62 protein-coding genes (1 of these 62 running past the window's edge) are annotated in these 55592 nt (G+C 67.6%); 43 read left to right on the plus strand and 19 right to left on the minus strand.

Annotation, left to right across the window (positions count from 1 at the left end):
• The 3 genes from A5784_RS38870 to A5784_RS27680 all read left to right on the plus strand — a co-directional run.
• A partial coding sequence (locus A5784_RS38870) for a hypothetical protein (RefSeq protein WP_197514896.1) occupies positions 1-153 on the plus strand: 153 nt, incomplete at its 5' end.
• A 34-nt stretch (positions 154-187) separates the two neighbouring features.
• On the plus strand, positions 188-1441 hold the full coding sequence (serB, locus tag A5784_RS27675; protein ID WP_064948072.1) for a phosphoserine phosphatase SerB: 1254 nt from the start codon (positions 188-190) through the stop codon (positions 1439-1441).
• Positions 1442-1500: 59 nt separating this feature from the next.
• Positions 1501-1797, plus strand: coding sequence for a hypothetical protein (locus tag A5784_RS27680; protein ID WP_064948073.1), 297 nt, complete (start codon positions 1501-1503; stop codon positions 1795-1797).
• Between the two features lie 7 nt (positions 1798-1804).
• On the opposite strand, the gene yczR is transcribed toward A5784_RS27680, so the two are convergent.
• Positions 1805-3244 carry a MocR-like transcription factor YczR gene (yczR, locus tag A5784_RS27685; protein ID WP_064948074.1) on the minus strand — a complete coding sequence of 480 codons (1440 nt, stop codon included), beginning with the start codon at positions 3242-3244 and terminating at the stop codon, positions 1805-1807.
• Between the two features lie 64 nt (positions 3245-3308).
• Between yczR and A5784_RS38875 the strand changes: the two genes are divergently transcribed.
• The 8 genes from A5784_RS38875 to A5784_RS27720 all read left to right on the plus strand — a co-directional run bounded on the left by A5784_RS38875 (position 3309) and on the right by A5784_RS27720 (position 9383).
• Complete coding sequence (locus tag A5784_RS38875; protein WP_197514897.1) at positions 3309-3455, plus strand: hypothetical protein; 147 nt, start codon at positions 3309-3311, stop codon at positions 3453-3455.
• Positions 3455-4153 (plus strand): membrane protein YczE, encoded by a 699-nt coding sequence (yczE, locus tag A5784_RS27690; RefSeq protein WP_064948075.1) that lies wholly within the window; start codon positions 3455-3457, stop codon positions 4151-4153. Before A5784_RS38875 ends, yczE begins: the two co-directional genes overlap by 1 nt.
• Positions 4099-4953, plus strand: a complete 855-nt coding sequence (locus A5784_RS27695; protein WP_064948076.1) for an ABC transporter ATP-binding protein — start codon at positions 4099-4101, stop codon at positions 4951-4953. Before yczE ends, A5784_RS27695 begins: the two co-directional genes overlap by 55 nt.
• Positions 4950-5771 (plus strand): NUDIX hydrolase, encoded by an 822-nt coding sequence (locus tag A5784_RS27700; RefSeq protein WP_064948077.1) that lies wholly within the window; start codon positions 4950-4952, stop codon positions 5769-5771. The genes A5784_RS27695 and A5784_RS27700 overlap by 4 nt, the downstream gene beginning before the upstream one ends.
• Positions 5768-6433 (plus strand): enoyl-CoA hydratase, encoded by a 666-nt coding sequence (locus A5784_RS27705; RefSeq protein WP_064948078.1) that lies wholly within the window; start codon positions 5768-5770, stop codon positions 6431-6433. The genes A5784_RS27700 and A5784_RS27705 overlap by 4 nt, the downstream gene beginning before the upstream one ends.
• Positions 6434-6465: 32 nt before the next feature.
• Entirely contained in the window at positions 6466-7458 is a 993-nt protein-coding gene (locus A5784_RS27710) for a class I SAM-dependent methyltransferase (RefSeq protein ID WP_064948079.1), read from the plus strand.
• Positions 7416-8618 carry a THUMP-like domain-containing protein gene (locus A5784_RS27715; protein WP_064948148.1) on the plus strand — a complete coding sequence of 401 codons (1203 nt, stop codon included), beginning with the start codon at positions 7416-7418 and terminating at the stop codon, positions 8616-8618. Before A5784_RS27710 ends, A5784_RS27715 begins: the two co-directional genes overlap by 43 nt.
• A gap of 75 nt (positions 8619-8693) precedes the next feature.
• Positions 8694-9383: an esterase gene (locus tag A5784_RS27720; RefSeq protein ID WP_064948080.1), complete on the plus strand. Its 690-nt coding sequence runs from the start codon at positions 8694-8696 to the stop codon at positions 9381-9383.
• Positions 9384-9394: 11 nt separating this feature from the next.
• On the opposite strand, the gene A5784_RS27725 is transcribed toward A5784_RS27720, so the two are convergent.
• Entirely contained in the window at positions 9395-10678 is a 1284-nt protein-coding gene (locus tag A5784_RS27725) for an outer membrane protein assembly factor BamB family protein (protein WP_064948081.1), read from the minus strand.
• A gap of 171 nt (positions 10679-10849) precedes the next feature.
• Between A5784_RS27725 and A5784_RS27730 the strand changes: the two genes are divergently transcribed.
• Genes A5784_RS27730 through A5784_RS27740 form a run of 3 tightly spaced genes read left to right on the plus strand, consistent with a single transcriptional unit; the run spans position 10850 to position 12281 of the window.
• Entirely contained in the window at positions 10850-11590 is a 741-nt protein-coding gene (locus tag A5784_RS27730; RefSeq protein WP_029366104.1) for an acyltransferase, read from the plus strand.
• Positions 11587-11970: a YidH family protein gene (locus tag A5784_RS27735; protein WP_064948149.1), complete on the plus strand. Its 384-nt coding sequence runs from the start codon at positions 11587-11589 to the stop codon at positions 11968-11970. Before A5784_RS27730 ends, A5784_RS27735 begins: the two co-directional genes overlap by 4 nt.
• The gene (locus tag A5784_RS27740) at positions 11967-12281 is read left to right on the plus strand and encodes a DUF202 domain-containing protein (protein ID WP_064948082.1); all 315 of its coding nucleotides are present in this window, start codon (positions 11967-11969) and stop codon (positions 12279-12281) included. Before A5784_RS27735 ends, A5784_RS27740 begins: the two co-directional genes overlap by 4 nt.
• On the opposite strand, the gene A5784_RS27745 is transcribed toward A5784_RS27740, so the two are convergent.
• Genes A5784_RS27745 through A5784_RS27785 form a run of 9 tightly spaced genes read right to left on the minus strand, consistent with a single transcriptional unit; the run spans position 12278 to position 22593 of the window.
• Positions 12278-13033 (minus strand): glucosamine-6-phosphate deaminase, encoded by a 756-nt coding sequence (locus tag A5784_RS27745; RefSeq protein ID WP_064948083.1) that lies wholly within the window; start codon positions 13031-13033, stop codon positions 12278-12280. The genes A5784_RS27740 and A5784_RS27745 overlap by 4 nt on opposite strands.
• 2 nt (positions 13034-13035) lie before the next feature.
• Entirely contained in the window at positions 13036-14475 is a 1440-nt protein-coding gene (locus tag A5784_RS27750; protein ID WP_064948084.1) for a xylulokinase, read from the minus strand.
• On the minus strand, positions 14472-15836 hold the full coding sequence (locus A5784_RS27755) for an aspartate aminotransferase family protein (protein ID WP_064948085.1): 1365 nt from the start codon (positions 15834-15836) through the stop codon (positions 14472-14474). Before A5784_RS27755 ends, A5784_RS27750 begins: the two co-directional genes overlap by 4 nt.
• 31 nt (positions 15837-15867) lie before the next feature.
• Positions 15868-17058 carry a M20 family metallopeptidase gene (locus tag A5784_RS27760; protein ID WP_064948086.1) on the minus strand — a complete coding sequence of 397 codons (1191 nt, stop codon included), beginning with the start codon at positions 17056-17058 and terminating at the stop codon, positions 15868-15870.
• Positions 17055-18080, minus strand: coding sequence for an oligopeptide/dipeptide ABC transporter ATP-binding protein (locus tag A5784_RS27765; protein ID WP_064948087.1), 1026 nt, complete (start codon positions 18078-18080; stop codon positions 17055-17057). The genes A5784_RS27760 and A5784_RS27765 overlap by 4 nt, the downstream gene beginning before the upstream one ends.
• Positions 18077-19087 carry an ABC transporter ATP-binding protein gene (locus tag A5784_RS27770; RefSeq protein WP_064948088.1) on the minus strand — a complete coding sequence of 337 codons (1011 nt, stop codon included), beginning with the start codon at positions 19085-19087 and terminating at the stop codon, positions 18077-18079. The genes A5784_RS27765 and A5784_RS27770 overlap by 4 nt, the downstream gene beginning before the upstream one ends.
• On the minus strand, positions 19084-19974 hold the full coding sequence (locus tag A5784_RS27775) for an ABC transporter permease (RefSeq protein ID WP_064948089.1): 891 nt from the start codon (positions 19972-19974) through the stop codon (positions 19084-19086). Before A5784_RS27775 ends, A5784_RS27770 begins: the two co-directional genes overlap by 4 nt.
• Positions 19971-20939 (minus strand): ABC transporter permease, encoded by a 969-nt coding sequence (locus A5784_RS27780; RefSeq protein WP_064948090.1) that lies wholly within the window; start codon positions 20937-20939, stop codon positions 19971-19973. Before A5784_RS27780 ends, A5784_RS27775 begins: the two co-directional genes overlap by 4 nt.
• A 16-nt stretch (positions 20940-20955) precedes the next feature.
• Positions 20956-22593, minus strand: a complete 1638-nt coding sequence (locus tag A5784_RS27785) for an ABC transporter substrate-binding protein (protein ID WP_064948091.1) — start codon at positions 22591-22593, stop codon at positions 20956-20958.
• A gap of 229 nt (positions 22594-22822) precedes the next feature.
• Here A5784_RS27785 and A5784_RS27790 point away from each other — a divergent pair, with 229 nt between their 5' ends.
• On the plus strand, positions 22823-23662 hold the full coding sequence (locus tag A5784_RS27790; RefSeq protein ID WP_064948092.1) for a GntR family transcriptional regulator: 840 nt from the start codon (positions 22823-22825) through the stop codon (positions 23660-23662).
• Positions 23663-23665: 3 nt separating this feature from the next.
• On the opposite strand, the gene A5784_RS27795 is transcribed toward A5784_RS27790, so the two are convergent.
• The 5 genes from A5784_RS27795 to A5784_RS27815 are packed head-to-tail and all read right to left on the minus strand — an operon-like array spanning position 23666 to position 29428.
• Positions 23666-24424 carry an ArsR/SmtB family transcription factor gene (locus tag A5784_RS27795; RefSeq protein WP_064948093.1) on the minus strand — a complete coding sequence of 253 codons (759 nt, stop codon included), beginning with the start codon at positions 24422-24424 and terminating at the stop codon, positions 23666-23668.
• Entirely contained in the window at positions 24417-25793 is a 1377-nt protein-coding gene (locus A5784_RS27800; RefSeq protein WP_064948094.1) for an MFS transporter, read from the minus strand. The genes A5784_RS27795 and A5784_RS27800 overlap by 8 nt, the downstream gene beginning before the upstream one ends.
• A 52-nt stretch (positions 25794-25845) precedes the next feature.
• Complete coding sequence (locus A5784_RS27805) at positions 25846-27087, minus strand: glycosyltransferase family 4 protein (protein WP_064948150.1); 1242 nt, start codon at positions 27085-27087, stop codon at positions 25846-25848.
• Between the two features lie 26 nt (positions 27088-27113).
• Positions 27114-28658 (minus strand): 1,4-alpha-glucan branching protein domain-containing protein, encoded by a 1545-nt coding sequence (locus tag A5784_RS27810; protein ID WP_064948095.1) that lies wholly within the window; start codon positions 28656-28658, stop codon positions 27114-27116.
• Positions 28655-29428, minus strand: a complete 774-nt coding sequence (locus tag A5784_RS27815; protein ID WP_064948096.1) for a class I SAM-dependent methyltransferase — start codon at positions 29426-29428, stop codon at positions 28655-28657. Before A5784_RS27815 ends, A5784_RS27810 begins: the two co-directional genes overlap by 4 nt.
• Before the next feature lie 211 nt (positions 29429-29639).
• On the opposite strand from A5784_RS27815, the gene A5784_RS27820 reads away from it, so the two are divergent.
• The 12 genes from A5784_RS27820 to A5784_RS27875 all read left to right on the plus strand — a co-directional run bounded on the left by A5784_RS27820 (position 29640) and on the right by A5784_RS27875 (position 39482).
• Positions 29640-30431, plus strand: a complete 792-nt coding sequence (locus A5784_RS27820) for an electron transfer flavoprotein subunit beta/FixA family protein (RefSeq protein WP_064948097.1) — start codon at positions 29640-29642, stop codon at positions 30429-30431.
• A 52-nt stretch (positions 30432-30483) separates the two neighbouring features.
• Entirely contained in the window at positions 30484-31440 is a 957-nt protein-coding gene (locus A5784_RS27825; RefSeq protein WP_064948098.1) for an electron transfer flavoprotein subunit alpha/FixB family protein, read from the plus strand.
• Positions 31441-31662: 222 nt separating this feature from the next.
• Positions 31663-32397, plus strand: a complete 735-nt coding sequence (locus A5784_RS27830) for an SDR family oxidoreductase (RefSeq protein WP_064948099.1) — start codon at positions 31663-31665, stop codon at positions 32395-32397.
• Position 32398: 1 nt separating this feature from the next.
• The gene (locus A5784_RS27835) at positions 32399-32809 is read left to right on the plus strand and encodes a cupin domain-containing protein (protein ID WP_062831232.1); all 411 of its coding nucleotides are present in this window, start codon (positions 32399-32401) and stop codon (positions 32807-32809) included.
• Positions 32809-33468, plus strand: coding sequence for a nitroreductase (locus A5784_RS27840; protein ID WP_064948100.1), 660 nt, complete (start codon positions 32809-32811; stop codon positions 33466-33468). Before A5784_RS27835 ends, A5784_RS27840 begins: the two co-directional genes overlap by 1 nt.
• Before the next feature lie 88 nt (positions 33469-33556).
• Complete coding sequence (locus tag A5784_RS27845; RefSeq protein WP_064948101.1) at positions 33557-34393, plus strand: GNAT family N-acetyltransferase; 837 nt, start codon at positions 33557-33559, stop codon at positions 34391-34393.
• Positions 34390-35250: a lysophospholipid acyltransferase family protein gene (locus tag A5784_RS27850; RefSeq protein ID WP_064948102.1), complete on the plus strand. Its 861-nt coding sequence runs from the start codon at positions 34390-34392 to the stop codon at positions 35248-35250. The genes A5784_RS27845 and A5784_RS27850 overlap by 4 nt, the downstream gene beginning before the upstream one ends.
• 47 nt (positions 35251-35297) lie before the next feature.
• On the plus strand, positions 35298-36503 hold the full coding sequence (locus A5784_RS27855; protein WP_064948103.1) for a cysteine desulfurase family protein: 1206 nt from the start codon (positions 35298-35300) through the stop codon (positions 36501-36503).
• Positions 36500-37570, plus strand: coding sequence for a tRNA 2-thiouridine(34) synthase MnmA (mnmA, locus tag A5784_RS27860; protein ID WP_064948104.1), 1071 nt, complete (start codon positions 36500-36502; stop codon positions 37568-37570). The genes A5784_RS27855 and mnmA overlap by 4 nt, the downstream gene beginning before the upstream one ends.
• Entirely contained in the window at positions 37567-38577 is a 1011-nt protein-coding gene (locus A5784_RS27865; protein WP_064948105.1) for a uroporphyrinogen decarboxylase/cobalamine-independent methonine synthase family protein, read from the plus strand. The genes mnmA and A5784_RS27865 overlap by 4 nt, the downstream gene beginning before the upstream one ends.
• 75 nt (positions 38578-38652) lie before the next feature.
• Complete coding sequence (locus tag A5784_RS27870; protein ID WP_064948106.1) at positions 38653-39147, plus strand: SRPBCC family protein; 495 nt, start codon at positions 38653-38655, stop codon at positions 39145-39147.
• A gap of 14 nt (positions 39148-39161) precedes the next feature.
• Positions 39162-39482, plus strand: a complete 321-nt coding sequence (locus tag A5784_RS27875) for an ArsR/SmtB family transcription factor (protein WP_064948151.1) — start codon at positions 39162-39164, stop codon at positions 39480-39482.
• A gap of 3 nt (positions 39483-39485) precedes the next feature.
• Here A5784_RS27875 and A5784_RS27880 read toward each other — a convergent pair whose 3' ends face one another.
• Positions 39486-41063: a 4-coumarate--CoA ligase family protein gene (locus A5784_RS27880; protein WP_064948107.1), complete on the minus strand. Its 1578-nt coding sequence runs from the start codon at positions 41061-41063 to the stop codon at positions 39486-39488.
• An 11-nt stretch (positions 41064-41074) separates the two neighbouring features.
• Entirely contained in the window at positions 41075-41470 is a 396-nt protein-coding gene (locus tag A5784_RS27885; RefSeq protein ID WP_064948108.1) for an MmcQ/YjbR family DNA-binding protein, read from the minus strand.
• An 86-nt stretch (positions 41471-41556) separates the two neighbouring features.
• Here A5784_RS27885 and ligA point away from each other — a divergent pair, with 86 nt between their 5' ends.
• The 14 genes from ligA to A5784_RS27955 all read left to right on the plus strand — a co-directional run bounded on the left by ligA (position 41557) and on the right by A5784_RS27955 (position 54447).
• The gene (ligA, locus tag A5784_RS27890) at positions 41557-43617 is read left to right on the plus strand and encodes an NAD-dependent DNA ligase LigA (RefSeq protein ID WP_064948109.1); all 2061 of its coding nucleotides are present in this window, start codon (positions 41557-41559) and stop codon (positions 43615-43617) included.
• Between the two features lie 156 nt (positions 43618-43773).
• The gene (locus A5784_RS27895; protein ID WP_064948110.1) at positions 43774-45000 is read left to right on the plus strand and encodes a DUF4878 domain-containing protein; all 1227 of its coding nucleotides are present in this window, start codon (positions 43774-43776) and stop codon (positions 44998-45000) included.
• A gap of 56 nt (positions 45001-45056) precedes the next feature.
• Positions 45057-46061 (plus strand): AAA family ATPase, encoded by a 1005-nt coding sequence (locus tag A5784_RS27900; RefSeq protein ID WP_064948111.1) that lies wholly within the window; start codon positions 45057-45059, stop codon positions 46059-46061.
• A gap of 30 nt (positions 46062-46091) precedes the next feature.
• Entirely contained in the window at positions 46092-46961 is an 870-nt protein-coding gene (locus tag A5784_RS27905) for a DUF58 domain-containing protein (RefSeq protein ID WP_064948112.1), read from the plus strand.
• The gene (locus A5784_RS27910; RefSeq protein WP_064948113.1) at positions 46954-47427 is read left to right on the plus strand and encodes a hypothetical protein; all 474 of its coding nucleotides are present in this window, start codon (positions 46954-46956) and stop codon (positions 47425-47427) included. Before A5784_RS27905 ends, A5784_RS27910 begins: the two co-directional genes overlap by 8 nt.
• Positions 47418-48503: a vWA domain-containing protein gene (locus A5784_RS27915; protein ID WP_064948114.1), complete on the plus strand. Its 1086-nt coding sequence runs from the start codon at positions 47418-47420 to the stop codon at positions 48501-48503. The genes A5784_RS27910 and A5784_RS27915 overlap by 10 nt, the downstream gene beginning before the upstream one ends.
• Entirely contained in the window at positions 48500-49564 is a 1065-nt protein-coding gene (locus A5784_RS27920) for a VWA domain-containing protein (RefSeq protein ID WP_064948115.1), read from the plus strand. The genes A5784_RS27915 and A5784_RS27920 overlap by 4 nt, the downstream gene beginning before the upstream one ends.
• Positions 49561-50301: a hypothetical protein gene (locus A5784_RS27925; protein WP_082945119.1), complete on the plus strand. Its 741-nt coding sequence runs from the start codon at positions 49561-49563 to the stop codon at positions 50299-50301. The genes A5784_RS27920 and A5784_RS27925 overlap by 4 nt, the downstream gene beginning before the upstream one ends.
• 87 nt (positions 50302-50388) lie before the next feature.
• Positions 50389-50610 carry a hypothetical protein gene (locus tag A5784_RS27930; protein WP_156750819.1) on the plus strand — a complete coding sequence of 74 codons (222 nt, stop codon included), beginning with the start codon at positions 50389-50391 and terminating at the stop codon, positions 50608-50610.
• Between the two features lie 28 nt (positions 50611-50638).
• Positions 50639-51397, plus strand: coding sequence for a DUF4190 domain-containing protein (locus A5784_RS27935; RefSeq protein ID WP_064948117.1), 759 nt, complete (start codon positions 50639-50641; stop codon positions 51395-51397).
• Between the two features lie 34 nt (positions 51398-51431).
• Positions 51432-52235, plus strand: coding sequence for a hypothetical protein (locus A5784_RS27940; protein ID WP_064948118.1), 804 nt, complete (start codon positions 51432-51434; stop codon positions 52233-52235).
• Between the two features lie 12 nt (positions 52236-52247).
• Positions 52248-52952 (plus strand): hypothetical protein, encoded by a 705-nt coding sequence (locus A5784_RS27945; protein ID WP_156750820.1) that lies wholly within the window; start codon positions 52248-52250, stop codon positions 52950-52952.
• A gap of 20 nt (positions 52953-52972) precedes the next feature.
• Positions 52973-53791 carry a DUF4190 domain-containing protein gene (locus A5784_RS27950; protein WP_064948120.1) on the plus strand — a complete coding sequence of 273 codons (819 nt, stop codon included), beginning with the start codon at positions 52973-52975 and terminating at the stop codon, positions 53789-53791.
• A complete protein-coding gene (locus A5784_RS27955; protein ID WP_064948121.1) occupies positions 53791-54447 on the plus strand; it encodes a hypothetical protein in 657 nt (218 codons plus the stop codon). The genes A5784_RS27950 and A5784_RS27955 overlap by 1 nt, the downstream gene beginning before the upstream one ends.
• Before the next feature lie 6 nt (positions 54448-54453).
• Here the strand turns inward: A5784_RS27955 and A5784_RS27960 are convergent, their stop codons facing one another.
• Positions 54454-55113: an ACT domain-containing protein gene (locus tag A5784_RS27960; RefSeq protein WP_082945121.1), complete on the minus strand. Its 660-nt coding sequence runs from the start codon at positions 55111-55113 to the stop codon at positions 54454-54456.
• A 113-nt stretch (positions 55114-55226) separates the two neighbouring features.
• Between A5784_RS27960 and gatC the strand changes: the two genes are divergently transcribed.
• Positions 55227-55526 carry an Asp-tRNA(Asn)/Glu-tRNA(Gln) amidotransferase subunit GatC gene (gene gatC, locus A5784_RS27965; RefSeq protein ID WP_064948123.1) on the plus strand — a complete coding sequence of 100 codons (300 nt, stop codon included), beginning with the start codon at positions 55227-55229 and terminating at the stop codon, positions 55524-55526.
• Positions 55523-55592, plus strand: partial view of an Asp-tRNA(Asn)/Glu-tRNA(Gln) amidotransferase subunit GatA gene (gatA, locus tag A5784_RS27970; RefSeq protein WP_064948124.1) — the 5' portion only. 1412 nt of this gene lie beyond the right edge of the window; 70 of the gene's 1482 nt are visible here — the first part of the coding sequence; the start codon lies at positions 55523-55525; its stop codon lies off the right edge, out of view. The genes gatC and gatA overlap by 4 nt, the downstream gene beginning before the upstream one ends.

A 55592-nucleotide genomic window follows, 5' to 3' on the forward strand; every position in this document is an offset into this window, starting at 1 on the left:
CCGCGGCACAACTTCACCGAGCTGCCCCGCATCCGGTCGGAGCGTCCCGCGTTCGAGCTGCACTACCCGCACATGATCGAGCGGATGCGCGCCGAATCCCACGTGGGTCGGTCGCATCACCCCGAGCTCGAAACCGCGGACCGGTCCAGCTGACGACAGGCGGCTACTGGGGGAGATGAGTCGAAAGATGGCTTCTCCTATCGGCTCTTCGCGCGAGCGCGCATCGGTCCTCATCACCGTCACCGGAGTCGATCAGCCCGGCGTCACATCAGCGTTGTTCGAGGTGCTGTCCAACCATCAGGTGGACCTGCGCAACGTCGAACAGGTCGTCATCCGCGGCCGGCTCACCCTGGGTGTGCTGGTCGCGGCGCCGGCCGAGGTGGTTGACGGCGGTGGCTTGCGCAGCGACGTCGAGGCCGCGATCCACGGCGTCGGACTGGACGTGACGATCGAGCGCAGCGATGACCTGCCGGTGCTGCGGGATCCGTCGACCCACACCATCGTGGTGCTGGGCCGACCGATCACCGCGCAGTCGTTCGGTGTGGTGGCGCGCGAGGCGGCAGCGCTGGGCGTCAACATCGACACGATCCGCGGGGTCTCCGACTATCCGGTGACGGGTCTGGAGCTGCGCGTCTCGGTGCCATCCGCGGCGGTCTACGCCCAGCTGCAGGCGGCGATGGCACAGGTGGCCGTGGACGAGGGCGTCGACATCGCGCTCGAGGACTACAGCCTGTCGCGGCGCGCCAAACGGCTCATCGTGTTCGACGTCGACTCCACCCTCATCCAGGGTGAGGTCATCGAGATGCTGGCCCAGCGGGTCGGCAAGGAGGCTGAGGTGGCCGCTGTCACCGAGGCCGCCATGCGGGGTGAACTGGACTTCGCGGAATCCTTGCACCGCCGGGTGGCGACCTTGGCCGGGCTGCCCGCCGAGGTGCTCGACGACGTCGCCGAGCAGCTCGAGCTGACGCCCGGCGCGCGGACCACCATCCGTACCCTGCGCAGGCTCGGGTTCCACTGCGGCGTGGTCTCCGGCGGCTTCCGCCAGGTCATCGAACCGCTGGCCGAAGAGTTGATGCTCGACTACGTCGCGGCCAACCATCTGGAGGTCGTCGACGGCAAGCTCACCGGACGGGTGATCGGACCGATCGTGGACCGACCCGGCAAAGCGAAAGCCCTGCGCGACTTCGCCAGCCAGGCCGGGGTTCCGATGGAACAGACCGTCGCGGTCGGAGACGGCGCCAACGACATCGACATGCTGGCCGCGGCGGGGCTGGGGGTGGCGTTCAATGCCAAGCCGGCGCTGCGCGAGGTCGCCGACGCGTCGCTGAGCCATCCCTACCTGGACACCGTGCTGTTCATCCTGGGCATCACCCGCGGCGAGATCGAAGCTGCCGACGCGATCGACGGCATGGTGCGCCGCGTCGCGATCCCCGAAGACTGAGGCACTCCCACGGCCGGGTTCCAGCCGCGTCCTGTAACGCCGTCACGTAGGGTGTCGATATGGCGAAGGTGAAGAACGCAGTTCTGGTCGGAGGTTTCGCCGTCGCGGCGGCCCTGGGGCAACTGGCATTCGCCTCCCAGGCTGACGCCAAACCGTGCCCGTCGGGCACGGTGCCGTCGAAGTTCGAGGGAGTCTGCGTCAGCGGCCCGTCGGGCGGCGGCGTGGTGCCGGTGCTCACGCCGGCCAGCGAAGGATCGGGTGTGACGAATGCGCCCGGCCAGCTGCCTTCGGTCAACGGTATCCCGTGCACCATCGAGCATTACGGCACCTGCCTGGCGCTGTCCCAGCAGCAGTAGGGCGCTCTCAGACCACCAGCGTCGGTTGCTGCGGGCTGCTGACCCCGGTGATGCTGCGCCAGGCCCGCACCATCAGCTCAACCGCTTCCTCCAACTGAGGCTCCGGCAGGGCGTAGGGCAAGCGGATGAACCGCTCCAGCGTGCCGTCCACCCCGAATCTCGGACCGGCGGGCAGATCGAGACCCAACCGGGACGCACTGGCGGACAGCGCCGTGCTCATCGGTGCGGGCAGCCGCACCCACAACGACATCCCGCCGCGGCCGTCACCCGGCTGCCAGTCGGGCAGTTCGCGGGCCAGCAGCGACACCAGGTACTGCCTGCGCCCGTTGAGCAGCTCGCGCCGTTCCGGCAGGATGTCCTCGCGTGCCGCGAGAAGCCTTGCCGCGGTGAGCTGTTCGAGTATCGGCGTGCCGAGGTCGAGGGCCGGCCGGATGGCGGTGATGGTCGCCAGCGTGGCGCGGTCGGCGCGGATCCAGCCCACCCGTAGACCGCCCCAGAACGACTTCGACATCGATCCGATGGTCAGCACCAGGTCATCACGCGGCACAGAGACCGCGAGCGGCGCCGGCGGTGGTGCATCGATCCACATGTCGACGATCGACTCGTCGACGATCGTGCGGGTGCGCGTCTCGGAGATGATGTGCCCCAACCGGGTCCGGCCCTCGGCACCGAGGGTGAACCCGGTGGGGTTGTGGCAGTCGGGAACCAGGTAGGCCAGGCTCGGCGCAAGCTGGCGCAGTGCGGCGTGCACGGCATCGAGTTCCCAGCCGTCGTCAGTGAGCGACACCGGCACCGGGCGGGCCCCGGCATGCGTAATCGCCGACAGCGCACCGTGATACGTGGGTTGCTCGACGAGCACGCGGTCGCCGGCCTGGGTGTGCGTCGCCAGGATGAGGCCGATCGCGTGCTGAGCGCCACTGGTCACGATGATCTGGTCGGCATCGGTGGGCAGCCCGCGCTCGCAATACCTCTCGGCGATCGCCTCGCGCAGTGCGGTGACGCCGGTGAGTTCGTGGCCCGGCTCGTGCAGATACGGGGTGACGTCGTGAGCGGCCTCGGCGAACGCGTCGAGCACCGCGGCGCACGGCGCTGACAGCGCTGCCGCGGCCAGGCTGACGGCCGGCTGAGTCGGTTCGGTGACCACTTCCGAGCGCAGGGGGAGCGCGGCGGTGCTGCGGGCTCCGCGGCGGGCGTTGAGATAGCCGTCGTCGCGCAGCTGCGTGAACGCCGCGGTGACGGTCGTGCGCGAGACCCGCAACGTATCGGCCAGAGCGCGCTCGCTGGGCAGCCGTGACCCGACCGGCAGCCGCCCGTCGACGATCAACAACCGGATGGCGTCGGCCAGCCCCAGATAGGCGGGTCCACTGAGACTGGATGTGCGCCAGTTGCCGAGTTCGCGGGCCAAAAGATCCACATCGAGGGCGCGGGCGGCCATATCACTGCTCATAATGAGGCCAGTATTCGCCAACTGGCTATTGATGAGCAAGCCAGTTGGTCGGAATGATCGAGGCATGAGAACGAATTGGATGTCGCGGCTAGCGGAAAATCTCCGTCGTGTGTACGACCCGCGCAACGCCGTCGCAGACTGTGACGTCGACGCCCGCAGGGTGTCCAGCGAGCTCGACGCCATCCGCGTCCGATTCCGGGAGCACGCCTGATGACCGCGCTCAAACGGGGCACACTGCTGCTGATCGGTCTGTGCGGCTACGGCGTGTCGATGGGCATGATGGTGCGCGCCGGCCTGGGCCTGGACCCGTGGGACGTCTTCCATCAGGGCCTGACCCGGCACACGCCACTGACCATCGGGCTCGCGTCGGCCGTCGCCGGAGTCGTCGTGCTGCTGGCCTGGATCCCGCTGCGCAACAAGCCGGGCATCGGCACCGTCGCCAACGTCATCGTCATCGCGATCACCGTCGACACCACCCTGGCCGTGCTGCCCGCACCTCACGCCATGCCGGTGCGTATCGCAATGATGCTCGGCGCTGTGGTGCTCAACGGCATCAGCACGGTGCTCTACATCGGTGCGGGGCTGGGCCCTGGCCCGCGAGACGGCCTGATGACCGGCCTGGTGGCCCGTACCGGGCTGTCGATCCGCTTGGTGCGAACCGTGATTGAAGCGACCGTGCTCGCCGTGGGCTGGCTGCTCGGCGGCTCGGTCGGGGTGGGCACCCTCGTCTATGCGTTCGGCATCGGTCCGTTGGTGCAGCTGATCCTCAAGTTCACCCCGCGCGCCATCCTGTTCCACGATTTCAGCGGCAGGCGCGACCGCGAGCGCGCCGAGGACATCACTACGATGGGCGAGTGCCCGAAACCGGACAAGATGCAGCCGACGGTGCCGGCAGTGAAGACCTGCTGATCGACTTCGCCAGGGTCACGCTCCGACGGGGTGGGAACACCCTTGTCGGGCCGGTCACCTGGGCCGTCGAACTCGATGAACGCTGGGTGGTGATCGGTCCCAACGGAGCAGGCAAGACGTCGCTGTTGCGGATCGCCGCCGCCACCGAACACCCGTCCTCGGGCACGGCTTACGTGCTCGGGGAACGGCTCGGCCGTACGGACATGTCCGAGCTGCGAGCCCGCGTCGGACTCAGCAGTTCAGCACTGTCGCAACGGATCCCCGATGACGAGCTGGTGCGCGACCTGGTGGTCTCCGCGGGCTACGCGGTGTTGGGCCGGTGGCGCGAGAACTACGAAGACGTCGACTACGCGCAGGCCGTCGACATGCTCGAAAGCGTCGGCGCCGAGCACCTGGCCGACCGTGTCTACGGCACCCTTTCGGAGGGTGAGCGCAAACGGGTGCTCATCGCCCGGTCGCTGATGACCGATCCCGAACTTCTGCTGCTCGACGAGCCCGCCGCCGGGCTGGACCTCGGCGGGCGAGAAGAACTGGTGGCGCGGCTCGCCGATCTGGCCGCCGATCCCGACGCTCCGGCGATCGTGCTGGTCACCCATCACGTCGAGGAAATCCCGCCCGGCTTCAGCCACGCCTTGATCCTCTCCGAGGGCGCCGTCGTGGCCGCCGGACTGCTCACCGATGTGATGACGGCGGAGAACCTGTCCAAGGCCTTCGGCCAGTCGATCGCCCTGGACATGATCGACGGGCGTTATTTCGCGCGGCGGATCCGCAGCCGGGCGGCGCACAGGCGGCGAGCATGACGCCACCCTTGCCCCCGAGGCCTGCCGCGACGGTGATGCTCGTGCGAGACGCGGATGCCGCCTCGCAGATCGAGGTGTTCCTGATGCGCAGGCACGCCGCGATGGAGTTCGCCGGCGGCGTCATGGTGTTCCCCGGCGGCGGGGTCGACGACCGCGACCGCAATGCCGACATCGCCTGGTTCGGCCCCGAACCGTCGTGGTGGGCCGAGCGGCTCGGCGTGGACGCCGGGCTGGCCGAGGCGCTCGTCTGCGCCGCGGCGCGGGAGACGTTCGAGGAGTCGGGCGTCCTGTTCGCCGGGCCTGACAACGATCCCGACGGCATCGTCGGTGACGCCTCGGTGTACCGCGACGCCAGGGCCGCGCTGGCCAGCAATGCGCTGTCGTTCGCCGACTTCCTGCGCCAGGAGAAGCTGGTGCTGCGCGCCGACCTGCTGCGGCCGTGGGCGAACTGGGTGACTCCCAAAGAGGAACAGACCCGCCGCTACGACACCTATTTCTTCGTCGCTGCCCTGCCCGAAGGGCAGCGGGCCGACGGCGAGAACACCGAGAGCGACCGCGCGTTCTGGAGCACCCCGCAGGCCGGGCTGGACGACTTCGCGGAGGGCCGGTCATTCCTGCTCCCACCCACGTGGACCCAGCTGGATTCACTGAACGGCCGCACGGTCGCCGAGGTGCTGGCCGTCGACCGCAAGATCGTCGCCGTCGAACCCCATCTGGCCGTCAAGGGCGGCAATTGGGAGATCGAGTTCTTCGACAGCGACCGCTACAACGCGGCACGCAACCACCGTTCCCCAGCGACACCGGGTGGCACCACATGAACGAATTCGTCAGCGTCGTCACCAGCGAGGCCGAGCCAGGGATCGCGACGCTGCTGTTGTCGCGGCCACCGACCAACGCGTTGACCCGGCAGGTGTACCGGGAGCTCACCGCGGCCGCCGGGGAACTGGCCGAGCGCCCCGACATCGCAGCGGTCGTGCTCTTCGGCGGCCACGAGATCTTCTGTGCCGGCGACGACGTGCCGGAACTGCGCACGCTCGACGCCGCCGAGACCGCCGTAGCCGACACGGCGCTGCGCGACTGCCTTGAGGCCGTCGCGGCGATCCCGCGGCCGACCGTCGCGGCGATCACCGGCTACGCCCTCGGCAGCGGCTTGGCGTTGGCACTGGCCGCGGACTGGCGGGTGAGCGGGGACAACGTGAAGTTCGGCGCGACCGAGATCCTGGCCGGGCTGGCGCCCCGCGGCGGTGCGGGTGCGCGGCTGGCCGGCGTCATCGGCGCCGGTAAAGCCAAGGAGCTGGCCTACAGCGGACGGTTCGTCGGGGCTGAGGAAGCCGTGTCGCTGGGCCTGATCGACGAGATGGTGGCGCCCGATCACGTCTATGACTCGGCGTTGGCATGGGCCCGCCGGTTCATCGAGCATCCGGTGGCGGCGCTGGCCGCGGCCAAGGCGGCTGTCGACGGGCGCACCGACCGGAACTGACCCGCGCGGCGCGGACTATTAGGCTGCCCTGCATGACAGAGATCAAGGAATCCGGCGTCGAGGCTGACATGCCGGCTCCTAACCCGCACGCCACGGCTGAACAGGTCGAGGCCGCGATGCACGACAGCAAGCTCGCCCAGGTGCTCTACCACGACTGGGAAGCCGAGACCTACGACGAGAAGTGGTCCATCTCGTACGACCAGCGCTGCATCGACTATGCCCGCGGTCGCTTCGACGCCATCGTGCCCGAGGACGAGCAACGCGAGCTGCCCTACGAGCGGGCCCTGGAACTGGGCTGTGGCACCGGCTTCTTCCTGCTCAACCTGATCCAGTCCGGCGTCGCCAGGCGTGGATCGGTGACCGACCTGTCACCGGGCATGGTCAAGGTCGCGACCCGCAACGGCCAGTCGCTCGGCCTGGACATCGACGGTCGCGTCGCCGACGCCGAGGGCATCCCGTACGAAGACAACACGTTCGACCTGGTGGTCGGGCACGCCGTGCTGCATCACATTCCCGACGTCGAGCTCTCGCTGCGCGAGGTGGTCCGGGTGCTCAAGCCGGGCGGCCGGTTCGTCTTCGCCGGAGAGCCCACCACTGTCGGTAACCGCTACGCGCGTGAGCTGTCCACGCTGACCTGGCATGCCACCACCAACGTCACGAAGCTGCCGGGCCTCGACGGCTGGCGCCGCCCGCAGGCCGAGCTCGACGAGTCGTCCCGCGCCGCAGCGCTGGAGGCCGTCGTGGACCTGCACACCTTCGACCCGGCGGATCTGGAGCGCATGGCGACCAACGCCGGCGCGGTCGAGGTCCGTACCGCCAGCGAAGAGTTCACCGCGGCGATGCTGGGCTGGCCGGTGCGCACATTCGAAGCCGCGGTGCCTCCGGGCCGATTGGGTTGGGGCTGGGCCAAGTTCGCGTTCAACAGCTGGATGGCGCTGAGCTGGGTGGACGCCAACGTGTGGCGCCGGGTGGTGCCCAAGGGCTGGTTCTACAACGTGATGGTCACCGGGGTCAAGCCGTCGTAGCTTTCACTGTCGCCGATGTCGGCTATCTGCGGTCGCGCGAGGGTCGTCTGGCTCTCGCCGCGACCGCAGAGCTGACTTTGGCGGGCCCGGCACTGGTCGGTGACATCGCCTCTCTGCGAGCGCGTTTCGGTGACCGAGCGGCGGTCCTGGTGGAGACCGTGCAGTTGCGCCGCAGGGCCGCCGCCAAATTCGACGACCCGGCGCACTGGCTGTTCACCGACGAGGCGCTGCAACAGGCCACCGCGGCACCGGTGGCTGCGCACCGCGCCCGCCGACTGGCTGGAGCGCGGGTGCACGACGCGACCTGCTCGATCGGCAGTGAGCTTGTGGCGCTGCGGCATTCGGCAACTGAATTGGTGGGCAGCGATCTCGACCCGGTACGGCTGGCGATGGCCGCCAACAACGTGCCCGGGGTGGCACTGTGCCGTGCCGACGCGCTGCGGCCGATCACCCGCGACGCCGTGGTGATCCTCGACCCGGCCCGGCGTCAGGGTGGCAGGCGGCGGTTCGACCCGCGCGCCTACACGCCGGCGCTGGACGCTGTGCTGGACGTCTACCGTGACCGTGACACGGTCGTAAAGTGCGCTCCGGGAATCGATTTCGACGAACTCACCAAGATGGGGTTCGCCGGTGAGATCGAGGTGACCTCGCTGGCCGGGGGAGTGCGTGAAGCGTGCCTGTGGTCGCAAGGGCTGGCCGGACGCGGCGTGCGCCGCCGGGCCACCCTGCTCGATCGCGGCGAACAGATCACCGACGCCGAGCCCGATGACTGCCCGGTGGCGGGCGCCGGGCGGTGGATCATCGACCCCGACGGCGCCGTGGTGCGGGCCGGACTGGTCCGGCACTATGCGGCCCGCCACGGTCTGTGGCAGCTCGACCCGGACATCGCCTATCTGTCGGGAGACGAATTGCCCGCCGGGCTGCGCGGGTTCGAGGTGCTCGAACAGCTGGGCTATCACGAGCGTCGACTGCGCGAGGTGCTGTCGGCGCGGGCGGTCGGGGCCGTCGAAATCCTGGTGCGCGGGGTGAACGTGGACCCAGATGCATTGCGGCGACGGCTGCGTCTGCGCGGCTCGGAGCAACTCTCCGTGGTGATCGCCCGGCTGGGATCGGGTGCCGCGAGTACCGCAACGGCGTTCGTTTGTCGGCCGTCGCGGTGAGTGCCACGTACCCTGTGGTTGACGCGCCGGAGTCGGAGCCGGCCTCTAGTTGATCGCCTGCGAGGACGACTGACAATGCGATTTCCCCCTGTAGTGGCCACTTTGGCAGCCGGTGTGCTGGTCGGTTGGCTCGTCACGCCGGTGGCAGCGGCCCAGAACGCGTGCACCGATCTGGGCGGCACCGTGGGTCTGGATCTGAACTGCACCGTGCACACCGCCAACGCGTCCTACACGCTCGATTTCACTTTTCCCGTGGACTATCCCGATCAGCAGCCCGTCACGGACTACCTGACGCAGACCCGGGACGGATTCGTCAACGTCTCGCAGATGCCGGGTTCTCGTGATCAGCCGTATGTGCTGGACGCCAGGGGAACCCGCTACACCTCGGGGCTACCGCCCCGCACCCAGAGCCTGGTGTTCGAGGTGTATCAGAACGTCGGTGGAACGCATCCCCAAACCTGGTACAAGGCCTTCAACTACAACCTCGTCACCCGGGCGCCCATCACGTTCGCCACATTGTTCAAGCCGGGCAGCAAGCCGCTGGACGTGATCTTCCCGATCGTGCAGCGCCAACTGCAGAAGCAGTCCGGCGTCGAGCAGGCGATACCGTCCAGTGCCGGGCTCGACCCGACGCACTACCAGAACTTCGCGATCACCGACGATGCCGTCATCTTCTTCTTCGGACAGGGGGAACTGTTCGCAGAGACCGCCGGTGCCACGCAGGCGTCGGTGCCGCGAGATGCGTTGGCGGACTTGCTGGCGTGACCGCGGCCCGGTCACGCCGGGGCGAAGCCGTAGACCTGACCGTCGCTGGTCGCGGCGACCACCCGCCGGTCGTGGCCGATGGAGACGCCGACCGGCCAGCCGGTGGCCTCCGGCAGCGGATAGCTGTTGAGGGTGTGCCCGTCGCTGGTGTCGAACACCAGCAGGGTCTGACCGTGCCCGCCCTCGCGCGCCACGGTGTACCCGAGGCCGGCGGCCCGGCTCGTGGTGGTCAGTGGCGTGACGTCATCGCGCGTCCACACGACGTCGCCCTTGTCGCCGTTGTCGCGCACGGCCATCAGCTTGGCGTCGGGGCCGCCGCCCGCCACGATCAGGCCGTTGGGTGACACCGACGGGGGCGTCTGGGCGAGAAAGTTCAGCGGTACCGACCATTTGGCCTTGCCGTCGGCGGTGTTGATCGCCCAGAGGCGTTGATCGCGGCCGTTGACGTAGGCCGTCGTCCCGTCCGCGGACAGCACCGGGCTGGCCATCGGGCCCTGGCCGACCGCGGTGCTCGTCCACTCACGGTTGAGCATCGGTGTCTGGTTCGGGCGGTACCGCAGGCCGACCAGAACTGGGCTGTCGGCACCGGGCTCCCACAGACTCAGCACCACGATGTTGGTGGCCTTGGAGAACGCGGGCGCGGCCGCCACCGGGCAGCCGCGCCGACCCTGCTGGCAGTCGCCCAACCCGCGTTGCGAATCGGTCGGATCGATGCCGGTTACCAGGTCGAGCGGCGTGCCGACCACGGTGCCGCGGTGTGCGTCGAACACCAGGACCTGCCCGAGGTGGGTGATCACGAGCAGTTGGCCGTCGTCGAGGAGGCGCGGCGTGGTGGGCATACCGATCACGGGTTGGCGCCACCGGATCCACTGCGTCGGCGGGTACGACAGCATGGTGCCGGGCTGGCCGACGTAGAGGTTGTCGAAGCCGTCGAACAGCGCGCTGGACCATCCGCCGCCCAGCACCAGCCGGGTGCACCAGCGCTGGCGTGCGTTGTTGTCCGACTCCCACACCATCAACGAACAACCGCCTGCGGTCTGCGCGTTGGCGGCGAGGTAGCCGGTCGCACCGAGGGCCACCTGGGCGCCCAGGGACCCCTTGACCGAGCGACTCCAGGCCGGCTTCAACTGGTCGGCCCCGTGCACGGCGCTGTAGCTGCTGTTGGCGGCGTCGCCGTATTGCGCAGACCAGCCCGCCGCAGGGTGCGCGTCGACCCATGAGTCGGTGTTCTCACACCCGGTGAGCACGCCGGTGAGCAGCGCCGCTACCGCCAGCGCAAGGTATCGGCGGATCACGGTGTCCTTTCGTCGGAGCCCGGACGGGTCGGCACGGAACCTTGGCTGCACCCAGTCGGCGCATGTGGTTCGCGCATATGGTCAAGCTGAGGGTAACCGCTACGAATGTGAGGGGGCAGGAGCGGAGCGACCCCGAATTCGGCCGAGTCCGCTCGCGTAGGCTTTCGGGCCATGACGACGATGTGGGGCGCCCCGATCCACAAGCGCTGGCGGGGTTCCCGCCTGCGCGACCCTCGGCAGGCCAACTTCCTCACCGTGGACTCGCTCAGATGGGTCATCGCCAACCGCGCCTACACGCCCTGGTACCTGGTCAGGTACTGGCGGCTGCTCAAGTTCAAGCTGGCCAATCCGCACATCATCACCCGCGGCATGGTCTTTCTCGGCAAGGGTGTCGAGATCCAGTGCACCCCCGAGCTGGCCCAGATGGAGATCGGCCGCTGGGTGCACATCGGTGACAAAAACACGATCCGCTGTCACGAGGGTTCGCTGCGGATCGGCGACAAGGTGGTGTTGGGTCGCGACAACGTGATCAACACCTACCTCGACATCGAACTCGGCGAGTCCGCCCTGATGGCCGACTGGTGCTACGTGTGCGACTTCGACCACAAGATGGACAGCATCGAGCTGCCGATCAAGGATCAGGGCATCATCAAGAGCCCGGTGCGCATCGGCCCCGACACCTGGATCGCCGCCAAGGTCACGGTCCTGCGCGGCACGACGATCGGCCGCGGCTGCGTGCTGGGCGCCCATGCGGTGGTCAAGGGCGACATCCCGGACTATTCGATCGCCGTCGGGTCGCCGGCCAAGGTGGTCAAGAACCGCAAGCTGGCCTGGGACACCTCGGCGGCGCAGCGGGCCGAACTGGCCGCCGCGCTGGCCGATATCGAGCGCAAGAAGGCCGCGAGCAACTGAACGAGCCGGCGGAGGACACGGGCCCCTGTTCGGGCGGGGAACAGGAGCTTGTCGATTACCGCTTCACACTCGCCAACGAGCGGACATTCCTGGCGTGGCAGCGCACGGCGCTCGGCCTGCTGGCCGCCGCGGTCGCCGTCATCCAGTTCGTGCCCGAGCTGGGCGTCCCTGAAGCGCGCCACGTCCTCGGCCTGGCGCTCACGGTGCTGGCGACGCTGACCTCCGGGGTCGGCCTGTGGCGCTGGCGGCAGGTCGAGCGGGCGATGCGGACCGGTACGGCGTTGCCTCGCCATCCCACGCCGGCGTACCTCGCGGTCGGCCTGTGCCTGATCGGCGTGCTGGTGCTGCTCGTCGCGGTCGTCCGAATGGCCTCGGGTTGAGGGTTTTCGAACGGGGACTGCAGGCTGAGCGGACCTCACTGTCGTGGACCCGCACGGCGTTCGCCGTACTGGGCAACGGGGCGCTGCTCATGCTCCACGACATTGCCGACCACAAGGCCGGATTCGGCTTGGTGGCAGCGTGTGTCGCGGTCGCGGTGGCGCTGCTGGTCTATCTGGTGGGCCTGCGCAGACAACGCGTTCTGGCTCGCGACCCGCTGCCGAACCGTATCGCCCCGTCACCCGAGGTCTACGTGGTGACCGTGGGCGTGCTCGTTCTCATTGTGGTGTCGGTGCTTTCGTTGCCGCTCTAGATGTTCTGCACCAATCGGTCGGGGAGCTCGGTGGCAGCGGAGCGGTCCGCGACCACGGTCACTTCCGGATGACGCTGCAGTACCGATGCGGGTACCTCCGTGCTGACCGGGCCGCTCAGTGCCGCGGCCAGCGCGGCAGATTTTTCCGGGCCGCGCGCCAACAGCACCACCGAACGGGCGTGGCAGATGGTCGCGAGCCCTTGGGTGATCGCATGATGCGGAACAGCGGACCTGCTGTCGAAGAACCGCGCATTGTCACTGCGGGTCTGCCCGGACAACGCCACGACCCGGGTGGTGGAATCGAGCGCCGACCCCGGTTCGTTGAAGGCCAGATGGCCGTTGCTCCCGATACCGGCGATCTGGACCTCGACGCCGCCGAGGTCAGCGATGCGCTGCTCATATGCCTCGGCTTCGGCATCGGGGTCGGCCGCCAGCCCGTCGGGTACGAGAACGTTGCCGGGTGCGATACCCAGCGGCACGGCCACGTTCGTGTGCACGTACGCGGCGTAGCTGCGCCGGTCTTGTGCGCCCAAGCCGACGTACTCGTCGAGGGCCACCAAAAAGCCTGTGCTGAGGTCTATTTGGCCCCGTCGCACGCGCCGGGCAAGCTCGGCGTACACCGGCATCGGGGTGCCGCCGGTCGCGATCCCGAGCCGTGGTTGGTGGTGCGTAAGCCGTTCAAGTACGACATCGGCAGCCACGATGCCGAATTCGTCGTCATCGACCACCAATACCTGAGTGGTGGGGGACATGGTCACAGTTCGATACCTCCGAGTGCGGCGCGCAATGCGTCATGACGGTCCGCTGCCCGGGCCCACCTGGCAGCCTGTGCCGGTCGCGGTGACACGCGGTGCAGTTGCGGTTGATGGTTGATCGGCCGGCCGAGAGTCTGCGCGGCGAACACCGCGGCGCCGATCGCGGAATGATCCCTGCTGGCCGCATCCACCAGCACGTCGCGTCCGGTGGCATCGGCGAGGTCCTGCCACAGCAGGGGACTGGCGGCCGCCCCGCCACCGAGGAGCACCGGACCCCGTCGACCGGTGGCGGTTTCGGCGATCGCGATCGCCCGTCGCAATTCCACGACGACTCCGGTCAGCAGCGCCCGCCCGACATGAGCGGCTCCCATGGACAGGTTGAGCCCGTGCAACGTGCCGGTCAGTTCGGGGTCCCACAGGGCCCCTTGCTCGCCGGGGGTGAGATACGGCAGGAACACCGGTGTGTCGTCGAGCGCCACGGTGCCTGCCGCGTCCAGCAATTCGGCCGGGCCGCCAGCCAGGCCGAGGAGTCGGGCGATACCGCCGAACGCCGAACCGACGGCCAGAACGTCCATCTCCAGGCCCCACCCGTTGCCGGCAAGCGGTGTCAGCAGGTAGCGCCGCAGCGGATCGCGCACCGCCCGGTCCGAAATGCCCAGCACGACTGCGCTTGTCCCGGCGATGACTGCGACGTCGCCATGGGTGCGTGCGCCGATACCGAACGCGCCGAGCACCGAGTCGGCCGCCCCGAGCACCACCGGCACCTCGTCAGCGATGCCCAACGCTGCGTGCCACTGCGGCGACAGCGGCGCGACGGTGGCCGAGGGTGCGACCGGGGGCAGGCCGGGAACCTCTGCCGCGACCATCAATTCGGGGTCCCAGGCGCAGTGGTCAAGGTCGAACACGCCGGTGCCGGCTGCGGTGCTCGGATCCGTCAGCAACTCGCCGGTGAGCTGTGCATAGAGCACATCCTTGGCGGATGCTGCCATTACGCCGCCACGGCCCTGTCTGTCGAGGCGCCGATGCATGGGCGCCAGGTAACGACCGTCGACACGTTGCCCGGTGAGCTGGTAGAGCCGGTCGTCGCCGATCGCGGCGCGCAGCAGCTCGGCTTCGGGTTCGGCGCGCCCATCCTCCCAGGTGATCGCCGGCCCCGTCGGAGCTCCTGCGGCGTCGAGCGCCACCAGCGTGGGCAGCATCGCCGACAGGCCGATGCCCGCCCAGTGTTGCACCGGTGCCGAGGCGGCGACCTCGGCCAGCGCGGCTGCCAGCGCGGCCCACCAGTCCTGCGAATTCTGTTCGGCGGCAAGGGGTTCCGGCCGGGCTGTGGCGTAGTCGCCGCGCGCGGCAGCGCAGATCTCACCGTCGGGGCCGACCGCGACGACCTTCAGTGACGAGGTGCCGAGATCGATCCCGAGGTGAACCCGCTCGCCGTTCACGCCGTGTGCACCGCACGGCGGCCGGTGGCCACGACGGACAACGCGTCGGCAGCGGCGTTGAGCGTCTCGTCGATGTCGCGATCGTCGTGTACCAGTGAGACGAAAAGGTTTTCGAACTGCAGCGGGTGGAACAGCACGCCGCGCAGCAGCATCTCCTGATACCACCGGGTGAACAGGTCCTCGTCGGCGTGGGCCACCGCGTCGCGCCAGTTGCGGATCGGGCCGTCGGCGAACCACAGCTGGAACACGGTTCCCAGGCCCTCGACGTAGGCGTCCAAACCCCGGTCTGCAGCCAGGGTCGAGAGCCCCTCGGCAAGCCGGTAGCCCAGGGCGCGCTGCCGTTCGTAGAGTCCGGGCTCGGCCAGCACATCCATGGTGGCTGACACCGCGGCACATTGCACGACGTTGGCGTTGTACGTACCTGAGTGCGAATACTTGCCTGCGGCAACGAGTCTCATCGCCTCCGTGGTGCCACCGACAGCCGCGACGGGGAATCCGCCGCCCAGGCCCTTGGCGAGGGTCGTCAGATCGGGCAGCACCCCGAACCACTCCTGGGCGCCGCCGCGCGCGAACCGGAAGCCGGTGATCACCTCGTCGAAGATGAGCATCGCGCCGTGCTTACGGGTCTCACTGCGCAGCAACTCCAGGTACCCGGGCTCGGGCAGGATGCAGCCGGTGTTGAACACTGCCGGCTCGGTGAGCACCGCCGCCACCTCGTCGCCGCGGCGGTCCATGAGCTTCACGAAGCTCTCGGGGTCGTTCCAGGTGAGCACCTCCAGGGTGCCGCCGAGTTCGGCCGGAACACCGGGTCCCATGGCGACCGGGCGCGGGTGATCGGCGGGGCCGGCGAGGTCCACGTCGACATGGTTGGACCAGTACACGGTGTCCTGCCAGCCGTGGTAGTGGCCTTCGAACCGGACGATCAACCGCCGGCCGGTGGTGGCCCGCGCCAACCGCACGGCGGTGCCGACCGCTTCAGAACCGGAGTTGGTGAACCGCACCTGCTCGATACCGGGAACCGCGGCGACGACCTTCTCCGCCGCTTCGATCTCCAGTTCGTAGGGCAGGCCGAAGCAGGTGCCGTACTCGGCGATCGCGCGCTGCACGGCGGCGGTCACACCCGGGTGGCGGTGCCCGAGGATCATCGGGCCCAGGCCCAGCAGGTAGTCGATGTAAGTGTTGCCGTCCACGTCGGTGAGGCGGGACCCGGTCCCTTCGGCCATGAACAGCGGCGACGGTTTCCACCCGTTGCGAGGCAACCGCGCGGTCGAGCCCGCCCCGCCGGGAATGGTGCGTTTCGCACGTTCGAACAAGGCGCGGGTGTTGGGCGTGCGAACGTTGAACGCCTCGGTGAATGTCATTGGTTTCCTTGGTTTCTCGGCGGTTTATTGATCAGGATGGGGACGTGGCCGGTTCGGGTACCCCGATGAGGGTGACGACGGTGCGGCGCAGGATCTCGGCTGTCGCGATCACATCGGGAATCGACACCCACTCTTCGGCGGCGTGGTAGTTGCCCCCTTCGGGGCCGAACAGCACCGTCGGGATGCCGGCGCTCTGCAGCAGTGCCGCGTCGGTCCACGCGTTGAGCCCCGTGATCTCGGCCCGGGTTCCGTTGACGGCTTCGGTGGCGTCGGCCAGGGCAGTGAGCAGCGCGTCGTTGCCCGCGCCTGTGAACGGGTCGCGGTCCAGCCGCACCCGAACCTCGCCGCGGAAACGTGGCTCGACAGCCTTGACCTCGTCGAAGATCGCCTCGATCTCTGCCACCCGGTCGGCCAGTGTCTCCCCGGGCTGCGTGCCGATCTCGATGCCGAGCACCACTTCGGAGGGATACGTCGCGTAGTCGGTGCCACCGGCAATCGTGCCGGTGTGAAACACCGTGCGGCCGTTGCGCGGATCGGGATGGGGCTTCCACCGCGTCTCGTCGAGGCGGTGCAGGCGCGTGATGACCTCGGCCATATGCACGATGGCGTCGACGCCCTTGTCGGGTGCCGAACCGTGGGCGGGTTCGCCGAACACCACGATGTCGATCCAGCCGAAACCCTGGTGCTCACCGAAAATCAGGTGAGAGCCTTCGGGTTCCAGTTCGATCGCCAGATCGATCTCGTCGGCGTGGTGGGCGACGAGGTGCTCGGTGCCGATGCTGACGCCTTCCTCGTCGATCGCCAGCGCGACCAGCACATTGCCCGCCAAGGGTGTTCCGGACCGCACCAGTTCCGCAGCGGCCAGCATCGCGGCCGCGCAGCCGCCCTTGTCGTCGGCCACTCCGACGCCGATCATGCGGTCGCCCTCGACTACCGGGGACAACGCGCGATCGGGCCAGGCCGCATACCCCACAGTGTCGCTGTGGGCGGTCAGACAGATCGTGGGCCCCGGTGCGGTACCCCGCAGCCACGCCAGCACATTCGGGCGGCCCGGCTCGACTTCCTCCAGGGTGACGTCCAGCCCGGCTGCGGTCAGCCAGCGTTGCATGAACCGGGCGACCTCGCCCTCGCCCGCGCCTCCCGGGATCAGCCACGGCGTCACAGAATCAATGCGAACCAGGCTGTCGAGCAGCTGGATCACTTCTTCTCGGCTGGCAGTCATGCGATGTTCTCCTTAGCTGTTGTCAGAACTCTGGTGTCCCAGAAGTGGCACGCCACAGCGTGATCGGCACTGATCGAGCGCAGCGCCGGTGATTCGGTGGTACAGCGCTCGGGCGATCCGAGCGTCTGAAACAGTGGGCAGCGGGCAGCGAACCGGCACCCGGTGATCTCGGTTGTGGGGTTGGGCGGCTCACCGGCGAGCAGCGTGCGGGCGGTGCGCCTGCCGTCGGGTCTGGGCATCACGTCGACCAGCGCGCGGGTATAGGGATGGGCCGGGTTGGCGATCACCTCGGTCCCCACGCCCTGCTCGACGATGCGGCCCAGGTACAACACCGCAACGCGGTCGGCGAACACGCCGGCCAGCGCCAAGTCGTGAGTGATGAAAAGCGTTGCGATACCGAGGCGTTCCCGCAGATCCAGCAACACTCGCAGGATGCCGGCCCGCAGTGACACGTCGAGCATGGACACCGGTTCGTCGGCGACAAGCAATCGAGGTTCGACGGCCACCGCCGACGCGATGGCGACCCGTTGGCGCTGGCCGCCGGACAGTTCGAACATGCGCCGCCCGGCGACCGACTCCGGCAGGCCGCACGCGGCCAGTGCGGCCAGAGTCGCCTGGCGCCGCGCGGCGGCATCGATGCCGTGGCGGTGGATCGCCACCCCCTCTGCCACCAGATCGAATGCGGTCGAATTGGCGGGCAGGCTCTCGAAGGGATCCTGGAAGATCATCTGAAAGTCGCGCCGCATCGTACGCAGCTTCCGGCCGCTGAGATGGGTGATGTCGACGCCGCCGATGGCGACCGAACCCGATGTCGCCTCGGCCAGGCGCATGATGGTGCGCGCGATCGTGGTTTTGCCGCAACCGGATTCGCCGACGAGTGCGACGATCTCCCGCTCATCGATGGTCAGGTCGACGCCGTCGACGGCTCGGGCCAGCAGTCGACGCCGGCCGTGCCGGATCGGGAAGTGCACGTGCAGATCGGTGATCTCGGCGACCGGACCGCCGGTGGTCGATGCGGTCATCGGGCCACCCCCAGCGCAAGCGTCGCGGTCTCTGACACCCGGTGGCACGCGGCGACATGGGTGGCGGCGGTGGCCACGGGACGCAATGCCGGGTCCTCGGTGGCGCACGCCGGGAGTGGCACCTCGCAGCGGGCGCGGAACCGGCACCCGTCCGGAGGATGGGCGAGATCCGGTGGGCTTCCGGGTATTCCGCTGATCGACGCGGCACCCGCCCCGGGGCGCGGAAAGCATGCCAGCAACTGCCGGGTGTAGGGGTGCGCCGGCCCGGTGACCGCGGTGTGGGTCAACACCTCGTCGGCCTGCCCGCGTTCGACGATACGGCCGGCGTACATCACGGCGGCCCGGTCGCACAATTCGCCGAGCACCATCAGATCGTGCGAGATCACCAGCATCGCAAGGTCCAGTTCGTCTGCGAGACGCCGGATGAGCTCAAGGATCTGGGCCTGCGTCATGACATCGAGCGCCGTGGTCGGTTCGTCGGCGATCACCAGCTCCGGATCGCAGGCGAGGGCCATCGCGATCATCGCCCGCTGTTTCATGCCGCCCGAGAACTGGTGTGGGTAGTCCGCGGCCCGGCCTGGGGCGATGCCGACCTCGCCGAGCAGTTCGGCGACGCGGGCGCGGATCTCGCGCTTACCGGTGTGCGGACGGTGTGTCCGGATGGCCTCGGCGATCTGGGCGCCGATGGGCATGACGGGATTGAAACCGTTCATCGCGCCTTGGAACACCATGGACAACCGGCTCCAGCGCAGCCTGCGCAGCCCGTCCTCGTCAACGGCGAGCAGGTCGGTGGCGCCCAACTGCATCCGGTCGGCGGTCACCTGCGCACCACGGGGCAGCAATTGCGCCACCGCCAGTGCCAATGTGCTTTTGCCACAGCCGGATTCCCCGGCCAGCCCGACGACCTCGCCGGTGTCGACGTCGAGGTCGATGCGGTCGACGGCCCGGACCTCGTCGACTGCGGATCGGTACGTCACCGACAAGTTGCGAATCTCAAGCAGGTTCATGTGGTCGCCGCCAGTTTCGGATTGAGAATGTGTTCGAGCGCTTGGCCGATGAGCGAGAACGCCAGCACCACAACGACGATGCCGACACCCGGGGGTAGGAAATACCACCAGTAACCGCTGCCGACGGCGCCGGATACGAAGGCGTTGTGCAGTACCTGGCCCCACGATGTGCGCGACGGATCACCGAGTCCGAGGAACGACAGCGTGGCCTCGGCCAGGATGGATCCGGCGATCACCAAGACGGCATTCGCGATCACGAGTGCAGCGACGCCGGGCAGGATCAGTTTGCGCAGGATCGCCGGTGCTGACAGGCCGACGGTGCGGGCCCGCGCGACGACCTCGCGTTCCCGTAGCGCCAGGGTCTGGGACCGCACGATGCGGGCCGTGGGCGGCCAGCTCGTCACCGCGATGACGAGGACGATCATCGGAAGGCTCTGTCCCACAATCGCTCCGAGCGCGATCATGAGCGGCAGGTTGGGCAGCACCAGGAAGAAGTCGGTGACGCGCATCAGGACGGCGTCGACGAATCCCGTGAACCAGCCCGCGAGGACGCCCACGACGGTGCCGATGAGAACCGTCACGAGTGTGGCGATGAGGCCGATCTCCAACGAGATGGGAGTGCCTGCGAGCACCTGACGCAGTACGTCGCGGCCGAGTTCGTCGGTACCCAGCAGATGACCTGCACTGGGCGGCTGCAGGATTCCGGTGCGGGACTCGGCGACCGCGCCGCGGTCGTAGGGAGCCACCAGCGGCCCGACAACGGCGAGCATGACCACCGCGGCTGCCATGAGCACACCGGTGCGTCCCATGGTGTCATGCCACAACTGGGTTGCGACGTCACGCCAGCCGGAGCTGGTTGTTCCTGCCGGGATGCTCACCTCGGTCATGTCAGCCTCACCCTCGGGTCCAGTGCGCGATAGATGACGTCGCTGGCGAAGTTGGCCAGCACCACCACGACGGCGAACAGCAGGAAGCACGCCTCCATCACGGGGTAGTCGCGCCGCACCACCGACAGATAGATCAATTGACCCATGCCGGGCCACGAGAAGACCGTCTCGACCTGGATGGTGCCGCCGACGGTGGCGCTGGCGTACAAGGTGGTCGCGGTAGCGACGGGGAGCAGTGCATTGCGCACACCGTGCCGCCAGAGCACGCGGCGCGGGTGCAGACCCTTGGCGCGTGCCGTGGTCATGAAGTCCTCCGAGAGTGTGTTCAGCAGAGAGCTACGGGTGATCAGGACGAACTGCGCCATGTCGACCATGACCATCGCGGCCGTCGGAAGGATCAGATGCCGTGCCAGGTCGGCGATTCGGGTGAACATCGTGGGATAGATCGCATCGGCGGTGTACATCCCGGCGATGGGCAGCCAGTTCAGCGCGACCGCAAACACGAAGATGAGCAACATGCCGACCCAGAACGTGGGCAGGCTCCAGAACACGAGAGATCCCACCACCAGCCCACGGTCCGATCGCGTGCCACGGCGTGCCGCGGCGAAAACCCCGATCACCACCCCGAGGGCGACCACCAGCACGGTCGAGACCGTCACCAGGATCACGGTGTTGACCAGTGCGTCGCCCACGATGGGGCCGACGGGGGCCGAGTAGGAGTACGAGTACCCGAACTCGCCGTGCAACAGGTGGGTGACGTAGGTGACGAACTGCGAACTGAGCGGTCGGTCCAGCCCGTAGTACGTACGGAGCCTGGCTATCGCCGCGGCGTCGAGGTGCTGGCCGCGTGCGATGTGGGTGACCGGGTCACCGGGCATCAGGTGGAAGATCAGGAAGTTGGTGATCAGGACCGCGACGAGGGTGAGACTCAGATACGTCAGTTTCGTTGCGAGATAACGCAGCATCTCCTCGGGGCCCGCCTCAGGCCGGTTTCACGTCGACGTAGTTGACCCGCGGGAAGTTCAGCACCATGCCACCCTTGATGGGTTGCCAGTCGGTCCAGGTGTCGGTTCGGGTGCCGGTGAGCTTCTTCTGGTACCACATCACGATGTAGGGACAGCTGGCGTAGTGGATCGCCTGCATCTCCTGGACAAGCTTGATCCGCTGGCCGCGGTCGATCGTGGTGCGTTGCTGCTCATAGAGCTCGTCGTATCTCGGGTTGCTCCAATAGGTGTCGTTGTTTCCGCCGATCTGGTCGGTGGTGGCGATCCCCAGCAGATAGGACGGGTCGTACATCTCCGAATCCCAGCCCCACACCACGATGTCCCAATCGGGTCCCTGGGTGTTGAACACCGTGCTGCCCATGGCGTCGGCGTCGGTGGTGGACAGCTTCACGCCGACACCGACCGCCTTGGCGGCCGTGATGAACAGCTCGGCTGCTTTCACGTCGACGGCGGTGTCGGCGATGGCGAGGATCCTGAAGTTCAGTGGGGTACCGTCTTTCGACTCGCGGATACCGTCGCCGTTGCGGTCGATGTAGCCTGCGTCGTCGAGAAGCTTGCGGGCCTTGTCCTGGTTGTTGTCCAGCACCTCTGTTGCGGCCGGGACGTAGTGAAAGTCGCCGAATGCCACGGGCAGCAGCCCGGTACCCGGCTCGCCATAGCCCGACAGAGCGAGTTCGACGAGCTGTTGGCGGCTGACCGCGCAGCTCAGCGCCTGGCGTACCACCGGGTCGAGCAGGATCCGGTTGCCCTTCGAGTTCGGCTCGGTGGAACAGTTGAAACCGATCATGTGGAACGAAAACGATTCCAGGTCACCGGTTTTGACATTGGCCGCATCTTTGAGTCCGCCGAAGATGGTGGGTGGGATCTCGGCGACGATATCGATGTCGCCGGTGCGCAGCGCCTGCGTGACGATATCGTCGCTGCCGAACTTCGTCCAGGTCACCTTCTGTGCGGCCGGCTTGGCGCCCCACCAGTTGTCGTTGCGGGTGACGGTGACGGTGTTGCCCTTCTGCCATGAATCGAAGATGAACGGCCCGGTGCCCACCGGTTTGTCGTTGGCGAACCGGGGCAGGTCGTTCTTGTTGACGCCGGACCAGATGTGTTTGGGGACGATCGGCGTGATGACTCCGGGATCCAGGGTCTGAGGACGCGAATACGTCAGTCGCACGGTGTTTCCCGTGCTTGTCGCGTCGACGAGATCTTTGAAGTACGCGCCGTAGGTGCCGTAGTCGTTGTCTCTGACCATCAGCAGGGTGAACACGACATCGTCGGCCGTGAAGGGGTTGCCGTCCTGCCACTTGACGCCGTCGCGCAGGGTGTACGTGTAGGTCTTCCCGCCGTCTTCGACCTTGACGTCGGTCGCCAGTGACGGCTTGACGTTCAGATCCGCGTCGTACTCCATCAGCTTGTCGTAGAGCAGTTGGAATACGTCATAGGACTGGGTGGAGAAGGCGGTGAACGGGTTCAGCGAGTCGATGTCCGTCGTCGATCCGACCCGCAGCACGGTGTGCGTCGCGGTCTCGGGCGCGCACGCGGCCAGTGCCGCCGCGCCGCCGAGAGCTGCGGCGACCACCGCCGAGTTGCGCAGGAAGCTGCGTCGGTCAATCTTGTGCATCGCCGGGATTCTCCTTCGGGTGCGGAGCCAGTGCCATCACTGTGCATACACAGTATTGTGAGTATGTCTGTGATCGCGTGATGACGTGTGTGTTTCGCGAAAATTTCTCTTATAACCCGTCCTAACCGCTGTTTAGCACGGATTATCAGCTCGCTGACAGGGATGCATAGTTAGTATGCAAGGTGCGAGCGGTGCGTTATCGGTCACCGACCGAGACTGGGGAGGCCAGATGTCGACACCAAAGGGGAGCAGCCCGGCGGCGGGTGACCGGAAGCTCCGCTACCAACAGGTGCAGGAACTGGTCCTCAGCATCATGGCCGAACGCGATCTACGTCCCGGTGATCGTTTGCCCTCGACCACCGAGCTCGCCGAGATCGCCGATGTCAGTACCATTTCCGTGCGCCGCGCGCTCGATGAGCTGGAGCGGGCCGGCCGCATCCACCGGCATCAGGGGCTGGGGACCTTTGTGGCCGAACCGCGTATCGGCGCAGACCCGACACGGCCGGGTGAACTGCTGCAGACGCTGACCGACACCCAGGGCCGATCCCCGTCGGTGACCACTGCCTTGATCACGATGTCGGTCGGCCTGCCCAGCACGACGATCGCCGCAGCACTCGGTGTCGACGGGGGCCAGCCGACGTGGGAGATCTGGCGGCGCAGGACGATCGGTGCGGGCGCGGACCGGATACTCGAACGCGCCGTGCTCCCGTTGAGCAGGGTGCCCTCGATCGATCGGGACCGGCTGGCCGCAGGCGAGTCCCTGTACCGATTCCTGCAGGAGCGCTACGGGCTCACCGACGAGTACACGGAGCAGGCGTTCGAGGTCGACACACCCAACAGCTGGGAGTCCGAACAACTCGAGCTGGAGCCAGGGGAGCTGGTGGTGCGTATCCGCGGGGTCAGCTTCGACGCGACCGGCCAAGCCTTCGACTGTTTCGAACAGTGCTACCGGGCAACGAAATTCACCTTCTACACGGCGGGTCAGACCCGGCACCGCATCCTCGGGCCCTCGGAGTTGTCCAATTGGTCGGTGTCCCCGTTGACCGATCCGCAACAGGGATCGGACTGACCCTCAGGCAGGCCAGTCGATGCCGAACTCGCGGGCCAACGCGGCGCGACCGGTTTCGGTCACCTTCAGCGCGCGGTGCTGCGGTGCGCGGCGCAGCCAGCCTGCCGACAGGAAGCGGTCGAGCACGGCCCGGCCAAGACCGCCTGCCAAATGGTGGCGCTGCTCGGTCCAGTCGATGCAGTACCGCACCAGCGGCCTTGAACCCGTTGGCAATTCAACACCGATATGGCGCAGGCGGTCGGCGCCGGCTGCGGTGAGTTCGTAGGGCACATCGCGTCCAGGACTGCTCAGCCGGTCGGCGTCGCCGTCGTGGAACTGGCCGTCGCCGCCGGTCAGCACGTCCTGGTCGATGAGGCTCTTCATGATCTGCACACCGAGCCGGCCGGCGATGTGGTCATAGCAGGTGCGCGCGCTGCGCAGGCGCGCCGCCCGGGTGCCTTCGCGCAGTGAGGTGACCGGCCGAGCGGGCGCCAGCCGCCCCAATTGCTCGATCAGTTCCCCGATTTCGGGCCCGGCCAGCCGGTAATAGCGGTGCCTGCCGTGGGTCTGCACGGTGAGCAGACCGGCTTCGGTCAGCTTGTTGAGGTGGCTGCTGGCGGTCGAGCGGCTGATGCCTGCTTCGTCGGCGAGCACGCTGGCCGGCAGCGCGCGGCCGTCGTCGAGGGCCAGCAGCACCCGGCAGCGAGCCGCATCGGCGAGCAGTGCGGCCAGCGCGGCGATGTCGACGTCCGCGGTCGACGGCAGATCGGTGAGATCACGCATGCGACGTCTCCTTCCTGTGCACCGGGGCTGCGGTACCCCGCGCCAACCGCAGCGCGGCTGCGGCCCCGGCCAGCTGACACACCCCGCCGACCACCAGCGCGACACGGACTCCGAGGTCACCACCGATGGCCGCCATGGCACTACCCAACACCGCGACACCGACAGTGATACCCAAGAGCCGGGACAGATTCACCACCCCGGCGCCCAGCCCCGAGCGCTGCACCGGCATCGCCGACATCGCCAGCGACACGGCTGGCCCGGTGTTCAGCGCCAGGCCGGCTCCTGCCAGCACGAGCGAGAGTTCCAGCAGCCACACCGACGCCGTCGGGCCCACCGCGGCATACAGCAGCAGCCCTGCCGCCATCAGCCCCAAGCCGGCGGTCATCGCGGTCCGCGCGCTGGTCCGCCGGGCCAACCCGTTGGCCGCTGGGATCAACGCCAGGTACGTGATGGGCAGCGGCAGGAACCACACCGCGGTGGCCAGCGCGGTCAGACCCCGTTGCTGCTGGAACGCGAAACTGTTGACCAGCAGCAGACCGTAGATACCGAAGGTCATGGTGAAGGTCGCCAGCAGGGCACCGACCAGGCGGCGGCTGCCGAACAGGTCCAGCGGCAGCATCGGCCGGACGCTGCGGCGCTGTACGCCGACGAACGCCGCCAGCGCGCACGCCGCGACGAGGGCGACGGGCACGATGCGTTGCCACGGCCAGGTGTGTCCCTCGACAAGCACCAGCGTCAGCGCGGCCAGGCCAAGCATCGCCAGGCACTGGCCCGGTATGTCGATGCGGGCGGCGGCCGGGTCACGTGATTCGGGCAGATGGCGCAGGCTCAGGATCAGGGCCAGCACGCCCACCGGTGCGTTGATCCAGAAGATCCACCGCCAGCCCGCCGTGTCGGCCAACATTCCACCAAGCAGGGGGCCGAGCGCGGTACTGCTCGCGGCGGCGAACGCCCACGCCGCGGTGGAGCGCGCTCGGTCCGCGGGGTCCGGGAAGGCGGCCGAGGTGATGGCCAGGCCCTGCGGCAACATCAGTGCCGCTCCCAGGCCCTGAACCGCGCGGGCGGCCAGCAGCGCGGGCAGCGCCGGTGCCAGCGCACACGCCACCGAGGCGGCGATGAACAGCGTCAACCCGATCCGCAGCAGCCTGCGCCTGCCGAAGCGGTCGCCGAGCGACCCCGCGGTCAACAGGGCCGCGGCGAAGGTGATGTTGTAGGCGTCGATGGTCCACTGGGCGCCTGCGATGCCGCCGCCGAGATCGTCGCGGATCGTCGGCAGCGCCAGGTTGACGGCGTTCGCGTCGATCAGCCCGACGAACAGGCCCAGGTAGGCGGCGACGAGGGTGAGAACTGCGGCTCGTGTGAGTGCCATACCCGCACGCTAGGGGCGAAATGATTCGACGCCCGTCGAATCATTTCCGGGCTCAGCGGTCGGGCAGGGCGTGCTCGACGATGGGGCGGCGCGGATGTGGTTCGCGGACACCGCGTTTGGCCGCCAGGTACACCTGGGCGGTCTCGGCGGCCACGGTGTGCCAGTCGAAATCGGAGGTCAGCCGGTCGCGGGCGGCGATCGCGCGGTCCTGCGCGGCCTCAGGATCGTCGAGCACGGCGCGGACGGCTGCGGCCAGCCCGGCCACATCCCGCGGCACGAACGACATCCCGGTCTGCCCGTTGATCACTGCTTCGCCAAGGCCGCCCACGTTGGAGGTGACCAGCGGGGTGCCGGTGGCCGCGGCTTCCAGCGCCACGATGCCGAACGGTTCGTAGTGGCTGGGCAGCACGGCGGCGTCGGCCGTGTGCAGCGCGGCCACCAGCTCGTCGTGGCCCAGCCGTCCGACGAATCGGGTGGCCTTGAGCACCTTGTGCTTTCGGGCCTCTTCGACGAGCCACTGCTGCTGGGTGCCGTCGCCTGCGACAGTCAGCGTGGTGCCCGGATGTGCCCGCCGGATCCGCGGCAGAGCGGCGATCGCGTCGTGCACGCCCTTCTCGTACTCCAGGCGACCCACGTAGAGCAACTGGGCCGGGCCCTGCCGGGGCCTGCGCCGCGCGAACGGCCACAGCGCCGCGTCGATCCCGTTGCGGATCACCCGGGTCTCGGCCAACCCGGGCCCGAACAGTTCGGTGATCTCGTCGCTCATCGACGCCGAACACGTGATGAGCGAATCGGATTCACGCACCAGCCAGGACTCCACCGCGTGCACCTGGCGGCTGATCCGGCCCGACACCCAGCCGGAATGCCTGCCGGCTTCGGTGGCATGGATGGTGGAAACGAGTGGCACGTCGAAGTGTTCGGCCAGCGCGATAGACGGATGGGCGACCAGCCAGTCGTGGGCGTGCACCAGATCCGGCTGCCACTGCTCGCCCGCGTCGTCCTTGATCCGCAGACCCGCACGCACCATCGCGTGGCCCATCGCAAGGGTCCAGGCCATCATGTCGGTGCCGAAGTCGAACTCGTGCGGGTCCTGGGCGGCGGCGACGACGCGGACACCCTCGCTGACCTCGTCGGTCGACGGATGCGTGCTCGGGTCGGTGTCCGACGGGCGCCGGCTCAGTACGACGACTTCATGGCCTGCCGCGACGAGAGCGGTGGCCAGGTGATGCACATGCCTGCCGAGACCGCCGACGACCACCGGCGGGTACTCCCACGACACCATCAGGATTTTCATGGTTGTGCGCTTTCTCGGCGGGGTGGTCATCTGGGAAGCCTGCGGGCGTCGAGCGCGCCGAACAATCCGTCGGCCTTGTTCCAGCCGTCGGCCAATCGCTGCGCGTGCTCGCCACGTCCCGACGCCAGCGCATCACAGATCTCACGGGTCGCGTGGGCGTGCAGGTGTGCGCGGTACCGCGCGTAGTCGGCCGCCGAGTCCTTGCTGACCATGAACGGCCAGTCGCTGGACACCGTGAGCAGGGTTTCCCGCAGGATCTGGTCGGCGACATGATCCCGTGGCGTGGGGGAGCCCACCGCGGCGTTCTGGGTGAGGGCCTTGTCCACCGTGCTCAGGGCGGTGTCGACGACCTCGGCGTTGAGCTGCACGAGGTCGCTGACCTTATCGCCGTTCCACACCTGCCAGTCCTTGCCGGAACCCCATGAGCTGGGCGGCAATTCGACCGGGGCGCCGACGAATCCGTCGGCCTTGGCGTCGGCGAGCGTGCCCACGCGCACACCGGCCTCGGGCAGTGCCCGCAGCACGCGCTCGAGCCAGGTCGGGCCCTCGTACCACCAGTGTCCGAACAACTCGGTGTCGAATGCCGCGATCACGTGGGCGGGCCTCCCGATGCGCTCGCTCTCGCGGAGCAGTCTTCGCCGCACGACGGCGACGAAGTCCGCGACGTGGTCGTCGATGGCGCGGTCGGCGCGCTGCGGGTCATAAGGTGCCTTGTCCTCGGACGCCACGTTGCGTCCCGTGACCCGGGCCGGTTTGAGGCCGGTGGTGTGGTCGTAAGTGTGGAAGTCGCGGTAGGTGGCGTGACCCGGGTAGCCGGATTTGGGGGACCACACGCGGTAGCTGACCTGAAGGTCTCGCCCGAAGGCGATGACATCGGAATCACCGACCGGGCGGCCCAGTGCGGTGTCGCCGTGCAGTGACGGGCCGTCGACCATGAAATGGCCCACACCCGCTGCGGCGTAACCGGTTTCCATTCCCGGCGCATAGGCGCATTCGGGCGCCCAGATGCCGCGCGGGGTGTGTGCGAAGCGCGCCCGGGCGTCGGCGAGCCCCTCGCGCAGCGCGAACTCGCGCAGCCGCGGGTTGAGCAGCGGCTGGAACGGGTGCGCCAGCGGGCCGCCGAGCAGTTCGATGGTGTCGGCGTCGATCAGCTCGCGCAGCAGCGGGGCTGCACCGTGCCGCCACAGGGTGGTGAAGTCATCGACCGCCGTGGCAGCTTCGGCATGTTCGCGAATCCCGAACTCGCGCAGTCCTTTCCGGCTGCGCAGTGTCGTGGCTTCCAGTGCCCGCAGCTGCCAGTTGGCCAGCCAGTGATGCATACCCGTCAGGCAGTACGGGTCATCGAGCTGTGCGGTGACCACCGGCGTCATACCGAGCGTGAGCAGGTGGCTGCGGTCCTCGGCAGCCAGCGTGCGCAGCACGCGCATCAGCGGCAGGTAGGCCGCCGACCACGATTGGTAGAGCCACTCCTCGCCCACCGGCCACCGGCCGTGATGGGCCAGCCACGGCAGATGGGTGTGCAGGACCAGGGTGAACAGCCCCGGCACCGGTTCTGCTGCCGGGGCACTCACGGGCGTACCGCGATCGCGACGAGGTCGAGGCTGTCATCGATGTTGCGTTCGGCGGCCGGGGTGATGTCGAAGTCGTCGGTGGACACCGCGGCGACATCGGCCAGCAGTTGTTCGGGCCAGGGGGCGTCGGCCACCGCGCGGGCCACCTGGGCGTCGATGATCGACCCGCCGTGGCGGGCATCGAGGGCGGCCAGGCCCGCGCCGTGAAAGACCCCGGACACGCCTTCGATGTGGAAGCCGGCGTCTTCGAGCAGTTCGGTGAGCTCGGCGGCGTTGAGTTCACGGGTGTGGAACGGGTTGAGCGGGGTGTCGCGGCCGGGGGAGAAGGTGATCCGGTTGGGGGTCGACACCAAGAACAGGCCGCCGGGCCGCAGCACGCGATAGCACTCGGCGACGAACTGTGCCTGGTCCCAGAGGTGCTCGATGACCTGGAAATTGACCACGACGTCGACCGAACCGTCCGCCAACGGAAGGTCGGCAAGGTTGCCGTGCCGGATGTCGACGCGGGGGTAGCGGGCACGCACGTGGGCGACCGTCGCTTCGTCGTAGTCAAGGCCGATGACCGTGCGGGCGACACCGGCGATCAAGTCGGCGCCGTAGCCCTCGCCGCAGCCGGCCTCGAGCACGTCGCGTCCGGCGCAGCGGTCGGCCAGCCGCTGGTAGACCACCTCGTGCCGACGGAACCAGTAATTTTCCTCGGCCAAGCCGGGGATGGTCCGCTCGCCTGTCAGAGGGAGGGCATCTTCCGGACCGTCAACAAATGTGCTCATTGGAAGGCAGGCTAACCCAGTCGACCGGTTGGTGGCCTACTGGCGAACGGTTCCCTACTGCATGCGTGTGATAGTGGTCACTGCATACCTAGCGCGACCAGCTATGGTGTTCCTGCGAACTCCGTAAGTTACCGACTAGTAACATGGGGTAGTCGCAAAAGCGTAAACGGTTGGCCGGTCCCCGGCCCCACTAGGAGGACGAACCAGAGTCATGACGAACATTGTGGTCCTGATCAAACAGGTCCCAGATACTTGGTCGGAGCGCAAGCTGTCCGACGGCGATTTCACCCTCGACCGTGAGGCCGCCGACGCCGTGCTCGACGAGATCAACGAGCGTGCCGTCGAAGAAGCGCTGCTGATCAAGGAGCGTGAGGGTGGCGACAGCACCGTCACCGTGTTGACCGCCGGTCCGGAGCGCGCCACCGAGGCGATCCGCAAGGCACTGTCCATGGGCGCCGACAAGGCCGTGCACCTCAAGGATGACGATCTGCACGGCTCCGACGTCATCCAGACGGCGTGGGTGCTGGCCCGCGCGCTGGGCACCATCGAGGGCACCGAGCTGGTCATCGCGGGTAACGAGGCCACCGACGGCGTCGGCGGCGCGGTCCCGGCCGTCATCGCCGAGTACCTGGGCCTGCCGCAGCTCACCCACGTGCGCAAGCTGACGGTCGAAGACGGCAAGGTCACCGCCGAGCGGGAGACCGACGACGGTGTCTTCACGCTGGAAGCCCCGCTTCCGGCTGTGGTCAGCGTCAACGAGAAGATCAACGAGCCCCGCTTCCCGTCCTTCAAGGGCATCATGGCCGCGAAGAAGAAGGAAGTCACCGTGCTCACCCTCGCCGAGATCGGCGTCGAGGCCGACGAGGTCGGTGTCGCCAACGCCGGGTCCAAGGTGCTGTCTTCGACCCCGAAGCCGCCGAAGACCGCGGGTGAGAAGGTCACCGACGAGGGCGACGGCGGTACCAAGGTCGCCGAATACCTCGTGGCTCAGAAACTCATCTAGCAGTTGCTTCCATCGAATCTAACGAGACGCGAAAGACATAACGAGAAATCCCATGGCTGAAGTACTTGTGCTCGTCGAGCACTCCGAAGGTGCCCTGAAGAAGGTCACCGCCGAACTGATCACCGCCGCTCGCGCGCTGGGTGAGCCTGCTGCCGTCGTGGTGGGCAAGCCCGGTACGGCAGCGCCACTGGTAGACGGCCTTAAGGCCGCCGGTGCCGCCAAGATTTACGTCGCCGAGTCCGATGACGCCGAGAACTACTTGATCACCCCCGTGGTCGACGTGCTCGCCGGACTGGCCGAGACGGCTGCGCCTGCAGGCGTGCTGATCGCTGCCAGCGCCGATGGCAAGGAGATCGCCGGACGGCTCGCGGCCCGCATCGGTTCGGGTCTGCTGGTCGACGTGATCGAGGTCCGCGGAGGCGCGGTGGGCGTCCACAGCATCTTCGGTGGCGCGTACACCGTCGAAGCGCAGGTCACCAGCGACACCCCGGTCATCACCGTGCGCCCCGGCTCGATCGAAGCCGCCCCCGCCGACGGTGCCGGTGAGGTCGTCAACGTCGAGGTTCCGGCCCAGGCCGAGAACGCCACGAAGATCACCAAGCGCGAGCCCGCCGTGGCCGGCGACCGCCCCGAACTCACCGAGGCCACTGTCGTGGTCGCCGGTGGTCGTGGCGTCGGCAGCGCGGAGAACTTCGCCATCGTCGAGGCGCTCGCCGACTCGCTCGGTGCCGCCGTCGGTGCCTCGCGTGCCGCGGTCGACTCGGGCTACTACCCGGGCCAGTTCCAGGTCGGTCAGACCGGTAAGACCGTGTCGCCGCAGCTGTACATCGCGCTGGGCATCTCCGGAGCGATCCAGCACCGCGCAGGCATGCAGACGTCGAAGACGATCGTCGCGGTGAACAAGGACGAAGAGGCGCCGATCTTCGAGATCGCCGACCTCGGCATCGTCGGTGACCTGTTCAAGGTCACCCCGCAGCTCACCGAGGCCGTCCAGGCTCGCAAGGGCTGATTCTCGAGTAGTACGAAAACCCCGGCGCATCCGATGCGCCGGGGTTTTTCGTTGTGCGCATTCCGCTGCACGCCACCGAGGACTACGAACTTTCCAGGGTTTCAATCCGGCCGTGCGCTGCCAGGCTGGATGTCGTGACCGGGTCGCTGAAGATCCCGGCCGCGAGGTGTTCGGGTGGATCCTCGTCGTGGTGGGACCACGCCAGAGAAAGGTGTTCGCACAATGAAAATCACAGTGATCGGTGCCAGCGGCCAGATCGGTTCGCGGGTGGTGCGGTTGCTCACCGAGGCCGGCCACGACGTGGTGGCTGCCTCCCTGTCGTCGGGCGCCAACGTCGTCACCGGTGAGGGCCTGGTGGCGGCGCTCAGCGGCGCCGAGGTCCTCGTCGACGTCGTCAACTCACCGTCGTTCGACGACGGACCGGTGATGGACTTCTTCACCGCGTCCGCACGCAACTTGGCCGCCGCCGCGCAGGAGACGGGTGTCGGGAACTACGTCGCGCTGTCCATCGTCGGGGCAGACGGCTTACCCGACAGCGGGTACATGCGGGCCAAGGTGGCCCAGGAGAAGATCATCACCGAATCCGGCCTGCCGTACACGATCGTGCGCGCCACCCAGTTCCAGGAGTTCGCCGAGGCGATCACCGACACCCTCGTGGTCGGCGACGAGGTGCGCGTTCCCGACGCCCGGATCCAGTTGATCTCGGTCGACGATGTCGCCGCCGAGGTGGCCAAGGCCGCCCAGGCCGCGCCCCTCAACGGAATCGTCAACATCGGTGGACCCGAGAAGCTGTCGTTCGCGGACATGGCCCGTGCGGTGCTTGCCCAGCGCGGTGATGACAAGCCGGTGGTGATCGACCCGCAGGCTACCTATTTCGGAACCGCCGTCGACGACAACAGCCTCGTCACCGGTGACGACGGAATTCTCGGCCAAACCCACTGGGTTGCGGGGCGCTGACATGACCATTTCCGCAGAGCGTGAAAAAGCGCTGCATGACGCCATGACCGTGCTCCAGACGGTCAAGCCGCCGTTCATTCCGGCCGACGCCGAGGTGATGACGACGATCATCGAATGGCCCGCCGGGTCACCCGGGGCGCCGCCACATCGTCATCCCGCCGGACCCGCATTCGGCTATGTGCTGGAAGGAGAGATGCTCTTCGAACTGGAGGGCGAGGCTCCGCGGGTGATCAAGGCGGGCGAGGCGTTTTGGGAGCCCGGCGGCGACGTGATCCACTACTCCGACGCCAACAATCGGGACGACGTACCGCTGCGCTTCCTGGTCAACATGCTGTGCGTGCCCGGCCAACCGATGCTCGTCGTGGTCGATGACGACGAACTCGAGGCCCGCAAGGACCGACGAGTCCGCTGATGGCCGAGTTCTCCGACGTCGTCCGGTCGCGGCGATCATCGCGAATGTTCTTGCCGGACAAGCCTGTTCCGCGCGAGCTGCTCCTTGAGGCGCTTGCGTTGGCGATCCGGGCGCCGTCGAACTCCAACACCCAGCCGTGGCATGTGTTCTTCGCCACCGGTGAGCGGCGCGTCCGTCTGGTCGACGCGCTGCTCACCGCGGTCGACACCACGCCCCCGGCGGTGGGTACCGCTGGGCTACCGTCCCGATTCGCCCACCTGCGCCGGGAGAGTGGGGCTCTGGTGTACGGCGCCATGGGAATCGCTCGTGACGATGCCGAGGGCCGCTGGGCGGCGCAGCGACGAAACTGGGAGTTCTTCCACGCGCCGGTTGCCGGGGTGGTGTGCATGCACCGCGATTTCGGCAATGTGGACGCGATGGGCGTCGGGATGTTTCTGCAGACGCTGATGCTGGCGTTGAACGAGCGGGGTCTGGGTAGTTGCGCGCAGGTGTCGATCGGGTTCTATCCCGACGTTCTACGTGAACAACTCGATATCCCAAGCGATCTGACGATCCTGTGCGGGCTCTCCATCGGTTACGTGGACGAGGCATTTCCCGCCAACCACCTGGACACACCGCGCAATCCGGTCAGTGAGAACGTGGTGTTTCTCGACGACTGAGCGCCCAGTCCAATTCGTCACCTAGCGATCACGGACATGTCACGCTGGCGACGCCATCCGGCGACCCGGCTGGGCGACCGTGCTGGTTATGAGCACTTCATCTGTACTCATCGCCGCAGACCGTCCTACCCCGTCGGCGGATTCGCCGCGCTATTCGCTGTTGTTGTCCACCGATGCCGAGCTCATCGACGCAGCGCAACGGCTGCGTCACGACGTGTTCACCGCAGAGCCGGGATTCGCCTTGGCCGGTGCGATCGATGGCCGGGACGCCGACCGGTTCGACGAGTACTGCGATCACCTGCTGGTGCAGGACGAGGACTCCGGTGAACTGGTCGGCTGCTACCGCATGCTGCCGCCGCCGGGCGCGATCGCTGCGGGCGGGCTCTACACCGCCACCGAATTCGATGTGACGGGTCTCGACGCGCTGCGCCCGTCGCTCGTGGAGATGGGCCGCGCTGTGGTGCGGAGCGACCACCGTAACGGCGCTGTGGTCCTGCTGATGTGGGCGGGCATCCTGGCCTACCTGGACCGCTGCGGCTACGACTACGTCACCGGCTGTGTCTCCGTGCCGACGGCGGGCACTGCCGACGGCCCTCCCGGCACCCAGATCCGCGGCGTGCGCGACTTCGTGCGCCGCCGCCACGCTGCGCCGCAGGAGTTCACCGTGTACCCGTACCGGCCCGTCGTGCTCGACGGCAAGGGTCTCGACGACATCGACCCGCCGTCGCGCACCTCGGTGCCGCCGCTGATGCGCGGCTACCTGCGGCTGGGCGCTCAGGTGTGCGGCGAACCGGCCCACGATCCCGACTTCGGGGTGGGCGACTTCCCGGCCCTGCTCGACAAGCGCCGGGCCGACGTCCGCTATCTCAAACGCTTGCGTTCTGTGTCGGCGGCAGCCGATATGGCCGATGGGATGGGGTCGTGACCACCCCCACGGGCGGACAAACCGGGACCCGCGAGCACTCGTGGCTGCCCAAGGCCTCGTGTGATGCCAGCTGTGTGCAGGCAGGCAGTGCCGACACCGGCCGTCGGCCGGTCGTATGGGTCCGCACCACCGTGCGGATCGTCATGGCGCTGCTCCTGGCGCCCGGTGTGCCGCTCCTGGCCGTGCCGCTGCCCGGACGCTCGCATGTCCAGCGGTTCTACTGCCGAATGATGCTGCGGTGCTTCGGTGTGCGCATCAGCGTGTCGGGTGGGCCGATCCGCAACCTGCAGGGCGTGCTGGTGGTCAGTGGCCATGTGTCCTGGCTGGACATCTTCACGATCGGGGCGGTGCTGCCGGGGTCCTTCGTGGCCCGCGCCGACCTGATCGAGTGGCCCGCACTGGGCCGGCTGGCCCGCATCATGAAGGTCATTCCGATCGACCGGGGCAGCCTGCGCCGGCTGCCCGCTGTGGTGGACACCGTCGCGCAGCGCTTGACCGAGGGCCACACCGTGGTGGCGTTCCCCGAGGGCACCACCTGGTGCGGGCTGGCCTACGGGCAGTTCCGCCCGGCGATGTTCCAGGCCGCCATCGACGCGGCCCGGCCCGTGCAGCCGCTGCGGCTGACCTACCGGCACCGCGACGGCCGCCAGTCCACCGTGCCTGCCTTCGTCGGGGAGGACACCCTGCTTTCGTCGGTCCGGCGCGTCATCACCGCACGTCGCACGGTGTGTCACGTGCACGTCGGTTCGCTGCAGCTGCCTGGAGAGGACCGTCGCGATCTGGCCGCGCGCTGCGAAGCCGCGGTGCGTTCCGAGCAGACTCTGCCGACCGCACCCGCTCACATGCTGGTGGCCTGACCGGCAATTCGGGGCGCTCGCCGGGTGGCGGCTATCCTGGGAACGTTATGACCCCTTCCCCAGGTAGGACGGTCTACCTCGATCACGCCGCCACCACCCCGATGCATCCTGCCGCCATCGAGGCGATGACCGCTGCGCTGGCCACCGTGGGTAACGCATCGTCCCTGCACGGATCCGGCCGACTGGCCCGGCGCCGGATGGAGGAATCGCGGGAGACGCTGGCGCAACTGCTCGGCGCGCGGCCCTCCGAAGTGATCTTCACCGCGGGCGGCACCGAAAGCGACAACCTCGCGGTCAAGGGCATCTACTGGGCCCGCCATGACGCTGAGCCCACGCGCCGGCGGATCGTCACCACGCCGGTCGAACACCACGCGGTGCTCGACGCCGTGGAGTGGCTGGTCGAGCACGAGGGCGCTGACGTGACGTGGCTGCCGGTCGGCGCGGACGGCGCGGTATCGCCTGACGCCCTGCGGGCAGCGCTGCACGAGCACGACGACGTGGCGCTGGTGTCGATCATGTGGGCCAACAACGAAGTCGGCACCATAATGCCGATCGCAGAGTTGGCTGCGGTCGCCACGGAGTTCGGCGTTCCGATGCACAGCGACGCGGTCCAGGCGGTCGGTCAGATCCCGGTGGACTTCGGTGCCAGTGGACTGGCCGCGATGAGCGTGACCGCGCACAAGTTCGGCGGCCCCGCAGGTGTCGGTGCGCTGCTGCTGCGCCGCGATGTGGCCTGTGTGCCGCTGTTGCATGGCGGCGGTCAGGAACGCGATATCCGTTCCGGCACACCGTATGTGGCCGGGGTGGTCGGCATGGCGACGGCCGCGAAGGTGGCGATCGACGGTATGGAGGTCAACAGCGCACGGGTTCGTGCGCTGCGGGATCGGCTGATCGAGGGGGTGTTGTCGACCATCGATGACACCTACGTCAACGGTGCCGCTGACGAGCACAGGCTTCCCGGCAACGCCCACTTCACTTTCCGTGGCTGCGAAGGCGATTCGCTGCTGATGCTGCTCGATGCCAAGGGCATCGAATGTTCGACGGGCTCGGCGTGCACGGCAGGCGTGGCCCAGGCCTCCCACGTGCTGATCGCGATGGGCGCCGATTCGGCTACCGCCCGGGGTTCACTGCGACTGTCGTTGGGACACAACAGCACTGACGCCGATGTTGACGCTGCGCTGGAGGTGTTGCCCGCGGCGGTGGAGCGGGCTCGGCAGGCTGCGCTGGCGAGCGCGGGAACGGGTCGGTCATGAGGGTTTTGGTCGCGATGAGCGGCGGCGTGGATTCGTCGGTGGCTGCTGCCCGCATGGTCGACGCCGGTCACGAGGTCGTCGGCGTGCATCTGGCGCTGTCGTCCGCGCCGGGCACCCTGCGCACCGGATCACGCGGATGCTGCTCCAAGGAGGATGCCGGTGATGCCCGGCGCGTCGCCGATGTGCTCGGAATCCCGTTCTACGTATGGGATTTCGCAGACCGGTTCAAAGACGATGTGATCGACGACTTCGTCGAGGCCTACGCGCGCGGTGAGACCCCGAATCCGTGCGTGCGATGCAACGAGCGCATCAAGTTCTCCGCATTGTCGGCCCGCGCCCTGGCACTGGGTTTCGATGCCGTCGCAACCGGGCATTACGCGCGCCTGCAGGACGGCAGGCTGCGCCGCGCGGTCGACGCCGACAAGGACCAGTCCTACGTGCTGGGTGTGCTGACCGCCGAGCAGCTGCGGCATGCGTTGTTCCCGATCGGTGACACGCCCAAGCCGCAGATCCGGGAAGAGGCCGCGGCTCGCGGCCTCGCGGTGGCCGCCAAGCCGGACAGCCACGACATCTGCTTCATCCCGTCGGGAGACACCCAGGCGTTCCTCGGCGCGCGGATCGGTGTGCGCCGTGGCTCGGTGGTCGATCCCGAGGGCACCGTGCTCGCCGAACACGACGGCGTCCACGGCTTCACCATCGGACAGCGCAAGGGCTTGGGGATCCCGGGCCCCGGGGCCGACGGCAGGCCGCGCTACGTGACCGCGATCGACGCGGAAACCGGGACGGTTCACGTCGGGTCGGCCGAAGATCTCGAAGTGCGGCAGTTGGTGGGGGAGAACCCGGTTTTCACCAGCGGCGTGCCATTCGACGGGCCGGTGGAATGCCGGGTCCAGGTGCGCGCGCACGGCGGGATCACCGACACCGTGGCCGAGCTGCTCGACGGGCGGTTGGTGCTGAACCTGCGCGCCCCGCTGCGTGGTGTCGCCCCCGGGCAGACCATGGTGCTCTACCGTCCCGACGCGGACGGCGACGAGGTCATCGCCAGCGCAACCATCGCACGCGCGTGAGCGCTTTCGCAGCGGCGACCGGTATCGGGTCGTGGCCGGGCACCGCCGCGCGGCAGGCCGCCGAAGTCGTCGTCGGCGAACTGCACACGCTGACCCATCTGGTGGAACTGCCGGCCCGCGGCGTCGGCGCCGACATGATCGGCAGGGCCGGGGCGCTGCTGGTGGATATCGGCCTCGACACCGTGCCGCGCGGCTATCGCATCGCACCGGGCCGCAGTGCTGCCCTGCGCCGCGCGGTGAGCCTGCTGGGCGAGGACATCGACGCGCTCGAGGAAGCCTGGGAGAAGGCCGGACTGCGCGGCAGCGGGCGGGTCGTGAAGGTGCAGGCGCCCGGGCCCGTCACATTGGCCGCTCAGCTGGAACTGCCCGGCGGGCACCGGGCCATCACCGATGCAGGCGCGCTGCGCGACCTGGCTGCGTCCCTGGCCGAGGGGCTGGCACAGCACCGCGCGGAGGTGGCGCGCCGGCTGGATACGACGGTGGTGGTGCAACTCGACGAGCCGTCGTTGCCGGCCGCGCTGGCGGGGCGGTTGACGGGCGTGACCAGTCTGTCGCCGGTGCATCCGGTTGACGAGGCCGTCGCCGTGAGCCTGCTCGACGGTTGTGTCGCGCGGGTCGGTGCTGAGACCGCCGTGCACAGCTGCGCACCCGATCTGCCATGGAAAGGCTTGTTGCGCAGCGCTGTTCACGCTGTCTCCGTCGACGTATCGACCCTCGCCCCAGCAGATCTGGACGGCATCGGCGAGTTCGTCGACTCCGGTCGCACGGTGCTGCTCGGGGTGGTGCCCACCGCGGCGCCCGAGCGCAGGCCGTCGGTCGAAGAGGTCGCCAAGGCCGCCGTGGCGGTGACCGACCGGCTCGGTTTCGCCCGCGAGGTGCTACGCGACCGCATCGGCGTCACCCCGGCGTGCGGGCTGGCCGGTGCCACGCCCGAGTGGGCGCGGATCGCTTACGGGCTGGTGCAGAAGGCCGCTGACGGTTTCGCGGCCGATCCCGAGGGAATCTAGACCCCAGAAGCAACCAAAAGGTTGCGCATATGGGCGTTGGTGGTTACCGTAAAAGGCAACTGAAAGGTTGCATATATGAGTACAGATCGAATCGAAAAAGAAGTTCTGCTGCGGGCCCCGCTGGACCGTGTCTGGCGCGCGATCAGTGACTCCGAGGAGTTCGGCCGGTGGTTCGGCGTGCGCTTCGACGGCCCGTTCGTCGCGGGCGAGGCGGTCAACGGTGTGATGACACCGACCGATGTCGACGACGCGGTGGCGGCAAGGCAAGAGCCCTACGCGGGCGAGCCCGGCAAGTGGTACATCGAGGCGGTGGAGCCGCAACGACGCTTCGCCTACCGCTGGCATCCGTATGCCGTCGACCCCGACACCGACTATGCGGACGAACCCACCACGCTCGTCGAGTTCACGCTCGCCGAGACCGACGGGGGAGTGCTGTTGCGCATCGTCGAATCCGGATTCGACGCGATCCCGGCCGAAAGGCGGGTTTCGGCGTACGAGGCCAACAGTGAGGGATGGGCCATCCAGGCCGAGTTGGTCAGCAAGTACCTCGCATTGGGCGAACAGGTGTGACCAGCGCAGGTGGGTTGACCGACCCGCTGTCGCCGGTTTTCAATGCGCTCGGCGACCCCAACCGGCTGCGCATCGTCACGCGGCTCTGCGACGGCGGTCCGTGCTCGACGGTCCAGCTGACCCAGGTGATTCCCGTGACCCGCCAGGCGGCGACCAAACACCTGCTGTTACTGGAGGCGGTGGGCCTGGTGACCAGCGATCGCAAAGGGCGCGAACGCATTTGGCGCATCCAACCGGAGCCGTTGGCCGAGGCGAGCGACTACCTGTCGGCCCTCTCCGAGCGCTGGGACCGGGCCATCGACCGGTTGCGTGCCTTCGTCGAAGAGCCGCAGTGACGCTTACCGGCGGGCCCGCAGCTCTCGCCGCAGGATCTTGCCTGCCGACGATTTCGGCACCGCGTCGATGAACTCGACCTGACGCACCTTCTTGTACGGGGCCACCTGGCCGGCGACGAAGGCCATCACCTCGTCGCCGGTCAACTCCGCGCCGGGCTGCTTGACCACGAATGCCTTGGGGATCTCCTCGCCGGTCTCGCCGTCGTGCACACCGATCACCGCGGCATCGGCGATGCCCGGATGCGTCAGCAGCACCGATTCCAGCTCGGCAGGCGGCACCTGATAGCCCTTGTACTTGATCAGTTCTTTGAGGCGGTCGACGATGTAGACGCAGCCCGTCGCATCCACCTGCGCGAGGTCCCCGGTGTGCAGGAAGCCGTCGGAGTCGATGGTCTCGCTGGTGGCCTGCTCGTTGCCCAGATAGCCGGCCATGACGTTGGGCCCCCTGAACCACAGTTCGCCCGTCGCGCTCAAACCCTCTGCCGGAATGCCGATTTCGGCTCCGGTGTCGGGGTCGACGAGCTTGCTCTCGGCATTGGGTACGGTCCAGCCACACGAGTCCAGCGGCGCGACGGTCCCGATCGTGCCCAGCCCGCCGTCGGTCGGCGTGATGTGGCTGACCGGGCTCAGCTCGCTCATGCCGTAGCCCTGAACGACGCTGCAGCCCAATCGGTTGGCCAACGCATGACCGAGCTCGGCGTCCAGCGAGGCAGCGCCCGACATGATGCCTTTGAGTGAGGACAGGTCGTAGGAGTCGACGAGCGGGTGCTTGGCCAGTGCGACCGCCACCGGCGGAGCGATGTAGGCGTAGCTGCACTTGTGATTCTGAATGTTGCCGAGAAACTCGGCGAGATCGAATGACGGCATGACGATCAGCCGGGCCCGGGCGTGCAGTGCCGCGTTGAGCAGCACCGTCATGCCGTAGATGTGGAAGAACGGCAGGACGGCCAACAGGCGGTCGTCGGCCTGCATGCCCTGCAGCGGCCTGATCTGCGCGACATTGGCGGTCAAGTTGGCGTGAGTGAGCATGACGCCCTTGGGGTTTGCCGTCGTCCCCGAGCTGTACGGCAGCGCCGCCAGGTGCGAGGCCGGGTCGAAGCTGACGTCCGGTGCGGCGTGCCCGTCGGGCAGTCCGGCACCGTCGAGCATCACCACCTGATCGTCTTTCAGGCCGGCCGCCGCGGCCCCTTCGGCGGCATGGGGCAGAAGGGCATTCACGGTCACCAACAACCGGGCCTTCGAGTCGGTCAGCTGCTTGGCGATGTCCTTCGCGGTGAACAGGGCGTTGATGGTGGTCGCCGTCGCACCTGACCGCAGGATGCCGTGAAACGCCACGGCGAAGGCGGAACTGTTCGGAGACAACAGCGCAACCACGTCCCCGACACCGATGCCGCGCGCCGCCAGCGCCCCCGCGAACGCGTCGATGCGGTCGAGGAGCTCCCCGTAGCTGGTTTCGGTGCCGGTCTTGGCGTCGACAAGTGCCACGCGGTCGGCGTCGGCGGCGCTCAGATCGGCGAACAGGTACGCGTAGACGCTGACCGTCGGAATCTCGACATCGGCAAAGGGACTCGCAAAACTCATGGTGCCTCCAGTCAGCGTTCGTCGAGTTGTTTGATGAGCTTCTTCGGCGCGATCAAGCGGAACGAGGCGTCGACCAGTTCGGTCACCTCGTCCCAATCCACCTTCGCCGCAGTGAAATCCAGGCCCAGCCAACCGAAGGGCCCCATGTAGGCCGGGAAGAAGAACCGGCGGTCCTGCTCGAGTGCGCGGCGATCACTGTCATCGACCTTGAAGAGCAGGGAGTAGGGGTACGGCACCATGCCGTCGGTGGCCTTGACGTTGCCTCCGTACATCGCGAACATCTTCGGCGCACAGAACACCGGCCTGCCCCACGAGACCTTCTCGAACGCCCCGGGGAAGTCGAGTGCGATGGTGCGAAGCTCGGCCAGTCCCTGATCATCGTCACTGAACATGATCGGATGCGGCATGTCGCCACCCTAACCGTCGTCGCCGCGCAAGACGTCGGCACCGGCGACGCTGTTTGCCTGTCGGTGCCCTCGGCTACCCTGCGGGGGTGACCTCGAGCGACGTGGAAGACGCTGACCTGCGGCGACGTTGGCAGGAACTGGCCGACGAGGTACGTGAGCACCAGTTCCGCTACTACGTCAGGGACGCACCGGTCATCTCGGATGCGGAGTTCGACGCGATGTTGCGCGAGTTGCAGGGACTCGAGGACGCCCACCCTGAGCTGCGCACTCCGGATTCACCGACCCAACTGGTCGGGGGCGCGGGTTTCGCGACCGATTTCACGCCCGCCGAGCATCTGGAGCGCATGCTGTCGCTGGACAACGTGTTCGACTCCGACGAGCTGTCGGCGTGGGCTGCCCGGATCAGTGGCGAGACCGGCGACGCCGCGCACTACCTATGCGAGCTGAAGATCGACGGGGTGGCGCTGGCCCTCGTCTACCGCGACGGCCGGTTGGTGCGCGCCGCCACCCGCGGCGACGGGCGCACCGGTGAAGACGTCACGCTCAACGCCCGCACCATCGACGACATCCCCGAGCGGCTCACGTCGTCCGACGAATTCCCGGTGCCCGCGGTGCTCGAGGTGCGCGGTGAGGTGTTCTTCCGGGTCGCTGATTTCGAGGACCTCAACGCCGGGTTGGTGGCCGAGGGCAAGCCGCCGTTCGCCAACCCGCGCAACAGCGCGGCGGGCTCACTGCGACAGAAGAATCCGGCGGTCACGGCGCGGCGCCGACTGCGGATGATCTGCCACGGCCTGGGGTATTCGGAGGGGTTCAGCCCGGCGTCGCTGCACGACGCCTACCGCGCGCTGGGGCAGTGGGGGCTGCCGGTGTCGGTGCACACCACCAAGGTGTCCGGGGTCGCCGCGGTGGCCGAGCGCATCGCCTACTGGGGCGAACACCGACACGACGTCGATCACGAAATCGACGGGCTGGTGGTCAAAGTCGACGAGGTGGCACTGCAACGCAGGCTCGGCTCGACGTCGCGCGCCCCGCGCTGGGCCGTGGCCTACAAGTACCCGCCCGAGGAGGCCACCACCAAGCTGCTCGACATCCGCGTCAGCGTCGGCCGGACCGGGCGGGTGACCCCGTTCGCCTACATGGAGCCCGTCAAGGTCGCCGGTTCGACGGTCGGTCTCGCGACGCTGCACAACGCCACCGAGGTGAAGCGCAAGGGCGTCTTGATCGGCGACACGGTCGTGATCCGCAAGGCCGGTGACGTCATTCCCGAGGTGCTCGGTCCCGTCGTCGACCTGCGGGACGGGTCTGAACGCGAATTCGTCATGCCCACAAACTGTCCCGAATGCGGCACCCGGCTGGCCCCGGCCAAGGAGGGCGACGCCGACATCCGGTGCCCCAACACTCGCAGCTGCCCGGCGCAGTTGCGGGAGCGGGTGTTTCACGTCGCGGGCCGTGGTGCGTTCGACATCGAGGGACTCGGCTACGAGGCGGCGACGGCGCTTCTGGCAGGCGGCGTCATCACCGACGAGGGCGACCTGTTCACGCTGACCGCCGACGATCTGCTGCGCACCGACTTGTTCACCACCAAGGCCGGCGAACTGTCCGCGAACGGAAAGCGGCTGCTGGCCAACCTCGACAAGGCCAAGGCCCAGCCGCTGTGGCGGGTTCTGGTGGCGCTGTCCATCCGCCACGTGGGCCCGACCGCGGCGCGGGCGCTGGCCACCGAGTTCGGCAGCCTGGACGCCATCGTCGAAGCATCCGAGGAACAACTCGCCGCCGTCGAAGGGGTGGGGCCGACGATCGCCGCCGCAGTGATCGAGTGGTTTACCGTCGACTGGCACCGCGCGATCGTCGACAAATGGCGTGCAGCCGGGGTGCGGATGGCCGACGAGCGCGACGCCAGCGTCGAGCGCACGCTGGAGGGGCTGTCCATCGTCGTCACGGGGTCGCTGCCCGGCTTCTCCCGTGATCAGGCCAAGGAGGCCATCATCGCCCGCGGTGGCAAAGCCGCCAGTTCCGTGTCGAAAAAGACCGCCTACGTCGTCGCCGGAGATGCGCCCGGCTCGAAGTATGACAAGGCGGTCGAACTCGGCGTACCCATCCTCGACGAGGACGGATTCCGGACGTTGCTCGCAGAAGGGCCCGCATAACCGGTAGCCGACGCAGATTGGTGTCTGCGTGATGATCAACGGCTGCTTAGAATGCCTCCGAACGATAAAAGTCCCCGGCTCCTCGTGTGCACACAGTCGGGTCGCGGAAAGTGGGGGTTTGCCGGTGCGGCATGTACCGCGGTTGGGAGTTCTGCTGTGACGAACTGGTCAGGCGGTGACGGCGGCTACGGCGGACCGAGCCCGATCGGCGGCCAGGGCGATCAGGGCGGTGCCGATCCGTCAGGCGGTTGGCAGCCGTCCCCGCAGATGCCGTCGCAACAACCGCCGGCCGCGCAACCCTGGGGCGCGCAGCAACAGCCGGCGTGGGCCGCTCAAGCGCAGCCCGGCTGGCCGCAACCCGGCACCCCGCCGCAGGTGGGGCCACCGCAGTTCGACTCGCAGTTCGCAGGCTTCCCGCCACCTGGGGCCAAGCGCAATCGCAAGGCCCTGATCATCACGATCGGTGCGGGCGCGGCCGTGCTTCTGGTGATTGTGATCGTGGCCGTCGTCGCGTTGGTCGGACGCGGCGGTGGCGGCGGCTCCAGCGATTCCGCGGGCAAGACCGTGCAGGGCTATCTCGAGGCGCTCGCCAAGGGGGACGCCGAAGCAGCGCTGAGTTTCGGGGCCGACCAGCCGGCATCCAAGGAACTGCTCACCGACGAGATCCTCAAGTCTCAGGTCGAGAAGATGCCGATCTCCAATATCCGCATCCTGGGCGATGATTCGAACAACGGCATCGGATTCGGCTCGGTGCACGTGACCGCCAACTTCGGGGACCAGGTATCCGACACCACGTTCATGATGAAGAAGTCGGGCAACAAGTGGAAGCTCGATTCCGCTGCGGTACGGCTCGATTACTCGACACAGGCCAGCAACAAGGCCGTCGGCACCCTGACCGCCTTCGGCAAGCCGATCGGCACCTCGGTGGTCTACGTGTTTCCCGGCTACGTCGACTGGGGCTCCAACAACAGCAATCTCAAGGTCGAGGGCAAGCCGCTACTGCTGGACTCATTGACGGGCTACGCGGGCGCCAACAGCCCCGAATTCTCGTTGAGCGATTCGGCGAACAGCAGCATCACCGCGAACATCAAGAGCCTGCTGGACGGCTGCGCCCGCTCAAAGTCGACGTCGCCGCCGAACTGCCCGCAGCGTCTCTATGAATACGGCGCCGTCGACGGCACGGTGGATTGGCAGGCCCCGGCACCGGACGGCGCCCAGATCAGTTTCTCCGAGTACTCGTTGTCGGCCAACGTCACGTTGTCCGGCAACTTCGGCTACTCGGTTCAGGGCCGCGACGGCGGGCGGATCACGGGCAGCGACAGCTTCACGCTCTTCGGTGACGCAGACCTGAGCCAGACTCCGCCGACGATCAAGTGGAGTTGAGCGCAACGACGCCGCATCACGTTTGAGTTTGCGCACACTACGGGGGGAGTAACTCGATGACGACAGTCGCGCGCGTACAACCGAATCAGCATGAGATGGAAAGCGCCCATCGGATTGTCAGCGCGATAGCGCAGGTGTTCTCGACCAAGGTCGTCGGTCAGGAGAACCTGCGCGAATCGTTGCTGATCGGCCTGCTCACCGGCGGCCACATCCTGTTGGAGAGCGTTCCGGGGCTGGCGAAGACGACCGCGGCACGCGTTGTGGCCGACGCGATCTCAGGTGGCTTCAACCGGATCCAGTGCACGCCCGATCTGTTGCCCAGCGACATCATCGGCACGCAGATCTACGACTCGTCGTCTGGTCAGTTCGTCACGCAGCTGGGGCCGGTGCACAGCAATATCGTGCTGCTCGACGAGATCAACCGCTCAAGCGCCAAGACGCAGAGCGCCATGCTGGAGGCGATGGAGGAACGTCAGACGACCATCGCGGGCAAGCTCTACCCGATCCCTGAGCCGTTCCTGGTCATCGCGACCCAGAACCCGGTGGACCAGGAGGGCACGTATCCGCTCTCGGAGGCGCAGACCGACCGCTTCATGCTCAAGGAAGTGTTGCGGTACCCCACCCCGGCGGAAGAGGCCGAGGTCATCTTCCGGATCGATGCGGGTGTCTACGATCGCCAGGAGAAGCCGAGACCCGTTGTCGGACTGGATGATATGCGGCGGCTGCAGAGCGTGGTGCGCAGCGTTCACCTGGATCCCGTGCTGGTGCACTACATCACCCAGCTCATCGGGGTGACCCGCAACCCTGCGCAGTTCCTGCCGCCGCAGCTGGCGAAGTTGGTGCAGTACGGCGCCAGCCCGCGCGCCACCATCGCGTTCAGCCGTGCGGCGCGGGCCTCCGCGGTGCTGCAGGGCCGCAATCATGTACTGCCCGAAGACATTCAGAAGCTCGCCTACCGCGTGCTGCGACACCGGTTGATCCTCGGATTCGAGGCGACGCGGCTGGGCGTGACACCCGAAACGGTCATCGACGCTGTGCTGCAGTCGGTTCGCGTGCCCTGATCGCGCGCACGCGAGGAGCAGACGGGGAATATGGGCAAGTACCTCAACCGGGCCAAGCAGTACTTCGGTACGGACACCAGAGGCCTGCTGGAGGGCGGACGCTACGCACTGCTGCACACCAGGACACTCGAACTCGACGACCTGCGTCCGTACGTGCCCGGCGACGACGTCCGGGACATCGACTGGAAAGCGTCGGCACGCGCGGGGTCGGTGCTCATCAAGCGGTTCGTCTCAGAGCGCCATCACAAGATGCTGTTGGTCGCCGATGCCGGTCGCAACATGACCGCCCTGACGCCGACCGGCGAGGTGAAACGCGAGGTCGCAACCAATGTGCTCGGTGCCATCGGCCTCATCGCGGTGGGCCGCAGCGACGAGGTCGGGATGGTGTACGGCGATGCGCGTGGTTCGGCGAACATCCGCAACCGACGTGGGGAAACCCACATCGAGAGCATTCTCGAGCACTACTACAACCACAGCCTCGGTGAGGTCGGCGCGAGCGACATCGTCGCGCAGTTGGAGTTCGTCGCGCATGCGCATCGCAGACGGCTGCTGGTGATCGTCGTCTCCGACGAACCCGACGTCAGCCCCCGCCTCGATGCGGCACTCAAAGCGCTTGCCGGGCAACATGAAATCATCTGGCTGATGGTCACCGACATGCCTGCGGTCGGGGCCGACGAGGGGGAGCACGACGGGTTCGACGTGGCGACCGGACGGTTTGTGCTCAACGGCGCCACCCTCGGGCCCCGGGTCGTGGCCGCCTATCGGGCCGCGGAGCAGGCTCGCATCGCTACGTTGGACAGCTTCCTGTCCTCACACGAGGTCTGTTTCGCCCGCATCGCCGCCAGTGCCGAGATCCGGGACCGGATCGTCGACATGAATGAGGTGTTCGGCAATGCCTGATGATCTGTTGCGGTTCATCGGCGGCCCGCTGCCGTTCTCCTACTGGTGGGTGGCCATCGGCACAGTCCTGATCGTCATCGTGATCATGTGGTGCACAGGTGTTTACGTCTGGACCATGGCGCCGGCCCGGCTGCGCACCGTGCCCGTGATCCGAAACCTGCACGGCTGGTTGGTGCGTCGACGATTCGCTCGCTCGTTGCAGCGCACCAATCAGCAGTATCTGGCCGGCGGTCTCACCCCGGCCCAGGCAGGCGCTGCCGTGAGCCGGATCCTGCGCAGCTTCATCTACGTCACCACCGGGGTGCGGGCCCAGTACCTGCACGTCGGGGAGATCGCCGACGGCGACCTGGCCGGGGTGGGGCCGCTGTTCCGTGCGCTCAACGACGTCCAGTTCAGCGCCGCGCCACAGTCCGACATGGTGACGATCGGTCGGTCCGCCGAGGAACTGGTGCGCACATGGCGCTGAAATGGTGGCCGGTCATCCTGGCCGGGCTGATCTTGCTGACGGCATGCGTCATCGCCGCCTCGCTGTTGCCGATGGCCAAGGTGCAGCAGGTGCTGCGCCCGCTCGCCCATGTCGACCGGCTGACCCGGCTTCCCGAGTACGCACGGGTGTACCGGATCTACTTCCTGTCGATGATCGTCACCGGTGTCCTGTTAGTGGCGACGTTCGCCACCGCGCTGGTCGCCAGTGCGCGGCCGGTCGGGACTTCCAGCTCCACCAAGGAATTCGAGACCGAGCACCCCCTGGACACGATGTTGTGCGTGGGCGAACCTGTCACTGATCCGAGCACCGCGAACTTCCTGAACTACTACGCCGGGCAGGCGAAGTCGTACGACACCCAGCGGATCGGGCTGACATCTCCGAGTCTGCGAGTGGTACCGCTGACCCGTGACCATGATTTCGCCGCCGACCGGTTCGAGTACTTCGCGAAACTTGCTCGTATTCAACAGGATCTGGACACTCACCGGCCCGTGTCGGATGCCGACCGCGCCGAGTTGGAGACGGGTATCGACAAGTTCGCCCAGAAGGTCACCTACGTCGACTACGCGCCGAGTGCCGAGGACATCCTGGCGTTGTGCCTCACCGGTTTCCCGTCGTTCGAAGGCAAGAGCCGGCATCGCCGGTCACTGGTGTACCTCGGCTACAGCGCCCTGCGGTCACCGGATGAGCAGCGCGCACAGCTGTACACCGAGCAGGCCATCAAGGACATGGCGATCAAAGCTGGTGTGCAGGTCAACGTGATCTCGCGGTCCGATGTCACGCAGAGTTCCCCGGACGCCAACAACCGGTTGCAATCGATTGCCGACGCCACCGGCGGCAGGTTCGCGTTGTTCAATCCGGCCGGAACCGCACAGGCCGGGGGCGATTCCACCCTCACCCGGCTTCTCGACGAGATCCGGGACAACCCACCGCAGGCCGTCCTACCCAGTGGCCGGGTGGTGACCAGCCAGTCCTGGGATGCGCCTGAGGAGGCGCTCATCGCGGCGGTCGCCGCGGCCGTGCTGCTGTGTGTGTCGCTGGCGGTACTGCGCCGATGACCTTCGACCCGATTGTCGCGCCGATCGCCCTGTTCGGTCTCGGTGCGCTTCTCATCGTCATCCGTATGGTTGCGTTGTATCGGGTGCTGGTCCGCACCGGGACCGGTCAGTACCGCAAGGTCGTATTGCGCTGGGGCGGACTGACGCTCGCCGTACTCATGCTGGTGTTCGCAGCGGCGCGGCCGGGGTTCGATCTCAACGACGACCAGCCGGCCGAACAACCCAAGAGCGCGTCGGCCGTCGACCCCAACCTCAACGTGTTCTTCGTGGTCGACCGCTCGGTGAACATGCGGGTGCAGGACTTCGGTGACCGGCAATCGCGGATGACCGGCGTCCGGGCCGATATCTCGTCGTTGATCAACGAATACCCGCGAGCCAGATTCGGCTTGGTCTCCTTCGCGTCGAAAGCCGCTGTGGACTGGCCCCTTTCGGATGACGCCTGGAGCCTGCAGTCGCTGGTGCACGGATTGTCGCCCTACACCCTGGTGGCACCCGACGCCATGTACCAGGCCAACCCGACGGCTGCGCGTGACGAACTGAAGAAGCAGTTGGAGGCGGCGGCAGGCCGATTCAAGGACTCCAAGAGCCTGGTCTTCTACTTCGGATCCGGCGATGCGGGCAGCCGCGCCACCTCCGAGTCATTCGACCTGCAAGACAAGGCCGTCAGCGGCGGTGCGGTACTGGGTTACGGTACGTCGGCAGGCGGTCCGATCCCACAGGGCTGGGTCGGTGCCACCAAGGTCTATCAGAACGATCCTGGCACCGGCGCACCGCTGAACTCCACGCTCGACGAGTCGACGCTGAAGAAGATTGCCGGAGATCTCGGCGTTCCCTATTTTCACCGGGAGGCCGGCCAGTCCATCACCGCCGTGCTGCCCGCGGTGGATCCCGTAGCCGGCTCCGATGACGAGAACCCGCTGCACGCTTCGAAACTCGTCGAGCGCCGGGAACTGTACTGGCTGTTCACGATGTTGGCCGCCGTGCTGGTGCTCGGGGAGATCGTGCTGACGATTCGGGAGTTCCGCCGTAATCGGATGTCGCGCAAGGACGTCACCTCATGATGCTGATGAAGGAATCCGGCGCCGCGGTGCGTGCCGCGGCCCGGCGAGTGCTGACGCACTACCGGTCCGGTCCCGCCCGCCTGCGATTGCGGCGACGCCTGTATCTCTTCTCCGCACCGGTGGTGATCGTGCTGCTGGCCGTCGCGGCGAAGTTGATCAGCGTGGTGGTGGCAGGTAACTGGGCGGCGTCCGATTTCGACCGGCACGACATCGACGCGCTGCGCGACGACATCTCGATCCTGCAGATATTCGACATCGTGGACCCGGCGAAGACCTCGTTCGCCGACGGCGACCTGATGGTTCTGGAAGGCCGGCTCACCGACGCCGAGGCGCGCTTCGGCGACTCGCTGTCACGCACCGATCCCGCCGCATCCTGCCCGGTACGGGTGAACCTCGAGCTGGTGCAGGAAACGCTGGGGGACTTGGCAACCCGCGGCAACGACAAACAGGCCGCCGAGCGCTGGTACAACGCCGCGATCGCGATCGTCAAGGACGCACCGGCCCAATGCTTCGCGGGCAACGACGATGCCAACGCCGACCGCAAGGCCATCCGCGACCAGACGCTGCCGCGGTTGGAAGAGAAACTGCGCAACCTGCATCGTCCGCCCCCGCCGCCGTCCGCGCCGCCGCAAACCGTGCCGCCGGAGCCCGCTCCGACATCTCTGACCCCGACCTCGGCACCGCCGCTGCCGGGATTGCCCGGAGCCTCGCAGTCACCCTCGCCGTCGCCGGGTTGACCCGGCGACGGTCAGCAGACCCCCGGTGCGGCGCCACCGCCGGGACCGGGCCCGAACATGCCGTCGCCGGAGACGCCGGAGCCCACGATGACGCCCGGCCCGCCGACAGGAAGCGGTGGTGATGCGCCGATCGCCGGTCCGGAAGGCGGCGGGCCCGACGTGCTCAACCCGGTCAGCCCCGATCGTCTTCCGAGCACCGGTAACGGCCGCGCGCCGGGACAGCGGCTGGGTGACGGAAATCCGTTGGACCGCCTCAAGATCCTGTTGGACAACGCCAATGCCCACGGTGGTAATCAGGAGGCGCCGTGAGCGGGGGCACGAATAGGGTGGACGCGCGATGACGCAGTGGGGCAACAGCTGGCCGATGGACCATGGGGCCTTCGACCCGTTCGGTCAACCGCAGCAGGCGCCGCCACCCCACGACCACCCCGGTTCACGGTGGCCCTCGATTTCATTGTTCGTCGGACTGGCCGGCATCGCGTTGGCCTTTTTCCCGTCGGGAATCGGCTTTGTCGCGGTACCGGTCGGAATCTTCGGCGTGGTCGCCGGAATCGTCGGTGTGCAGGCGGTCCAGCGCGAGCAGCGCAACCCGGTGATGGCGATCTCAGGGATCGTCGCCTCGGTGCTCGCGATGGTGCTGGCGGTGGTGATGTTCTTTGCGTTCTACCGGTCACCTGCGCCCCTTCCGGCGCCAGCCGGGCCGACACTGACTCCGACGTCGATGTCGCCATCTGGACCGGCCGAGGTGATTCCGCGTTACAACGGAAACACCGACGTGGTGCTCACGAAGGAGATGGTGGTGGACTTCGGGCAGTACACCGATGCCGGCGGGGATCCCGAAGTGCGCAATCCCCGCGTGGAGGTCACCATCACCAGCAAGCGTGATATTCCGCGGACCTGCAATTTTCGTATTCTGGCACGCGGCGGCCCTCAACACACCACCGTCGACGAGTTCTTTGTCGAGGCGGCCGTGAGCGCGAAGGGCACGGTTCGTCAGAACCTGTTCCCGTCGGATGCGACACTCACGACGTCCAAGGCTGATCAGCTGCGAACGGCTTCGTTCGAAGTGGCGACCGCGAGATGTGATACCTACTGACACATTGCGTATCGGGGGAGAGGACCACACGGCTATGAATAATTTTGGACCGCCGGGCTACGGTGGCGGGCACGGCGATCCGTTCGCGGATCCGTTCGGGCCGTCAGCGCCGATGGGATCTCCGGCGGGCGATTTCATCCCGCCCCCGCGGCCGCCGTTGGTGCCCGCGCCGGTGCAGCGTGCCACCTCGGTCGCCGGAGGATGGTCGGTCATGTCCGTCGCCACCGGAGTCGTCGCCGTCGGATTAGCACTGACGCCGTTCTACACCGATATCCCGTCATGGGTCGGATTCATCGGTGCGGCAATAGGAATCGGAGCTCTGGCGGCCGGCATCCTCGCGCTGAGGCGAGTCCGCCGTGCAGGTGCGCAGCCTCCCGTGCCGGCGGTCACCGGTGTGGTGGCAGCCGGTCTCGTGGCTGTCCTGGTTGTGGTTAGCGTGCTGATCGACGTCAATCAGCCTGACCGCCGCCGGGATTCGGTGGCCCATGGCCCCGTCTCCGGTGAGACCAAAGACACCGCCGTCGTCATGCATGACCAACTGGACGTAAGTTTCGGGACGTTCGACTACAAGGTGGACGGCCCCACCATCCGTGGACGTCTGCCCGTGACCTTTCGGAACAAGTTGGACAAGCCTCGGCAATACGACGTGAGTGTCGCTGGGTTCGAGGGGGAGCACACCCAGGTGTGCAGCACGCTGAAACTCGAGCCGGGCGCGTTGGACGCGCACGCCACCACCACCGTCGACTATTTCGACATCGGCATACCGAATGCCACCATCGCCGATCGCCTGCGCTCCTCGACGTTTCGCGTGGTGCAGGCGTGGAGTAGGCCGGTGTGAGGTGACTCGACGATGACTCGACCGTTCAACAGCCCGACCCCGTACCCTCCGCCCGGTGCTCGTTATTACGGCCTCGGTACGGAACTCGGCGATGAGCCAGTACCCGTGTCCGCGTGGGCCGTCGTCTCGATCGCGGTCGGCGTCGGCGCCCTTGTGCTGGCGTTCATTCCGTTCTATGTCAGTGTGCTCGGGGCGGTCCTGGGCTTGGGCGGTGTGGCGACGGGAATCGTCGGATTGCTCCGGCGGGGGCGCGGCACTCCCGCACCGGCCATCACAGGGATCGCGACGTCGGCTATCGCGGCCGTTGTCGGTGTGGTCATGGTGTTCGTGCACACCGAGTCGGCCGCCGCGCCACCGCCCGCACCCGCGCAGCAGTCGGCTCAAGCCAGTGAGGATCGTTCCAACACCGAGACGGTGCTCAGCAAGGAACTCGACGTGACGGTGGGCAAGTATGAACCTACGGGCTCTGATTCGGGTCCCGGTCGACTCCCGGTGACCTTGACGAATCGGCTCACGGCGGCGAGGACCTTCAGCGTGTTGATCGTCGCGTTCGACGGCACCGACCAGCTCGCCTCCGACACAGTGGGTGCGACCTTGAACGCCGGTGAGCAGAAGGTTGAGACGGCGTTTAGCCGGACGAAGCCGGAGTTTCAATACGGCCGTCTCAAGAATGCGACTTTCCGTGTGCTCACCGCCTTTTCGATACCGCCGCGTTGACGACGTGAGGTCACGACACCATGACTGATCAGAACAGGCCGTGGGGTGCCTTCGACGGTCAGCACACCCCCAGGTATCCGAATGTTCCTCAAGCACCGGGATATTCACCGCCCCCGCAATATGCTGCGCCCGCAGGCGGATACGGGCCGCCACTGCTCGGTGCGCCGCAGACCGACCGCCGCAGCTCGAAGGCCGGCCCCACCGACCCGTTCTTCCGTACCTGGTCGGTGGTGTCGGTGATTCTGGGTGTGTGCGGTGTACTCGTGGCGCTCAGCCCGCGACCCGCTGGGTGGGTCGGGGCCGTGGCAGGGATCTTCGGAGTGGCCGCCGTGCTGATTGGCTGGCTTCCCCGGCGGCGCATTCCGGACGGTTCAGCGACCACAGCCATCGCGGGAATCGTGGTATCGATTTTTGCCATCGGCGTGACAGCCGGGATGGGATTCGTCTACCGGGATCACCGGGGAGGCGAAACGGCCACGGCGGCACCGGGTGTCAATGCCACCACGGCCGAGGTTCTGCGTGACGACCTCGACGTGAAGGTCGGTTCGTTCACCTACACCGAGACAAACCCCTTACCGTCCTACGGTCTGGAGGTCACCGTGGCGAACAAGCGGGACCTCCCGGCCACGTTCCACCTCGCCATTGCCGGATTCGAGGGTGACAGCTCAACCCAGATCGCGGGCAGCAGCACAATTGTGGCGCTCGCCGGCCGGGCGTCCGAGCAGATCATCATGTTTCTGCCCGGGCGTGTGCCAGACGAGCAGGCCAAACGATTGAACGCCGGCGCGACGTTCCGCGTGATCGGCGCGGAGGCTCACTATGACAGGGTGACTCGCTGATGTATCCCCAACCTGGTACTGGTCCCGGCGTCACGCGTGACTGGCTGGCCTGGTCGATCACATCGCTCGTTTTCGCGCTTGCCGGCGTCGCGCTCGCATACCTTCCTTTCGGTCCGGTGAGCTTGGTCGTGGCCAGCATGGGTTTGGCCGTTGGTGTCGTTGCGGTGCTGCGTGCCAGGGGTGTTCGAGGAGCACCACCTGCCGTTTTGGCCGGTGTGGTGGTGTCCGGCTTGGCGATCGTCCTCGGGGCTGTCACGGTGCTCGAGCCCCATCTCAAAGGCGCATCGGAAGTCCCTGCTGCGATACCGGATTCAGGTGATTCGGACAGGTACGGGCGGCCGAACAGCGACATCGACTACATAATGGCCAACGAAGTGCAGGCGGACTTCGGTGATTTCACTGCCGACCAGCGCGCCCTACATGTGAAGCTGACCAGCAAGATGGACGTCGCCCACATCTTCGTTCTGACCGTGGGTGCCTTCGACAATTCGGGAGTGCAGGTGGCGTCCGACAGTATGGCGCCCGCGGTGTTGGGTCCGCACGCGACGCAGGCAGTCACGTTCGCGTTCCGAAGGTCCGGATTGACCGCCGGGGAACTGCAAACCAAGCACTTCAAGGTCGTGTCGGGCAAGAGCATGCTCTTCGGCGTCTACTGAGGAGATCTACCGCAGGATCGTCGCGACGATCCCGGCCAGGTAGCCCAGTCGGGCGACCTCTGAGGGCCGGAACCCCGGGCCACCCGGGCGGCCCAGCAGCACGGCGGTGTCGTGGTCGCCCAACGGCGCGGCTGCCAGGGTGGTGTCCATGTCCCGCCACAGCTGCGGTACCCAGTCGGCGGTGCCGTTGAGCGTCTCGGCGTGTTGCAGCGGCAGCCAGGGTGCCGCCGGGAGATGGGTTTCGGGTGCGCCGTGGCTGCCGGCCAGTCGCTCGACTCCGGATGCCGTCGCCCGCAGCACTGTGCACCAGCCGACCCGCAGCACGGGGGCCGCTTCTTCGGCGAGCACCTGAAGCCGGGCGGCGCGTCCGTTGGCGGCCGCGACGTGGTCGATCAGTTCGAGCTCACGGTGCGCCTCGAGGAGGCCGGTGTGCGGGCGGATGCTGTCGACGTAGACGCCGGTCAAGTTCTCGGCCGCGGTGATCAGGGTGTCGGGCATGGACCCGGCGGGCAGCTCGACCACCAGATCGTCGATCGCGAATCCCGCGCCGCGCTCGACGACGTCGAGCGACAGGATGTCAGCACCTACGGAACCCAGCGCGACCGCCAGAGAGCCGAGGCGGCCTGGACGATCCTCCAGCTGGACCCGCAGCAGATAGGAAGGCACGGGCAACACTGTTGCACAACGGTGCGGCGTGGGCATTCCGAGTACCTCGCGCGCGGCGCCTTCGCTCGTGCCCGCTGCCACTGGGTTTGGCGCAGTGACTAGGCTGCTTTGTCGTGTCGCAGATCTCCCGAGACGAGGTTGCCCACCTGGCGCATCTGGCCCGGCTGGCGCTGACCGATGACGAGTTGGACAGTTTCGCCGGTCAACTCGATGCCATCCTTGCCCACGTCGGCCGGATCCAATCCGTCGACGTCACCGGCGTCGAGGCCACCGACAACCCCCTCAAAGACGTCAACGTCACACGGCCCGACGTCGTCGCGCCGTGCCTGACCCAGGACGAGGCGCTGGCCGCGGCGCCCAAGGCGGAGGACGGGCGGTTCGCGGTGCCGCGGATCCTGGGAGAAGCAGAATGACCGATCTCACTCGCTACGACGCAGCGACCCTCGGCGCCCAGATCGCCGCCGGTGAGGTCACCTCCA

Source organism: Mycobacterium sp. 852013-50091_SCH5140682 (assembly GCF_001665685.1).
In the GTDB taxonomy this organism is placed as follows: Bacteria; Actinomycetota; Actinomycetes; order Mycobacteriales; family Mycobacteriaceae; genus Mycobacterium.

Excerpts from the sequence above, each read along its gene's own strand:
- serB (WP_064948072.1), top strand. The coding sequence starts at position 188 with ATGGCTTCTCCTATCGGCTCTTCGCGCGAGCGCGCATCGGTCCTCATC.
- A5784_RS27680 (WP_064948073.1), top strand. The coding sequence starts at position 1,501 with ATGGCGAAGGTGAAGAACGCAGTTCTGGTCGGAGGTTTCGCCGTCGCG.
- yczR (WP_064948074.1), bottom strand. The coding sequence starts at position 3,244 with ATGAGCAGTGATATGGCCGCCCGCGCCCTCGATGTGGATCTTTTGGCC.
- A5784_RS38875 (WP_197514897.1), top strand. The coding sequence starts at position 3,309 with ATGAGAACGAATTGGATGTCGCGGCTAGCGGAAAATCTCCGTCGTGTG.
- yczE (WP_064948075.1), top strand. The coding sequence starts at position 3,455 with ATGACCGCGCTCAAACGGGGCACACTGCTGCTGATCGGTCTGTGCGGC.
- A5784_RS27700 (WP_064948077.1), top strand. The coding sequence starts at position 4,950 with ATGACGCCACCCTTGCCCCCGAGGCCTGCCGCGACGGTGATGCTCGTG.
- A5784_RS27705 (WP_064948078.1), top strand. The coding sequence starts at position 5,768 with ATGAACGAATTCGTCAGCGTCGTCACCAGCGAGGCCGAGCCAGGGATC.
- A5784_RS27710 (WP_064948079.1), top strand. The coding sequence starts at position 6,466 with ATGACAGAGATCAAGGAATCCGGCGTCGAGGCTGACATGCCGGCTCCT.
- A5784_RS27720 (WP_064948080.1), top strand. The coding sequence starts at position 8,694 with ATGCGATTTCCCCCTGTAGTGGCCACTTTGGCAGCCGGTGTGCTGGTC.
- A5784_RS27730 (WP_029366104.1), top strand. The coding sequence starts at position 10,850 with ATGACGACGATGTGGGGCGCCCCGATCCACAAGCGCTGGCGGGGTTCC.
- A5784_RS27745 (WP_064948083.1), bottom strand. The coding sequence starts at position 13,033 with ATGTCCCCCACCACTCAGGTATTGGTGGTCGATGACGACGAATTCGGC.
- A5784_RS27755 (WP_064948085.1), bottom strand. The coding sequence starts at position 15,836 with ATGACATTCACCGAGGCGTTCAACGTTCGCACGCCCAACACCCGCGCC.
- A5784_RS27760 (WP_064948086.1), bottom strand. The coding sequence starts at position 17,058 with ATGACTGCCAGCCGAGAAGAAGTGATCCAGCTGCTCGACAGCCTGGTT.
- A5784_RS27765 (WP_064948087.1), bottom strand. The coding sequence starts at position 18,080 with ATGACCGCATCGACCACCGGCGGTCCGGTCGCCGAGATCACCGATCTG.
- A5784_RS27770 (WP_064948088.1), bottom strand. The coding sequence starts at position 19,087 with ATGAACCTGCTTGAGATTCGCAACTTGTCGGTGACGTACCGATCCGCA.
- A5784_RS27775 (WP_064948089.1), bottom strand. The coding sequence starts at position 19,974 with ATGACCGAGGTGAGCATCCCGGCAGGAACAACCAGCTCCGGCTGGCGT.
- A5784_RS27780 (WP_064948090.1), bottom strand. The coding sequence starts at position 20,939 with ATGCTGCGTTATCTCGCAACGAAACTGACGTATCTGAGTCTCACCCTC.
- A5784_RS27785 (WP_064948091.1), bottom strand. The coding sequence starts at position 22,593 with ATGCACAAGATTGACCGACGCAGCTTCCTGCGCAACTCGGCGGTGGTC.
- A5784_RS27790 (WP_064948092.1), top strand. The coding sequence starts at position 22,823 with ATGTCGACACCAAAGGGGAGCAGCCCGGCGGCGGGTGACCGGAAGCTC.
- A5784_RS27795 (WP_064948093.1), bottom strand. The coding sequence starts at position 24,424 with ATGCGTGATCTCACCGATCTGCCGTCGACCGCGGACGTCGACATCGCC.
- A5784_RS27800 (WP_064948094.1), bottom strand. The coding sequence starts at position 25,793 with ATGGCACTCACACGAGCCGCAGTTCTCACCCTCGTCGCCGCCTACCTG.
- A5784_RS27805 (WP_064948150.1), bottom strand. The coding sequence starts at position 27,087 with ATGAAAATCCTGATGGTGTCGTGGGAGTACCCGCCGGTGGTCGTCGGC.
- A5784_RS27815 (WP_064948096.1), bottom strand. The coding sequence starts at position 29,428 with ATGAGCACATTTGTTGACGGTCCGGAAGATGCCCTCCCTCTGACAGGC.
- A5784_RS27820 (WP_064948097.1), top strand. The coding sequence starts at position 29,640 with ATGACGAACATTGTGGTCCTGATCAAACAGGTCCCAGATACTTGGTCG.
- A5784_RS27825 (WP_064948098.1), top strand. The coding sequence starts at position 30,484 with ATGGCTGAAGTACTTGTGCTCGTCGAGCACTCCGAAGGTGCCCTGAAG.
- A5784_RS27830 (WP_064948099.1), top strand. The coding sequence starts at position 31,663 with ATGAAAATCACAGTGATCGGTGCCAGCGGCCAGATCGGTTCGCGGGTG.
- A5784_RS27835 (WP_062831232.1), top strand. The coding sequence starts at position 32,399 with ATGACCATTTCCGCAGAGCGTGAAAAAGCGCTGCATGACGCCATGACC.
- A5784_RS27840 (WP_064948100.1), top strand. The coding sequence starts at position 32,809 with ATGGCCGAGTTCTCCGACGTCGTCCGGTCGCGGCGATCATCGCGAATG.
- A5784_RS27845 (WP_064948101.1), top strand. The coding sequence starts at position 33,557 with ATGAGCACTTCATCTGTACTCATCGCCGCAGACCGTCCTACCCCGTCG.
- A5784_RS27855 (WP_064948103.1), top strand. The coding sequence starts at position 35,298 with ATGACCCCTTCCCCAGGTAGGACGGTCTACCTCGATCACGCCGCCACC.
- mnmA (WP_064948104.1), top strand. The coding sequence starts at position 36,500 with ATGAGGGTTTTGGTCGCGATGAGCGGCGGCGTGGATTCGTCGGTGGCT.
- A5784_RS27870 (WP_064948106.1), top strand. The coding sequence starts at position 38,653 with ATGAGTACAGATCGAATCGAAAAAGAAGTTCTGCTGCGGGCCCCGCTG.
- A5784_RS27880 (WP_064948107.1), bottom strand. The coding sequence starts at position 41,063 with ATGAGTTTTGCGAGTCCCTTTGCCGATGTCGAGATTCCGACGGTCAGC.
- A5784_RS27885 (WP_064948108.1), bottom strand. The coding sequence starts at position 41,470 with ATGCCGCATCCGATCATGTTCAGTGACGATGATCAGGGACTGGCCGAG.
- A5784_RS27900 (WP_064948111.1), top strand. The coding sequence starts at position 45,057 with ATGACGACAGTCGCGCGCGTACAACCGAATCAGCATGAGATGGAAAGC.
- A5784_RS27905 (WP_064948112.1), top strand. The coding sequence starts at position 46,092 with ATGGGCAAGTACCTCAACCGGGCCAAGCAGTACTTCGGTACGGACACC.
- A5784_RS27910 (WP_064948113.1), top strand. The coding sequence starts at position 46,954 with ATGCCTGATGATCTGTTGCGGTTCATCGGCGGCCCGCTGCCGTTCTCC.
- A5784_RS27915 (WP_064948114.1), top strand. The coding sequence starts at position 47,418 with ATGGCGCTGAAATGGTGGCCGGTCATCCTGGCCGGGCTGATCTTGCTG.
- A5784_RS27920 (WP_064948115.1), top strand. The coding sequence starts at position 48,500 with ATGACCTTCGACCCGATTGTCGCGCCGATCGCCCTGTTCGGTCTCGGT.
- A5784_RS27925 (WP_082945119.1), top strand. The coding sequence starts at position 49,561 with ATGATGCTGATGAAGGAATCCGGCGCCGCGGTGCGTGCCGCGGCCCGG.
- A5784_RS27930 (WP_156750819.1), top strand. The coding sequence starts at position 50,389 with ATGACGCCCGGCCCGCCGACAGGAAGCGGTGGTGATGCGCCGATCGCC.
- A5784_RS27935 (WP_064948117.1), top strand. The coding sequence starts at position 50,639 with ATGACGCAGTGGGGCAACAGCTGGCCGATGGACCATGGGGCCTTCGAC.
- A5784_RS27940 (WP_064948118.1), top strand. The coding sequence starts at position 51,432 with ATGAATAATTTTGGACCGCCGGGCTACGGTGGCGGGCACGGCGATCCG.
- A5784_RS27945 (WP_156750820.1), top strand. The coding sequence starts at position 52,248 with ATGACTCGACCGTTCAACAGCCCGACCCCGTACCCTCCGCCCGGTGCT.
- A5784_RS27950 (WP_064948120.1), top strand. The coding sequence starts at position 52,973 with ATGACTGATCAGAACAGGCCGTGGGGTGCCTTCGACGGTCAGCACACC.
- A5784_RS27955 (WP_064948121.1), top strand. The coding sequence starts at position 53,791 with ATGTATCCCCAACCTGGTACTGGTCCCGGCGTCACGCGTGACTGGCTG.